Below are 55,502 nucleotides of genomic sequence, written 5' to 3' on the forward strand. Positions count from 1 at the left end.
GAACAGGTCGCCCGTCGTGAACGGCTTTCTCAAGAACTCGTGGATGCCGGCGTCGCGCGCGCCCTTGATCGCCGCGGCGGTCGCCTCGCCCGTCACCATGATGATCGGCGACATGCGGCACGACATGCTGGAGCGCCGAATGCGCCGCGCCAGCGTCTCGCCGTTCAGCCTGTCTCCGGACCGTTCTGTAAAGATCACGCCCGGCTCGACGTCGCGCAGCAGCTCCAGCGCCCGCTCCTCGTCGCCCTCGGAATAGACCTCGCGCGCACCCATGCCCTTCACGATGTCCGTCAGCAGTCGCGCCGACGACAGATTGGCGTCCACGATGACCACCCGACGAAGCGACGGCTCCATGCGGCTTATGGTTCTGGCGTTTGCGGCGAACACATCAGACTCCGAGTTTGGAGCCGTTATCCTTACCGCCGACGGGTTAAGACCTGTTGAATAGGTCTTTCTGCGTAGTCCGCCGCCTCACGCCGCCCCTTCCAAAGCCTCAGCCCTGGAACGGATCGCGCATCAGAATGGTGTCGTCGCGTTCGGGGCTGGTGGACAGCAGGGCCACCGGCGCGCCGATCAACTCCTCGATCCGGCGCACATATTTGATGGCGTTGGCGTTGATGTCCTTGAAGCTGCGGACACCGGCCGTGCTTTCGCTCCAGCCTTCCAACTCCTCGAACACCGGCTCGGCCGCGCCCTGGGCCTTCAGGCTTGAGGGCAGATAGTCCAACACCTCGCCGTCGACTTTATAGCCGACGCAGATCTTCAGCGTCTTCAACCCGTCCAGCACGTCCAGCTTGGTCAGGGCGATCCCGTCGATGCCGTTGATCGCCACGGACTGGCGCACCAACACGGCGTCGAACCAGCCGCAGCGGCGCGCGCGGCCGGTGTTCACGCCCACCTCACGCCCCACGGTCGCCAGATGCGCGCCGACCTCATCATTCAGTTCGCAGGCGAAGGGGCCTTCTCCGACGCGCGTCGTATAGGCTTTCACGATGCCCAGCACATAACCGACGCCCCGCGGACCGATGCCCGACCCCGCCGCCGCCTGGCCGGCGACTGTGTTGGAACTGGTGACATAGGGATAGGTGCCGTGATCCACGTCCAGGAAAGCGCCCTGCGCGCCCTCGAACAGCACGCGCTTGCCGTCCTTCTGCGCCTGGTCCAGCACGCGCCAGGCCGGTTTCACATAGGGCAGGATCTTCGGCGCGATCTCCAGCAACTGGGCCAGCAGCGCGTCGGGATCGATCGGCTCCAGCCCCAGACCGGCGCGCAGCGGATCGTGGTGCGAGCGCAAACGATCGATCTTGACCTTCAGATCGTCTTCATTGGCCAGATCGCAGACCCGAATGGCGCGACGCCCCACCTTGTCTTCATAGGCCGGACCGATGCCCCGCCCGGTCGTGCCGATCTTCGCGCCCGGCGCGCTGGCCGCCGCCTCGCGCGCGACGTCCAGCGCAGGGTGGATGGGCAGGATCAGGCAGGCGTTGTCTGCGATGGTCAGGATTTCAGGGCTGATCGCCACGCCTTGGGCGGCGATCTTTTCGATCTCGCCGACCAGATGCCACGGATCGACGACCACGCCATTACCGATGATCGACGGCTTGCCCTGCACGACACCCGAAGGCAGCAGCGCCAGCTTGTAGACCTTGCCGTCCACGACTAGCGTATGACCGGCGTTATGTCCGCCCTGGAACCGCACGACCATGTCGGCGCGGTTGGACAGCCAGTCCACGATCTTGCCCTTGCCCTCGTCGCCCCACTGGGCGCCGACCACCGCTACGTTCGCCAAAACCGTCTCTCCGCACTGGAATGCGGGCGCAGCCTATAGCGAGGGAATCGTCCGATGTCGTCCCGTCAGGCGGATTTATCCGACTTCGCCAACCGCCGTCTCGAACGCCCATTCCAGCCAGGGCGTCGCCGCAACCACATCGGCCGTCTCGACCGTGCAGCCGCACCATAGCCTGAGGCCCGGCGGCGCATTGCGGTGCGGCTCCATGTCGAACACGGCCGCCTCGCCTTCCAGCAGGGCCTTGAACCGCATGACAAAGGCCTTCTGCGCCTTGTCGTCCAAGGCCGCGATCCGCGCATCGGTGAACTTCAGGCAGACCGAGGTCGTCGACCGGATCTCCGGTCGATCCGGCAGGAAGGCGATCCAGTCGGTGCGCTCCACCCATTGCGCCAATGCGGCATAGTTGGCGTCTGTCCGCCGGATCAGTTCGCTCAATCCGCCGATGTCCTTCGCCCAGTCCAGGGCGTCGATCCAGTCTTCGAGGGTCAGGATCGAGAAGGTGTTGATCACCACCCCGTCCGCCAGCGCCCGATCGAACCATCCCTTGCCGTCGGTCAGCCGCAGCAGTTTCGGAATCGCCCGATCCGGTCGGAAGGTATCCAGCCGCTCGACCGCGCGCGGCGACAGCACCATCACCCCGATCCCCGCCTCGCCGCCCAGCGCTTTCTGGAAGCTGAAGGTCACGACATCCAGCTTGTCGAACGGCAGCGGCATGGCGAAGGCGGCGGAGGTCGCGTCGCAGATCGCCAGCCCACCGCGATCGTCGGCGATCCAGTCGGCGTCCGGCACCCGCACGCCCGAGGTCGTGCCGTTCCACGGGAACACCACGTCCTTGGACCAGTCGGCACGGCTCAGATCCGGCAGCTCGCCCCACGGCGCCGTCAGGGCCTCGGGCTCCAGCCCCAGATGATCCTTCACGTCGGCCAGCCAGGTCAGCCCGAAGTTCTCGAACGCCACGACCTGCACCGGCCGCGCGCCCAGCATCCCCCACAGCGCCGCCTCGACCGCGCCTGTGTCAGACCCCGGCGTATACAGCATCACATGGCTGTCAGGCACTTCCAGCACTTCGCGCGTCAGCCGCAGGCCATGCGCGAACCGCTCCACCACTTCCGGCGCGCGAATACCGCGTCCCAGCAGGTCGGACGGCAATCCGCCCAGCGCATAGCCCGGCCGCTTCGCCGTCGGCCCTGCCGAAAACCACGGCCGCGCGGGCTTCACATCAGGCTTCGTGCTCATGCTCTCTTCCTTTGGCGCAACCGCGCTTCACGCTGCTTGAGCGCGCTCACCGCCCCGGCGTATAAGGCCGCTTGGCCCGCCAATCCTCTGCGAAGGCGGTCAGTTCGGCGTCCGGCGCATCCGGCAGCGTCACCATCACCCGCGCCAGCAGATCGCCGCGCCTGCCTTGCGCGAACGCGCCGCGCCCCTTCAGCCTCAGCACCTTGCCCGAGTTCGAGCCGGCCGGCAGCGTCATCTGCACCACGCCCTCCGGCGTCGGCACCCTCACCTTGGCGCCCAGCACCGCGTCGGGCACCGACACCGGCAGATCCATCGTCAGGTCCGCCCCGTCACGCTTGTAGATCGGGTGCGGTTCGATCCTCAGTTCGATCAGGGCGTCGCCGTTCTCGGCCCCGCGCCCCGGCGATCCCTGGCCGCGCAGGCGGATCGTCTGGCCTTCCGACGCCCCCTTTGGAATGGTCACGTCCAGAGTGCGCCCGTCCGAGAACTGAATCCGCCGCGTCGCCCCGGCGATGGCGTCTTCCAGACTGATGTCCAGCGTCGCCTTCACGTCCTGACCGCGTGAGGTGAAGTCCCTCGCGCCGCGCTGACGCCCGGCCCCGCCGAACATGCCGAACAGCTCGTCCAGATCAACGCCTTCGAAGTTGGCCCGGCCGCCCGGCCCGCCGCCTTGTCCGAACGGATTGCCGCCCTGGCCGAACGGGCTGCCGCCGGCGCGACCGCCCCCGCCGAAGCCGCGATACTGTTCGTTGCCGTCGCCGTCGATCTGGCCGGCGTCGTATTTGGCGCGCTTTTCCTTGTCGCCCAGGATGTCGAAGGCCGCCGTCACCCGTTTGAACTTGTCCTCGGTGATCTTGTCGCCGGGGTTCTTGTCGGGATGCAACTCCTTGGCGAGCTTGCGATACGCCTTCTTGACCTCGTCCGCGCTCGCGCCCTTCGAAACGCCCAGTTCCTTGTAGGGGTCGCCTGCCACGTCCGTTGTCACTCCAGCTGAAAAACGTCGAGAGGCCGTCAGTTAAGCCATGCCCCGCCCCGCGCAAAGGGCTGGACCCGCCCTATTTCGTCAGACCCGCCGGATTTCCGCCTCGACTTCAGCTTCTGGGCCCCAGCCAAACCCCTCCCCCCACTGCGCCACGGCGATCCGCGCCGTCGATATCATGCCTTGCGGGAAGTCCGCCGCCAAGTCGGCCGCAGAATAGGATGCCGACAGCCCCTCGACCTCCATCGTTCGAACCACGACGTCATGATCAACGACGCGCAGCCGGAACCGCATAGGATCAACCGTTGTCGGTTCCCCGTCCCAACTGTCGCCGAACAGCCGCACGCGCGGCATCCATCGGATCGCCAGACCCTCGGCCGACGTCTCGACCATCAGACCAGACGGCGACCACGGCCGATCATGTACGCCCCTCGCCACGAACAGAGTCTCGCTGAACCCCGCACCGCCCGGCGCTGCGCCAGCCGGTCCCGCGCGACAAAGCAACGGCAGTCCTCGCTCGCCCCGCCCCATCTCCGCGCGCGCCAGCCGGTCGTCCAGAAACACCACGACGGACCCCGTCATCGCGCCCGCCCGCATCTCGACCTCAGTCCCCTGCTGCCCGCGCAACAAACCCGTCAGCCGCCACGTCCCCGGCCCGACCAGAAGCGCCGACCGATACTGCACGATCTCCCACCCCATAGCCGTCTCAACCGCCAGCGCATTGCCGCCGCCCAGCACCGCCGCCTCGACCGCGCTTTCCGGCGCCTCGCCCTCGACCCGCACCACCACGGCGTTGGCCTCGTCCCAACGGTGCCGCACGCCCGGCCCCAGCGCCTCGACCAGCACCCCGACCGTCGCCGGCGTCTCCACATCGCCCCTCGCCGTCAGAGTCTCAGCCGTCGGCCCCGCATGCAGCCGCATCGTCCGCCACGGTTCGGCCGCCACGGCGATCAAGGGCCGCGCGTCCGCCTCGCTCCCGATCAAGGGCGGCAGGTCCAACACTTTCAGGAACGGCGCCGCGACCACGACCGGAGTGTCGCCCCCGCGCCAGACGCCGTCATCCTCGACTGCCCGCCGGGCCGTCACCGGCTCCAGCACCGCCGACGGCGTCTCGTCCGACGTGACCCGCATCACACGCCAGTCGTCCGGTCGACCTTCCAGCCGCACCCCGTCCCCCGGCTCCAGCCGCAAGGCTTCCAGCGGCCCCAGCGCCAGCGTTCTCGCCTCCACGCTCTCGCCGTCCAGCGCCCGCTGCGCCGCCGCCTTCGCCAGTCCGCCGCCGCACACCAGCGGCAACTCCAGATCGACCCCGCCTGCCGTCGCAGACGCATCGTCCGACCGCACGACCACCGCCCCAGTCTGATAGTCCGCCGTCTCGTCGATAAAGCGCACACGCGCCTCGCCCGCCCTGGGCTCCAGCGTCCGCGTCGCCGTTTCCGCCGCCCCGCCATCGGGCAGAGCCAGCGCCTCGCCCGCGATCTCGACCACCGTCTCCACCCGCCCCAACACGGCGACCTTCCCGTCCCGCTCGGCCGCCACGGCGTCGAACGCCGCCAGCAGCGGCTCCAGCGCATCGCGCGTCCGCATCGGCCGGTCGATGACATAGCCGGCCGCCGCGCCCTCGACGCCCTCGATCGCCATCTCGTGCGGCGACAACCCACCTTGCGCCAGCACCGCCTCGATCAGATCTCGCCCGTCGCCCGCCAGCCGTCCGTTCAGCCAGTGCCCGGCGCGCCACGCGCCGGCGTCGGCCCAGACATCGCCCCGCGCCGGAAACGCCGGATAGGGCCGCGCGTCCCAGCACCAGGCGTCCGCCGCCTCCAGCATTCGCCCGCCATAAACCGCGGACACCGGATTGTTCTCAGCCGTCGCATAATGCCCCAGCACTGCTTCCAGCGCCGCCCGCTGCACCGCGTCGTCGCGCGCGCCTGTCGATCCCGGCGGCAGGCTGCTCTCAGTACTCTTCGCGTCCTGAAACAGGTTCGGCGCATTGCCGCCCCGGTCCACCGCCGCACAGCCGAACTCCGACAGCCGCACCGGCTTCATTCCCGGAACCCAGGCCGTCGGCACAGCACTCCGCACCCCGCCCGGCCGGTCATGGTGCGGGTTCGACCACCAGCCTTTCAGGTCCTTGGGCCGAAACACCCAGTCCTCGCCATGCGACCCGTCGACGATGGGCGTCCTCACTTGCCCCGCCCGATCCGCCTCGCTGGCGTAATACCAGTCGAACCCGTCCCCGCCCGCGACGCCCGCCGCCAGATAGGCCGGGTCCGCCGACCCGCCGAACGTCGCCGCATCGACCCCGCCGTCGCCCGCTCGCCAGTCCGTCAGCGGCGGGTACCAGTCGATCGACACATGATCGATGTTCGCATCGGCCCACAGCGGATCGAGATGAAACACCACCTCCCCGCCCGACTGGCGCCCAAAATATTCGCTCCAGTCCGCCGCATACGACAGGGCCACGCCCGGCCCTACCACCGCCCGACACTCCGCCGCCAGCGCCCGAAACTGATCGACCGCCGGAAAGCCCCCGGCCGCATCCCGCGTCCAGGTCACCCCGCGCATCTCCGACCCGATCAACAGGCCGTCCGCCCCCTCATCCGCCGCGATCCGGGCATAGTGCAGCGCCATCCGCCGCAAGCCCCAGTCGTCCGGCCCGCCGAACAGCGCCGCGATCTCCGCCGTCGCCCCGGCCCCATCCACGCCCGCCACCCGTCCGCGCCACGGATAGCCGGGGCAGTCCATGAAGACGAACGGGTACAGGGTCACCTCCAACCCCCGCGCCTTCAGCTCGCGGATCGCCTGACGCACGCTGTCGTCCGAAGGCGTCCCGCCATAGGCCGGCGCCCCATCTATCTGACTGACCTGATAGGCCTCATCGCGCGCCACGCCCGCCACGGACCAGACCAGCGGTTCGGTCGGCTTGTCGCGCCGCTCCACCCCCGGCCGCACGACGCAATGCCCGGCCCTCAGGTCGCTGCCGAACCACCCCACCACCAGGCTGACCCGCTTCAGGTTCGGCAGTTGCGCCTGGAGTTGATCCAGCGACACGACCAGGTCGGCCCGGCCCTCCCCATTGTGCAAATTCTCCGCCATCGTCCGCGTCAGCCCCTCGCGGCGCACCACCGCCTCGGTCGCCAAGGCGAACTCCCCCGCGCCGGGGATCAGACACATGCCTTCCAGCATATCCTCCAGCCGCGCCTTCTGCCCGCGCGGCCGCCGAAACACCTCGAAGCTCAGCTGCGGAACCCGATCCCCGAACGGCCCCAGCGGCAAATCCTCGAACACCACATAGGCCGTGCCTCGGTATGCCGGCGCATCCCCCTCGACCGCCTCGATCAGCGGGTCCGCCGTCTGGTCCTCGCCCCCGCGATGCACCCGCATCAACACGCCGGTCATGTCCATCAGCCGCCCGTCGGCCCAGACCCGCCCGACCCCGTCGATCTCGCCCTCGCAAAGCGCCACGGCGAAACTCAGCGAATAGACATAGTCGACCGTCTTCGGACCGCCCTTGCCCGCCCGGCCCTTGGACTTGCTTTCCAGGAACCGCGCCGCCCAGATCACCTGACCCGTCACCCGCGCCCGTCCAAAGACGCAGGCCATCGGCGCCCCTTCCGCCGTGCCCTGAACCTTCAGTGTCTACAGCCTGGGCCCCACCTGCCGCGCCGGACCCAGCGAGCCCACCACCCGATTGTCGATCGCCCGCCCGAGGGTCGAGCCGATCACCCGCCCGACCGGCCCGCCGACCGACTGCCCGACCGCGCTCAAAACGACTTGCGCCATCTACGCCTCCAAAAATCCTCCCCCGTTCACGGGGGAGGGGGACCACGAAGTGGTGGAGGGCGCGGACGCACCTCCGGCCTCTGATCTTGCTTCACCAAGATTCGTGGGACTTTCGCCCCCTCCACCACGCTGCGCCCGGTCCCCCTCCCCCGCTTCGCGGTGGAGGACAGGAAACCGGAACACGGCCGCCAGCCGTCTTCGCCACCACACGCCCATCCAGCTTTCGACCACCGCCCGTCCCCAATAGGCGTGGATCATCCTCGGCTCCGGCCCGCCGAGGTCGCTCAGGATGGCGCAATGCTTCACCGCCGCCCCCGGCGACATCCGAAACAGCAACACGTCGCCCGCCCGCATCTGATCGACCGCAACCGGCGGCATCCACCGCCCCGCCGCCTCCAGCAGCGTCTCCCCGCCGCGCCTCGAAGAAGGCGACCAGCTCAGCCATGTCGTCCAGCGACCTCAGGTTCGCCCCGATCAGATACCGCCTGCGCCCCAGCGCCCAGGGCGTGGACCGCCGCTCGAACCCCGACGCTAGCATCGTGATCTCCGTCCGACGCTCAACCCCGCCGGTCGAACCGAACGCCAGCCGCGCAGGCAGGCGCACCTCGTGAAAGGCGTCCATCAACACTCTCCTGTTGTGCAATGCCGCCCGCCCGGTCCACACCTTGGCGGCGGCGCCGACGCCGCGTCTTTGCAGGACACGGCCTTGCGCGGCGAAATTCTCAGCTACGATCCGATGACCGGCGAGGGGTTGATCAGCGGCGACGACCTGCAGCGCTACGTCTTCACCTCGGCCGCCGCCGGTCTCGAACCCGGCCGCCGCGTCGATTTCGTGGTTCAGGACGCCCAGGCGCTCAGCCTGATGGTCCTGCGTGACGGCCCTCTGGGGCCGGCCCTATACGCCCCCGAACCGGACCTGGGCCTATGGGGCTATTTCGTCCGCTGCATCACCGACCTCTATATCGAGGGCCACGGCCGGGCGCGGCGAAAGGAATACTGGTCCTTCGCCCTGTTCCACTTCCTGATCCTGATGCTCGCCTTCATGCCGATCATCGGTCTGGCCGTCCTCGACGCCGAGGCCGGCTACGATATGGAGGCCTGGGGCGTCGCCTGGATCGGCATCGTCGCCCTGGTCTATTTCGCGCTGATCGTTCCCTACGTCTGCGTCACCATCCGCCGCTTCCACGATGTCGGGCTCAGCGGCTGGCTTATCCTGATCGGCCTCGTCCCCTATGTCGGCGGCCTGTTCACCTTCATCATCAGCCTCCTGCCCTCGCAACCCGACGCGAACGTCCACGGTGCGCCGCCCAAGGGGTCGCGCGCATTACAAACGCGTCAGGATCGGCCAGCTTGACCTTTTCGGGTTGCTGGGATTGCACGGGTCGGCGATGTTGCCGCCGCGCCGGACGTGGCGCCAGTCATGGAGATCTCAGTGCGCGGTGAAATTCTCAGCTACGACGCCTCGACCGGCGTCGGTCTGATCAGCGGCGACGACGGCGCCCGTTACGACTTCACCTCGGCCGCGCTGCAATCGCCCGCCGTGCCCGCCGCCGGCGTCCGCGTCGACTTCGTCCCCGAAGGCGCCGCCGCCACCCAGATCCTGATCCTGGCCGGTGCCGCGACCACCACCGGCGTCGCCGGCGGCTACGCCAGCTCGACCTCGACCGCCGTCGCCGGCTTTGATTGGCAGAAGCTGTTTCTGTCCTTCGAGGGCCGCATCCGCCGCAGCCATTTCTGGATCGGCTGGCTGATCCTCCTAGGCGTCAACGTCGTCATCAGTTGGATCCCGATCATCAATCTGCTCGGCATCGTGCTGATCTGGCCCAACCTGGCCATTTCGGTGAAGCGCCTGCACGACATGGGCAAGACCGGCTGGCTGATCGCCATTCCCTGGGTCGGCTCGGTCGTGGCCTTCTTCGCCGGCTTCGCCATGATCATCGCCGCCCACGTCGCCAACGGCTATACGGAGGACTACTACGAGGGCAACCCGGCCGCCGTCTTCGCCCTGATGGGACCCGCCTTCGGCCTGTTCGCGATCGCTGGCCTGCTGGGCCTGGCCTTCCTGCTGTGGATCGGCATCGCCGACAGCCAGAAGGGCGAAAACCGCTTCGGCCCGAACCCGAAGGGCGAATAAGCTGAAAGTGGCGAGTGGCGGGTGGTTGGTGGCGAGACAAGCCGCATCCGCGTCGTTCCTCGCCACTCGTCACTAACCACTCGCCACTCACGCATCACATCCTCCGCGCGCCCAGGCTGACGGCCCGCGCCAGCATCTGGGCGATCTGCGCCTCGGACCGCAGCAGGGCCGGCGCCCCGCCGTCCACCGCCACATTGACCGTCACGCCCCCGCCGCCGACCGGCCCGATCTCGCCGCCCGTCGCGGGCCGAAACACCTCCGGCCCACGCTCGCCGACCAGATAGGCTCCACCGCCCAGCACCGGCCCGCCGTCCGCCCGCGCTCCGCCGAAGCTGGACATCACAGACTGGATCGGCGCGCTCAGCCCGCCGCCGTTCGCGCCGGCCGCCGCATTGACCGCGTTCAGCACCGCCCGCGCCAATTCGGCCAGCGACACTTCCCCGTCCGCCGCCGCCCGCGCCAGCGACCGCGTCAGGCTGTCGCCCGCCCGCCCGAACGCCGCTTCGATGGCGTCCGCCGCCTCCTGCGCTGGGACCAAGAAAGGCCCCTCCAGCACGCCGAAGTCCGGCACGATCATCCCCCTCCACCTTCGTCTGCGCCGCCGCGATCAGGGTCTGGATCAAGCCGTCCTCGACCTCATGCTCGACCCTCAGAAACAGCTTCGCCTCCGCCACCGTCACCGGCTGCGCCATGGCAATCTCCATTGTCAGAAATTCCGTCTCCTCCCCATTCAATGGGGAGGGGGACCACGAAGTGGTGGAGGGGCTCTTCAACGCCCGCAGAGCCCCTCCGTCACGGCGCGAAGACGCGCCGCGCCACCTCCCCGTCGCTGCGCGACAGGGAGGAGACGACCGGATCAGCTTGCGCTGAACTTCATCACCTTGATTGCGTCGAAGTTCTGCACCCCGCCGCCCACGCGCTTGGTCGTGTAGAACAGCACATAGGGCTTGGCCGAATAGGGATCGCGCAGCACCCGCACCCCCGCCCGGTCCACGATCAGATACCCCCGCTGGAAGTCACCGAACGCGATCGACAGACTGTTCGCCGCCACGTCCGGCATGGTCTCGATCTCGGTGACCGGATAGCCGAGCAGGCTCGCCGTCTCGCCCAGCCGCGTCGCCGGCTGCCAGATGTAGTTGCCGTCCGCATCCTTGAACTTGCGCACGGCCGAGACCGTCTTGCGGTTCATCACGAACCGGCCGTTCGGTCGGTACTGGGCCTTGGGCGCATAGATCAGGTCGATCAGGCGATCCGCCGGGCTGGTCGCCGCAAAGCCGCCCGCCGCGCCAGACGCGACAGAACCGATCTGGCCCCACGCCTGGCCCGCGTCCGCTGTGGTCGGATAGGACAGCAGACCCTTGGGCTTGTTCACCCCGTCGCCATTGATGAAGGCCTGGGTCTCCTGCGCCGCAAAGGCGTCCTCGACCTCGGCTGCCAGCCATTCGTCCAGATCGACCATGGCGTCGTCCAGCAGGGCCTGCGTCGCCGCCGGATTGGCGTAGAGATCCGCCGACGGAAACTCCAGCAGGGCCAGGGTCGCCGGGTCCGTCTCGGGCCGCGCGGCCGTCTCCGCCACCCAGCCGCAGGCCACGCCCGCCGTCGACACCGGCTTTCTGAACACGCCGGCCGCCACGGTCCTGACCGTCGCGATCTCGCGCATCGGACTGGCCGCCATCAGACGCCGCTCGATGGCCCGCTCGGTCTCATAGGGCATGACATAGCCGCCCGAGGTCGCGCCGCCCGACAGGCCCGCCTTGACCTCCAGCGCGCCAGACTGGCCCGTCTTCAAATAGCCGTCCCACGCCGCCTTCGCCTCGGGCGCGGACGCCGGCTCGGCCGGTTCGCCGCCAATGACCGGACGACGGCTCTGGCTCATCACCCGATCCAGCCGCGCCTGGGCCGAGGCGACCGCCTGGTCGATGCGCGCCACCTTCTCCTCCAGCAGCACATCGGCCGCCGCCTTCTTCTCGATCTCGCCCAGCCGGGCGTCGTTCGCCCCTTTGAACGCCTCGAACGCCGCCATCATCTCGCGCACGACATCGCGCGCCTCCGGCGAGCCGGAAGCCTGTTTGGTCTCTTTCATGGTGTCTCCTGCTGAAACGATCCTCCCCCGCAATGCGGGGGAGGGGGACCGCCGAAGGCGGTGGAGGGGGCGGCCGCGTCGCGACCTTCCCATTTCGCGCGCGGCCGTCATCGGCCGCCCGAAACTTGTGATTGCGGCGGCTTCAGGCGAACGTTAGGCTCGCCTCATGCCCGCGCCGATCTTCGTCGAAGCCGATCTCTACAGCCCGCTGCTTCATGCAGCCGCGCTGATCCTTTTCGCGGTCCTCTTCCCGCCCGGCACGCTTTCAGCAGGGCCTCGACGTGTGGCCCGCTGGTCATGGGCGGCGGCCATCGGCCTTCCGGTGATCGTCTACACCATTGCCGATATCGTCCTGACCGCCCTGCATCGCGGCGCCGAGGCTGAGGGCGAAAGCGGCCTGCCCTACCGCGCGGCGCAGATCGCCATATTCGTCCTGATCGTCGGCATCGTGGTTTTGATGCTGCGTCGCAACGCTGCATCCAAGTCGTCCTAGCGCCCCATGTCCCACCTGACGCCCCTCGAAAGCGCCGTCATGGACGCGATGATCTGGCAGATGGGCGACAGCGTGCCGGACCTGCGGGCCCAGGTCGCCGCCAGTTCGCCGGGCCTGCGTCGCAATACCGGCGCCGGCCTCTATTCCCAGATCGTCGTCGATGCGGACCGCGCGACCGCCAACCCGGACGCCACCGGCCTGTTCGGCACGGTCCATGCGATGGTCGCCGGCCTGCCCGACCCCGTCGGCTTCCAGATCGAGCTGCGCCAGGGCCGGCTCACGGCCCTGCATGGCCAGAGCTATGGCCAGGACACCCGCGCCATCGACTTCTCCACCACCGCCTTCGAAGAGGTCTTCACCGTCGACGAGGCCGGCCGATCGATCCTGTTCCGCCCCGCCCGGCGCGCGCCCGATCCGATTTCGCCCAGGCCCAAACCCGCAGCCCGACCGGCCGCTGCGCCCGCCGCCCAGGCCAAGCCAAAAGTTCAACCCACACCCGCGCCCCAACCGGCGTCAAAGCCCGCCGATCACGCCCTGCCGTCCGCCGCCGCAGCGCCGAGCGTGGCCGAGATCATCGCCGGCCTGTCCAACCCCACGGCCTCGCGCGGCGGCCAGCTGGCCCTGGTCTATCTGGGCGCCTATGCGCTGGCGGCCGTCTTCATCCTGTTCGCCCATCTCATGCTGCACGTCGGCTGGATCTTCGGCCTGGTGCTCGCCGGCTGGGCCTTGCGCTATCTCCACGGCAAGAAGGGCCGCGCCCAGATGGCCGCCCTCGCCGAAACCCTCGACCGCAACGGCGCTTTCCAGGCCCTCAAGCCAAACTGAACCGCGCCTCCGACGGCATCGGAACGTCACCACCATTCTCGGCTATGATGGAGCGCCCACAACGGACGCCGCTAACGTCAGTTATGGGTGGAAAGCGGACAGCCGCCAACCTGCTTCAAGACCGGTTTGTCCCTCCGGAAGCGACCCGCTCCACTGTGTCGGTTCGCCGATCTTTCTCCGACACCCCATCAGGCTTTACCGTATCCAGCGTTGTTACGACCGTTCGCCGCGTCGGGTTCCCCGAAGCATCAACATCAAACGTGACCTCAACAGTTCCAGAGACAGTCTCTTTCGAACGTTCGCTAAAGGCGGCCTCGAACGTCACCGGATTCTGCGTAATTTCGCCGACGACCACGTCACTTTCGGCGCGCTCCCTGCGGACAGCGTCGGCATCGACCGCCAACCTCACAGAGTAGACCGCGCCGCCCGGCCCCTTGGATGTAAGAGACAAAATCCCGGAACCGACAGTTTGGGGATGCCGATAGGTTGCACCCTCCCGCAGATTGACGTTGAGCAGGTTGATGGCTGCAATATCGGCGATCACAGACTCCGGATCGCACTCGATGCGAAACGCATTCCAGGTAAAAATCCAGCGTCCGCACATGTCCCGCGACATCTCCGACGCCTTAAGCCAGCGGTCGACGCGTTCATCCAGCTTATCGCCATTCAGCAGCCGGATGGCGCCGTTTGATTGCTGGAGAATCCGCGCCGGAAATTTCCAGTCCCGGGCCCTATCCTCAGCGGTTGCGTCACTCGGTAGATCGAATTCCAACTCAAGCCCGGCGTTACTGACGGCGATCACCCGCTCCAGCAGAACGTCTTGTCCGCTTGAGCTACTGGAGGAGCCATCGCTACCCTGCTTGGAAGTCACATAGGAGATGATGACCTCGTGCTCCTCACCCACTGCAGGATGGGGTTGGGGTGACAGTCCGGGTGCGGAGTTGGCTGTCAGCGAGGCTGTTAGCCCAGCGATAATCGCGAACCAGTTCATTCCAAGATCATGAACACCGTTCGTTTGGATGACAACGTCGGTCAGGGTCGAAAGCCGTCATTCGGTCACGACCCTGAACCGCGCGCCCGGCAGCATCGGAAACGTCACCAGCGACACCTCCCACAGCTCGACCGCGCTCAGTACGCGCAGCCGTCCCTGACGCCGGGCCCGCGCCGTGCGGTAGCCGATCGACAGCCCGTCCAGCGCCCCGGCCCGGCTCAGCGCCCCGGCGAACCGCGCCTCGGCCGACCAGTCCTCGATCCGGCCGCGCACGAAGAGGCCGCGCGCATCCTCGACGATTTGCTCCCAGATCCCGACCGGCGCCCGCGCATCGTGCTGGTTCAGCATCCGCACCCCCTCAACCCCCGTCCTGGCCAGACTGTCCGCAAACGCCCCCGCCTGCACCACGTCCCCGTTCAGATCCGCCACGCCCCACAGCGAGGCGTAGCCTTCGATCTCAAGGGGTGAGTGGTGGATCGTGACACGTGAATGCTTCTGTCGAGTCACCAATCGCGATTCACCACTCACGTCCCACCCTCCAACCTACGCTCGATCCGCTCCACGCCGCCGTGGCCTCGCCCTGGACCTCCAGCCGCGCCAGCCGTTCGGCGACCAGCCTCTGCTCCCCGACCCGCTGCTCCAGCGTCGCGATCCGCGCCGCGGCGCCCCCGGCCCAGACCAAGCCGCCCACCGTCTGCACCACGAGCGATCTCGCGCGCCGCCGCGTGCTTGCCGGCGGTGAAATCCATCTCGGCCGGCGTCAGGCTCAGCGGCTTCCAGTCCATCCCGCCCTCCAGCAGGATCGGCCGCCCGGCGTTCGTCGCCCCGGCATAGACGGTCGACAGCTGATCCTTCAGCGCCTCGAACTGGCCGTCCGTCAGCCGCTCGCCGTTCCTCGCCCCATAGACCAGCGCCCCCGACGGCCGCGCGGCATTGTCCAGCAGGGCCTTGTTCCAGGCGCCGGCCGCATTGTGCGCGTCCACCCCTTGCGCCGCCGCCTCCAGCGGCGACAGCCCGTACCAGTCGTCCAGCGGGTGCCACAGCTTCAGGTGCATCACCGGCGCCCAGCCGTCCGCCGCTCGCCTGATCCGCACCGACCGTCCGTCCACGGAATAATCCCACGCCTCGGGCCAGCCCGACCGGCCCGGAACCACCTTCACCCGGTCCGACCGCAGCGGCCACAGCTCGTCCGGCGCCCCGTCCCCGTCCGCATCGCCGGTCGCCTCGACATAGGCGTTGCCCGACACCTGCAACGCCCCATAGACCGCCTCCATCAACTCCGCCCCCGACTGCTCGGGATTGGGCCGCCGGATCAGTTTCGCCAGCGGATGCGCCTCGTCGCGCACCCCGTCCACGAACACCGCGAACGGCGCAGCCGCCGCCGCCTCGGCGATCATGCGGATGCAGCGATAGGCCACCGCATTCTTCTGATATCCCTCGCGCGCCAGACTGGCGTAGTCGTTGGGCGTCCACCGCGGCCGCCCCACCCCCGACAAGGCGATCACCCCGCCCGCCCGGCTCTGCTTGCCCTCAGGCGCGCCCACGCGCCCCGCCTGGCCGAACGGCCACCGGATCGAAACCATTGTGTCGATTTCCTTTTAGTTCGTCATCCTCGGGCTTGTCCCGAGGACCCATACTCACGGTGCTCGCCGCTCAAGTCCGGTGTTTATGGATCCTAGGCGCAAGGCCTAGGATGACGGCGTGTGAAGCAAGGGGCGGTGTCTTGAAGGCGTCATCAGCCGCAACAGCGGCCGCTCGATCCACACGTGCACGACCGCCCCCGCCCCCAGACTGGCGAGCACCGTCACCACCACCACCGCATCCCCCGGCAGGGCGACCATCCCGCTCTCGAACATCCGCCCCAAAGCCCGGATCACCAGCACATGGACCAGATAGATCGAATAGGACGCATCCCCCATGAAGGCGGCCGCCCGCCCCAACCGCCCCGGCGCCCGGTCCGTCCGCTCCATCCGCACCACGCCGAACACCAGCAGGGCGCTGGGCAGACCCCAGACCGCTGCCCGCCTCAACCCATTCCACGGATCGTTCAACGCCCGCACATCGTCGATGCCGCCATAGCCGACCACCAGGCCCAGCCCGAACCCGAGCATCGCCAGACCGACCGCCCACAGCCCCAACCGAGGCGGCGCGAACCGCCAAACCGAGGCGATCCCGACGCCCAGCAGAAACTCCAGAATGATCGGCGCGCCCCAGAACCTCAGAACCGGCGCCGCCACGACCAGCCCGGCCGCCAGCATCGCCGCATAGACCGCGACCAGCCCCCAGCCGACCCGCCGGCCGCCCGCTATCGCCAGCCCAAACCCGGCGTAGAACAGCATTTCGAAACACAGGGTCCACCCCGGCCCCAACGCCGGAAACGTCATCTCCAGCCCGCTGAACGGCCAGAACAGAAACGTGGCCGCCGCCACCTCCGGGCTCAGCGTCCCGCCCCGCGCCATCCCGACCAGGATCGGCAGCGACAGCAGCCAGTAGATCGGCGCCACCCGCCGAAACCGCCGCCACAGAAAGGCCCCGGCCGCGCCCACGCCCGTCTGCCCCTGCGTCGTCGTGGCGATGATGAAGCCGCTGATGACAAAGAACACGTCCACGCCCACGGCGCCGAAGTTCTCCAGCGTCCCGCCGCCCAGCGCGGTCTCCAGCCCCAGCCGCGTCCCGGCCAGATCCACGGCGTGCGTGACGACCACCGCCGTCGCCGCCGCGAACCGCAGCGCCTGCACCCCAAAGAACCGCTCGCCCATCCGCCACGATTATCATCGCGCGAGCGCGCACGACAACCTCAGATCATCACCCGCGCGCGCACCGCTTCGGCGATCCTCGCCTGGCCCGCCGCATTGGGATGGACGGAATCGAACATCAGCCCGCCGGCGAAGCTGCCGCCGAACAGGGCCGTCCCGTCGACGGGCGCGGCCAGCCCCCGCGTCGCCGCCACCTCGAACACCGCGTCCCGCAACGCGGCTTGCGCGGCATAGCTCGCCTTGCCCTGGGCCGGATCCGACGGACATCCGGTCATCAGCAGCACGTCCCCCGTCGTCAGGCATCGATCCACCAGCGTCCCCAGCCCGGCCTTGTAGGTCGCCACCGCCGTCCCCGCGTTCCAGTCGTTGATCGTCAGACACACGACCGACAGATCAGGCGCCGCCGCCGGGATAGACCCATACGCCCGGTACGGCTGATCCGTCGTGATCCAGTCCGCGATCCTGGCCCCGCCCCACCCGGCGTTGATCACCCGCGCCCGCTTCACGTCCGAGCGCCACGCGACCCCGCCCGCGATGAACACCGCTCCTCCCGAGGCCCAGCGCACGCTCACAGGCCCGGTCGTCTCGGGAAAGGCCACCGTCGTGACCTCCATCGACGCCGCCTTGGTGGTGTTCACCGTCGCCCGCACTGCGCCGTCCGTCTCGATCGTCAGCACGCCCAGCGCCGTATTGGTTACGGCCCACAGATCGAACCGATCCACCGGCCGGTCCGGCTGAAAGCTCCAGACGCCCGTCGACGCGGCCGCGCCCGAGAACAGCTTGCCGCCAATCCCGGTCAGGGCGTTTACGCCCCACCCGGCGCCCATCGTCACGCGCGGGTCATAGGCGGGATAGCCTCCGCTGGCACCATCCGCCGCCCCGGCCCCGGCCACCGAGGCCGCCGAGGCCGGCAGGCCCCGACCACTCATCATCGCCGCCAGCCGTTCGGGCCAGGCGCTCGCCCGACCGTTGGGCGTCCAACCGCCGGGGACCGCGCCATAACCTTGGGTCACGCTGTCGCCGATGCACAGCAGCCGCGCCTCGCGCCCGCCCGCCTGCATGGTCCTGACCGCCGCCGACCAGACGGGCAAGTCGGGCACGGCGAACCGCGCCCTCCCCAGAACCCCGCCCGGCGCCGCCGTCGCCGCTCCGATCTCGAGACCCGACATCAGTCGAAGGCCGCCACGATCTGCGTCGCCGTCGTCCCGGTCGCCAGCACCCGGCGCACCTGCACCGGCAACCACCCCACCGGATGGTTGGCGAAGGTCACGGCGTCCCCGTCCTCTGCCCCGACCGTCAGCACACGGATATTGCCCGCGCCGCCGATATACAGCGCCTTGGCGTAAGTCGTCAGATCGGCCGCGTCGCTGGGCGTGACCGCCGCCGCGCGCCTCGCCGGGCCGCCCGCGTCGCGCCCATGGTTCAGCAATCCGTCCCGCTCCGGAATGGCCGGCATATTCGTCTCTCCTGTCGTTGAAATCTTGAGGCTCTAAAGCCCCCGCAACCGCGGTCCCGCCGACTGCGGCCCCAGCATCAGCCGCGTGATCGCCCATACCAGGGCGTCGGCCCGGTCCGGGCTGGGTCCGCCCTCGCTGCCCAGCGCCAGCATCTCTTCCTCCAGCGCCGGGAAGGCGTCGCAGTGGACCACCCGCCCCTGTTCATACAGCAGGGCCACCGGCTCGGCCCGTGCAGCCTTCGACCGCGACGCGTGGACCATCTCGATCCGGCACGGACAGGCGCTGATGGCCAGGACCGAGCGCACCATGTCGCCGCCCTGATTGCTCTCGGCGACCACCTCGTGCGCGCCGAATTCGTGCGCCGCCGCGCTGACCGCCCCACCCCAGCTCTGGGGCGAGCGCCCCTGCACCGTCCGGTCCGCCAGCACGAAGGCCTGGCGACCTTTTCGCCCCACGATCACGATGCCGCAGGCGTCTCCGGTCGCGGTCGCCGGCGGATCGACCGCCACGACGATCCGGTCCAGTTCGACCGGCCGCGCGCCCCTGGCCCGTTTCAGGTCCGCGATGCGGAACAGGGCGCCCTCGCCCTCGACCACCACGCCTTCCAGCTCCTGCGCCGCCAGCCGCGTCCCGCCATAGACGTCGTTCAGATGCGCCAGAAAGCCGGGCGACAGGTTCTGCGCGTTCAGCGCCGTCGCCGCCCGTTCCGTCACCGTCCCGGCCTCGGCCATCAACCGCCTCAGCGCCGGGATCGGCCGGGGCGTCGTCGTCACCGCCAGCAGCGGCCAGGCCCCCAGCCGCAGTCCGAACCTCAGGTTCGACAGCACCATCTCCGGCCGTCGCCAGGCGCAGAATTCGTCGGCCCAGGCCGCATGAAACTGCGGCCCTCTCAGACTGTCGGGATCCTCTGCCGAAAACGCATAGGCCGCCGATTGATTGCCCCACACCAGCCGCCGCCGTCCCGCCTCCCAACGCGGCCGGTCGCCCGGCTCCGCCAGCGCCTTGATCCCCGACGCCCCCTCCACCATCACCTCGCGCACATCGTGCAGGGCGGGGCCGACCAGGGCCAGGGTGATGCCGGGCAGCTCTCGCGCCATGATGTCGATCCAGACCGACCCGGCGAACGTCTTGCCCGATCCCCGGCCGCCCAGCAGCAGCCAGGTCTTCAGGTCGTCGTCAGTCGGCGGAAACTGATGCTTCGCCAGCCGACAGTGATTGCGATGCAGCCTTAGCCCGCGCTCTTTCAGCAGCTTCGGCGTTCTTCTCTTCCAGAATTCGATCAAGCCGCGCGTGTTCGACGACCAGTTCCTGTCGGATTCGCTCGTCCTCGGCGGGGTCGTAGGTTCGTCCACCCATCTCGTCCTCTTCGTTGTCGCTCAGGCACAGCAGCCGCATCGCCTCGACCGCCTTGGCCGACCGCGCGATCACCCCGATCTGGCGCGCGACCTTTTCGGCGACGGCGGCGTCCTTGACGTCCGTCTCGCAGACGCTCTTTGCCGTCTCTTCGATCTTGGCCTTCATCATCAGGAACAGGGGCTCCATCCACCCCGCGCAGGACGCAGCCGTCTCGCGCGCGCCGCCGCAGCCGCCCTCTTCGTCGTGCTGATTTCCCGTCATGCCCAAACCATAGCGGACCAGCGTCCTCAGGCCGGAAGAACGCGCACATAATTCGCCAACGGCTTGTTTTCGCAGCCTTTCAACCAGCGTCATTGCGCTGGCTAAGGGGGTGCTACCCTATCGCTCCCGGCCCCGTTCGACCGCCCATTCCGGCGCTTCGAAGTCCAGCGCATCCTCCGGTTCGGCCAGCGACAGCTCCGAGATCGTCTGCCCCCGCACCGACACGCCTGCCGTATGCACCGTCTCGCGACTGCCCGAGATCAGATGATGCCATTTCGCCAGCGGCCGCCCCTCGTGCAGCCGGCGATAGGCGCACGACTTGGGCATCCACTCCAACGCCTCGATATTGCCGGGCGTCAGCTTGATGCAGTCCGGCACCTGGGCCTTGCGGTTCGCATAGTCCGAACAGGCGCAGGCCTCGGGGTCGAACAGCTTGCAATGCACCCGCGTCGGGATGACCTCGCCCGTATCCTCGTCCTCGAACCGGATCACGCAGCACAGCCCGCACCCGTCGCACAGCCCCTCCCACTCGGAAGGCGACATCTCGGCCAGGGTCTTGGTTTCCCAGTAGGGCGCCATCAGATCCTCCCCCGCCTGCGGGGGAGGGGGACCGCGTAGCGGTGGAGGGGGCGGACGCCGCACCACGCGCGACGCATCCCCTTGCCAAAAGCACAGCTTGTGATGGTGATACGCTCCATGAGAGCGCCGGTCCTTACCCAAAAACGCGCCAGAAGTCTCCGTCGGGCGATGTCTTTGCCGGAAGTCTTGATTTGGCAGCGTATCCGCGGCCACGGCTTTCGCCGTCAGCACGCTTTCGACGCCTTCATCCTGGACTTCTATCGCGCCAGGGATCGGCTGTGCATCGAGATCGACGGACAGCACCACGATCCTGCCTACGACAGCCGCCGCGACGCCTATCTCGCCGAACGCGGCGTCCGCACCGTCCGAATCGCCGCGACCGATGTCCTGCGCGGTCCCCCTCCCCCGCTTCGCAGGGGAGGATCGTTTCAATGCCCCACGGTTCTGGAGAACAGGTTGATCACCACCACCCCGCCGACGATCATCGCCAGGCCCGCGATGGCCGGCGGGTCCAGCCTCTGGCGAAAAACCACCGCCCCGATCACCGAGATCAGCACCACCCCCAGCCCGCTCCAGATCGCATAGGCGATCCCCACCGGCATCTGCCTCAACGCGATGGACAGCAGGTAGAAGGCCAGGCCGTAACAGACCGCCATTCCCGCCGTGGGCCAGGCCCGCGTGAACTGGTCAGAGGCCTGCAGCAAACTGGTCCCCGCCACCTCCAGCCCGATGGCGCCCAGCAGCGCGGCCCAGGTGACGGAGCTCATGCGTCATTGGCCGTGATCGGATGACCAGGCGTCAGCAGCGACAGCAGCGCCTGTCTCTGCTCGGGCGAAACCCGGTGCGTGCCGAACTGATCCGACATCCACAGCCCGTCCGCGATCAGCCTCAGCATCAGGGCGTCGTCGGCCCCGACCGGATCGCTGGGATCGTCGTTCTTCACCTGGTCGATCCAGCCGTTCCAGCGTTGCGACAAGGTTGGATCGATGGCGCAGGCCGCCAGGATCACCCGCCCGATGCTGATGTTCTGCGGCGTCACCGGCTCGTTCACCGTCGCCCTCAGATAGGCCCGCGCATTGCGGCCATAGGGTTCGGGATCGCGCGCGGCCTCGGCCAGGATCATGTCCCGGTGCATCTGTCCCAAATGATCGATCATTCCTTCCAGCAGCGCGATCTTGCTGGGAAAATGGTGCAGCAGGGCGCCCTTGCTGACCGTCGTGCGACCCGCCACCGCATCCAGGGTAAAGCCCGACGCCCCCAGTTCAGCCGCCACCTCCAGCGCCTTTTCGATGATTTCGGCCCGGGTGTCGTCGGGCGCGCGGCGGCGTGTGATCGTGTCCATTTCGACTACATACCAACCGGACGGTAACTGTCAAATCTCAAAGGTCGTGGCGGTTCGACTTCCCCTCCTCTATATGGCCGCCCATGGCAGCCAGACCCCCTCTCGTCGCACTCAAGGACGTCCGTCTTCAGGACGGCCAGCGCCCCCTGTTCGACGGCGTCGATCTGGCGGTCGAACCGCGCAGCCGCGCCGCCCTGGTAGGTCGCAACGGCGCGGGCAAGTCCACCCTGATGAAGGTCGTCATGGGCCTGATCGAACCGGACAGCGGCGACCGTTCGGTCCAGTCCGCCACCCGTTTCGCCTATGTGCCGCAGGAGCCGGTCATCACGGGCGAGACTCTGCTGGACTACGCCTCTTCCGGCGAGGCCGAGAGCTGGACCGCCGAGGCCTGGCTGGCCACCTTCGGCCTGGACCCCGCCAAGTCCACCCAAGGCCTGTCGGGCGGAGAAACCCGCCGCGCCGCCCTGGCCAAGGCCTTCGCCGAAGAGCCCGACCTGCTGCTGCTGGACGAGCCGACCAATCACCTGGACATCCTGGCCATCGAACTGCTGGAGAACGAGCTGCTGTCGGCCCGGTTCGCCCTTCTGGTCGTCAGCCACGACCGCGCCTTCCTGAACCGCGTCACCAACACCGTCCACTGGCTTGAGGGCCGTCGCGTCCGCACCCTCAGCAAGGGCTTCGTCGAGTTCGACGAATGGTCGACCAAGGTGCTGGAGGAAGAGGCCGAATCCCTGCGTCGTCTGACCAAGACCATCGAGCGCGAGACCGCCACCTTCTACTCCTCCATCACCGCCCGCCGCAGCCGCAACGAGGGCCGCGCCCGCTCGCTTCAGGCCCTGCGCGCCGAACGCGCCGAGAAGATGAAGGACGTGCCGCGCGAACTGTCGCTGGGCGTCGATTCCGGCGCCACGTCCGGCAAACTGGTCGCCGAAATCAAGGGCGTGTCCAAGGGCTACAACGGCCGCACCCTGTTCAAGGACCTGACCACCCGCATCATGCGCGGCGACCGTCTGGGCATCGTCGGTCCCAACGGCGCGGGCAAGACCACTCTGGTCAAGACCCTGCTGGGGGAACTGGCGCCCGACGAGGGCACGGTCCGCATGGGCGCCAATCTGGAGCCCGTCTATCTGGATCAGTCGCGCGAGGGGCTGAAGTCGGACATGACCCTGTGGGACGCCCTGACGCCGGGCGGCGGCGACAGCATCATCGTGCGCGGCTTTTCCAAACACGTCGCCGCCTACGCCAAGGAATTCCTCTTCTCCGAGGCCCAGTTGCGTCAGCCGATCTCGACCCTGTCGGGGGGCGAGCGAAACCGCCTGCTTCTGGCGAGGGCGTTGGCGAAACCCGCCAATCTGCTGATCCTCGACGAACCGACCAACGACCTGGACATGGACACGCTGGACAAGCTGGAGGAGCTGCTGGAGGGCTATGACGGCACCCTGATCCTGGTGTCGCACGACCGCGACTTCATCGACCGCCTGTCCACCTCGACCCTGGCCCTGAACGGGCGCGGCGACATCGTCGAGACGCCCGGCGGCTGGACCGATTTCATCCGCCAGAACCCCGGCTTCCTGCAACCCGGCGCCAATCCCCGCCCCCAGGACAAGGCCGCCGCCCAGCGCGCCGCCGCCAACCCCGCCCCTGCTGCGGTCAAGAAGACCGCCAAACTCTCCTTCAAGGACGCCCACCGCCTGAAGGAGCTCGAAACCCTGATCGATGCGCTGCCCGCGACCATCGCCAAACACGACGCGACCCTGGCCGACCCCGCCCTCTACACCCGCGACCCCAAGGCCTTCGACGCCGCCATGAAGGCCGCCGAAAAAGCCCGCGCCGAGTTGGAATCCGCCGAACTGGAATGGCTGGAGCTGGAAGAGAAGAAAGCGGCCCTGGCGGGATAAATACCGAACCGCTCGTCACTCTGGCGAGGACGGCTTCAGATCCTAACCCTGACTGTCCGGATCCCCGGGCGGCGTCGTCGCCGCGCCCCGGTTCTGCATCACGCTGACGGCGATGCAGGCGATCAGGCCGAACGCGAACCACAGGCCGAACTTGCCCGTCAAAAGCCCGATCAGGCCGAAGATCAACAGGACGCCGAAGGGGGTGAGCCGTTTCATGGGGCGGACGATAACCGGCTTTGTCATGGCTGACGAGGCTCGGCCAAAAGCGCCGACTTGAAACCAAATCCGCGCCCGCACACTCAAGCTTCATGACCCTTCGCAGCCACCTCGTCGAGTTCGCCCCGCCCCAGCAGGCGGCGGTGCGGCGGATCAACGCCGTCCTCGCCCGCGCGCCGCGTCTGCGCACCGACGGCTGGCGGATCGATGCGGGCCAGCGGCTGTCGCTGTGGCTGGACGCGGCCGCCGGGCGGGTCACCACCCCGCGTCTCAGGAAGCGCGGCGTAACCGTCGAGATCGTCCAGACGGACGGCGACCACCCCGTTCCCTTGCGCATCCTGCATCCGACGGGCACGCCCCGCGCCGTCATCCTGGACATCCACGGCGGCGGCTGGGTGCTGGGCAGCGCCGGGCTGAACGACCGACTGAACGCCCATCTGGCGCACCACGGCTTCTGCGTCGTCTCGGTGGATTATCGCCTGCTGTCCGAGCGGCGTCAGATCTATATCGACGCCGCCATCGCCGACTGTCTGGCCGCCGCCTATTGGACGGTCACGAATGTCGATCGACTGGGCGCCTCGACCCTGTTTCTGGCGGGCGAATCCGCCGGCGGGCATTTGGCCGCCCTCACCGCCGTCGCCCTGCGCGACCAGGGGCTGATTGATCTGGTGAAGGGCTGCGTCTTCACCTATGGCGTTTTCGACCTGTCGGGCACCGAAAGCGTGCGCTCGGCGGGACCAGAGACCCTGCTGTTCAATGGCTCGACGATGCAGGCCGATCTGGCGCGCCTGGCGCCGGATCGCGACGAGGCGGCCTTGCGCCAGCCTGACGTCTCGCCCCTTTATGCCGACCTGACCGGCCTGCCGCCCGCTTTGTTCCTCGCCGGCGAACAGGATCCTCTTTTCGAGGACAGTCTGTTGATGGCCACGCGCTGGGGCGAGGCGTCGGACGCGGACTTGATCCGTGTGCCCGAGACCCCGCACGGCTTCCTGCATTTCGGCGGCCCGGCCGCGCGCGGCGCCCGCAAGGCGATCCGCACCTGGCTGAACGCCCGGCTCTAGCTCGCCTCGATCAGTTCGCGGATCCGACTGCCCAGCGCCTCCATGGCGAAGGGCTTGGTCATGACGTGCATGCCAGGGTCCAGGTGTCCGTTGCCGACCACCGCATTCTCGGCATAGCCGGTGATGAACAGCACCTTCAGATCGGGCCGATCGATCCGCGCCGCATCGGCCATCTGACGCCCGTTCATCCCGCCCGGCAGGCCCACATCGGTCACCAACAGGTCGATCCGAGCACCGGATTGCAGCAGCTTCAGCCCCGCCGCCCCGTCCGACGCCTCGATGCATTGATAGCCCAGCTCATGCAGGATTTCGGCGACCAGCATCCGCACCGTCGGCTCGTCGTCCACGACCATCACCGTCTCGCCGGCCTGGGCGCGCGGGGCCTGTTCGACCTCGGGGATCAGATCGGCGTCGTCCACCTCGCCGAAGTGGCGCGGCAGATAAAGGCAGATCATCGCCCCCTCGCCCGCCTCGGAATAGATCCGCACCTGCCCGCCCGATTGGCGCACGAAGCCATAGATCATCGACAGACCCAGGCCCGTCCCCTCGCCCAGCGGCTTGGTGGTGAAGAAGGGTTCGAACGCGCGCGCCGCCACCTCGGGCGCCATACCCGTGCCGGTGTCGCTGACGCAGATGGAGACATATTGGCCTGGCTCCAGATTGGCCGCCCGGGCCGTGCGCGCGTCGATCCAGCGATTGCCGGTCTCGATGGTCAGACGCCCGCCGCTCGGCATGGCGTCGCGCGCATTGATGCACAGGTTCAGCACCGCGTTTTCCAGCTGGTGCGCATCGATCAGAACGGGCCACAGGCCGGCGCCGGCGACCACCTCGACCTCGATCCCCGGCCCTGTCGTGCGCCGCACCAGATCCTCCATCCCGCGGATCAGGCGGTTGGGATTGGTCAGTTTGGGATCCAGGGTCTGACGCCGCGAAAAGGCCAGCAGCCTGTGCGTCAGGGCCGCCGCCCGTTTCGCCGCACCCTGCGCCGCCACAGTGAACCGTTCCACCTCGGCATGACGGCCCTGCGCGATCCGGTTGGTGATCAGTTCCAGACTGCCGCTGATCCCGGCCAGCAGATTGTTGAAGTCATGGGCGATACCGCCGGTCAGCTGTCCGACCGCCTCCATCTTCTGGCTCTGACGCAGCGCCTCCTCGGCCTGCATCAGGGCGCTGGTGCGTTCGGCGACCTGTTCTTCCAGGGTTTCGTTGAATCGCGCCAGTTCGGCCGCCTGGCGGCGCAGGTCCTCGATGTCGGTGTTGGAGCCGACCCAGCGTGTGATCCGACCCTCTTCGTCGTGGACCGGCTCGGCCCGAATTCGGAAGGCGCGATAGACGCCGTCGTGACGCCGAACCCGGAACTCGGTCTCGTAGATTTGACCGCTGGCCAGCGCCGCCGACCATTCCGCCGTCGCCCGCTCCGCATCGTCGGGATGCAGATTGACCAGCCAGCCCTCCGGCCCGTCCAGATCGCCGGGCTTTGCGCCCGTATAGGCATAGACCTGGGGGTTGAACCAATACAGCGACCCGTCCGCCCAGCTGGCCCAGATCTGGATCGGCGTGGCCTGGGCGAAGACCCGGAACTGGGCCTCGCTCTCGCGCAGGGCCGCCTCGCTTCGCGCGCGTTCGGTCGCCGAGCGCACCCGCTCCGCCACCTCCCGCATCAGCCGCAGGTCGCTGTCGGTGTAATGTCGCGGCGTTGCATGATTGACGAACACCATCGCCACGACCCGCCCCTGCTCCATCAGCGGCATGTTGACGAAGGAACCGGCGCTGATCCGCTTCAACACATCGGCGGTGGCGGCGGTGCGGGGGTCCAGCGCGACATCGTCGATCGCCACCGTCTCGCCGCGCTTGATGTCCTCGATGTAGGAGCCGTGCTCGCGGAAGGCCAAGGTGCCGGCGATGCTGTTCACCCCCGGCTGGTTGAAGTCGCGCGCGATGGTGATGGTCTCCGCGACCGTGTCGACCGTCCCGTAACCCGCCCGGCTGACGCCCATCGTGCGGGCCAGAACCTCGGCCGAGGCCTGGGCGATGTCGCCGGCGTCGGTCAGGTCGCGGATCGCGTCGTTCAGCTCCAGCAGGGCGTTCTGGCGCGTCTCGCTCTGCTTTCGCTCGGTGATGTTGTTGAACAGGATGGCGACCTGCCAGGCGCCCGGCTGGCCGATCCGCAACGCCTGCACGTCATACCAGCGACCGAAGATGTCGGCCGGGTTCTCGAACCGGACCGGCTCGCCTGTGCGCGCCACGCCGCCATAAAGATCGAACCAGTGCTGCTCCAGTCCCGGTGCGATCTCGCTGACCCATTTGCCGTAAGGGTCGACCAGGCCGGTCATCTCCTCGAAGGCGTTGTTGCCCTCGACGATCCTGTAATCGATAGGCCGGTCGGCCGCGTCGAACTTCATCTCGATGACGCAGAAGCCCGTCGCCATCGCCGCGAACAGGGCGCCGTATCGCGCTTCGCTCAGCGCCAGCGCCTGGTCCGCCCGGTGGCGATCCGACACATCCATCCCCTGGATGAAAATGCCCCAGACCTGACCGTCCTCCTTCAGCGGCTGGAAGACGAAATCGACGTAGCGCTCCACCACCTCGCCGCCTGGCTCGGCCTGAACGGCATATAGGGCGCTGTCGGCCCGGTGCGCTTCGCCGGTGCGATAAACCTGGTCCAGCAGGTCCAAATACCCCTGCGCCACCGCATCGGTCAGCACCTCGCCCACCGTGCGCCCGATCACCTCGCGGTGGCCGATCACCTTCTGGTAGTTCGGATTGGTCAGCTCGAACCGATGGTCCGGCCCCGTGACCAGCGCCATGAACCCCGGCGCATGGGCGAACATCTGGGCCAGTTGGTTGCGATTGATACCGATAGACAAGGCGTGGTCAGACCGGGTGCTGGACAACGAATTCCCCCAAGGACTTTTGTCCGTTGATCACAGAACCCAAAGCGCGCCGCAGGGTTGCAGCGCAATGTGTCCGACACCGGACATAAGCTTCTATCGCCGCGTTTCTGTGGACAAGGCAAGACGCTGATCCGCAATCGCGAATTTGATCCGTCCACCGATGTTCACAGGCTTGTCCACCGCCGCCGGGCCAATCGTGCACACGGGGGCGAGTTCGGGCGCTTGCCTCATAGCCGGTTTCGTCCGAACGTCAACAGGCCAAGGGACACGGGGCAGCGGAAATCCAGGGAGACCTGGATCTCCAGCGAACCGGCCCGGCTCTCCGACCCGGCGCTTCGGGCGGTCTTCGGATCGTAACGTGCGACAGGCGGGATCCAGGCTCCAGTCCTCGACGGTCTTCGGATCGACGACAGACAGGAGAACCGGATCGGGATCGACGGACGACGCGGACGCAATGCCGCGGAACGCCGAAGACCCTGAGCGCGACAGGATACAGCCGACCGCCCTTTCGGGTTCGCCCGAAACGACGCTGACGCCAAGGTCCAGACCCGAACGGCCAAGTCCAACCCGGACTTGGCGAGGGGACGAAGAGCACGGGTCCGCCCGAACGCTTCGTCCCCTCGCTCAATTGGGGCGCCGACGACATGAAGTCGCACTAGACAGCCGCTGCGCCAGATGCACCCATGGAGTGCAGACGGAGACACCCATGCGCGCGATCCTGTTGGGCCTCGGCCTTGCTCTGACCACGACATCTGCCTTGGCGTCCGTTGAACAGGCGCTCGAACCCCTGAGGGTTTCGCCGATCCGCACCGGCGAGAGGACAGGCCCGACTCTTCCGGAACAATCGCTGCTTCAAATCCCTGGGTTCGAAGTCACCTGTGCAGGCTCTACAGTTCGACCAACATACGCCGAAGATTTACGCATTGAGACAACCCGTTTCGGCTCTGGAAAGAGTGACGTCGTTCTGAACTTCACCGTAGACGAAACAGGACGCACGCGTGACATCCGCCCCTCATCGACACGCCCGCATCGCGCGTCCGACGAAATCCTCATTCCATCGACGCCTCCAACCGACCAGGAGCAAGCCGCTCTTGCGGCCTGGCGCTTTTCTGACGGCCCACGCCGCGACTGCAGTCTGACCATTCGCTATGCTGCAAAGCCTTTAGCGGAAGCCGATCGGAACGAGTTGCTGCGCTACTTCGCCGTCACGCGAACGCGGGGTCCTGTCCGTGATGCCGTCGCGAATCGATTGGCCGGCCCAGAGGCCAACTGCGGCGGTGAACGTCGGGGCGGTCGGCCTCCCCTTACCGTCAGCTTCCCGGACTACAGGATCGGACAGCGACCGCCGCCCGGCGGTCGAGCCCGGACGGTTGTGCGCTGGGGCGTGAACGCTGATGGCCGCGCCGTCGATGTCGAGACCTTGGGCTCGTCCGGCGATGGAGCCTTGGATGCAGAGACCCGACGCGCCGTGTCCGAAACCGTCGTCCAGAGCGGAACGCCGCTGCGGGGATGCGTGGCGAACTTCTATCGTGCTGGCGACCGCCTGCCTGCGCCGGACATGCCCGAACGTGCCGACGACCCGCTGCAAAATTGTCCTGACGACGTTCGCACGCGCTTCCAGACCCGTCGTGGGTCCGACCTTTTCCCGACCGCCTTCCGTGAGCGCGGCATCGAGGGCTGGGCGCTGATGCGGTTCGACCTCGCCACCTGGGGTCAGGTCGGCAATGTCGAGGTGATCGACGCCCAACCCGCCGCCGCGTTCGGCGACAGTGGGCGACGCATGGTGCAGTCGGGCCGCGCCGAGCCGTACCATAGCGCCGGCGTCCGCTGCGTCGTGCCCATCCGTTATAAGATGCCCACAAATCCAATCGACGGTGAAGCGATAGGCATCGCGACAAGCGCCGACAACGCGGCCGACTGACGCCCCGCCTTCCCAAGGCCCCTATCGCCCCGTAAGTCAGGGGCATGAGCTTGTTGGGGAATCGCCTGCTGACCCGTCGCCGTGCGCTGATCGCGGGCGGGGCGGCCGTGGCGGCGGGGGCGATCGGGCTTCGGGCCTGCGGGCGGGCCGAGGCTCCGGTCGACGAACAGGGCCGGGTGCGGCTGCGTTTCGCCACCGACTGGCGCGCCCAGGCCGAACAGGGCGGCTTCTATCAGGCCCTGGCCAGCGGGGCCTATGAGAAGCGCGGTCTGAACGTCCAGATCGTCCAGGGCGGCCCCGGCGTGAACGTGCCGCAACTGCTGGCCTCGGGCGCGGTCGAACTGGGCATGGGCTCCAACAGCTTCATTCCCCTGAACCTGGTCGCGTCCGGCGCGCCGGTGAAGGCGGTCGCCGCCTTCTTCCAGAAGGATCCGCAGGTCCTGATGGCCCATCCGGACGCGGCGCTGGAGACGATCGCCGATCTGGCCGGCCGGCCCTTCCTGCTGTCCGAGGCCGGGATCAGCACCTTCTGGGTGTGGCTGAAGGCCAAATACGGCTTTACCGACGAGCAGCTGCGCCCCTTCGCCTACGACCCCGCCGCCTTCATCGCCAATGCGCGGGCGGTGCAGCAGGGCTATCTGACCAGCGATCCCTACGCCATCGAACAGGCCTCCGATTTCGACCCGCGCGTCTTTCTGCTGGCCGACGAGGGCTATCCCTCCTACGCCGCCATGGTCCTGGCGCCCAACGCCTTCGCCCGCGACAATGCAGCGGCGCTGCGCAGCTTCATCGCCGCCTCGGCCGAAGGGTGGCGCGACTATATCCGCGGCGACGCGTCGGCCGCCGACGCCCTGATCCGCAAGGACAACCCGGACATGACCCAGGCGGTGCTGGATCAGGCCCGCGAACGCCTGCGCGACTACGCCATCGTCGATGGCGGCGACGCGGCGCTTTACGGCCTGGGCGCCCTGACCGAGGAGCGCTGGCAGGCCTTCTTCGACGTGACCTCGAAAGCCGGGGTTTACGAGGCCGGCCTGAACTGGCGCGACGCCTTCACCGACAACTATCTGCCCGGTCGCGGCTGACACGCTGTCGTTGTCGAATCCTGGCTTCACATTAGCGCGGGATTAAGGGTCCGAGCCCTAGTGTATGCGCTGGAATTCCTCTCCGGAGAGCCGCCGTGCGCCGCGCCCTCGCAGTTTCGATTGTCCTGACCGCCGTCAATCTGGCGGCCGGCGCCGCCGTGGCGCAGCAGGCGCCGACCAACGCGTCGGGCCTGCGCTATCTGTCCTGGCCCGGCAAGCCGCAGGTCGCCGCCCGTGCGACGCCGACGCCCGCCGTCATCCAGGCCGAGGCGCCCGCCCCGACCGTGACCGCCGCCAACCGCACCCTGCCCGGCGCCATCCCCCTGGCCCGCCTGTCGCCCGCGCCTTCTGTCGCCCCCTCAGTCACGACGCCGCGCAGCAACGGCCTGACGCCCGCCAGCGCCTGGATGCCCCAGCGCGCGCCGACGCCGGCCGAGCCGGCGCAGACCGCCCCCGTGAAGGCCGCCCCTGTAGCGACCGCCCAGCCGCAGGTGACGGCGACGCGCATCGCGCCCTCGCCCTATGTTCCTGAGCCGCAGCCTTCCGCGCCTCAGCCTCAGCCTGAACCTCAGATGTCGGCCGAGCCGGCCCCCGTCCCGCAACAGGCCGCGCAGCCCGAGCCCCAGCCGGCTCAGGCGGCCGTCGTCGACCCGATGGCTCCGCGCCGCGACGCCCCCATCTATCGCCTTCAACGGCCCCAGGCCGGCGCGCCGCTGGACGCCGCCGCCGTCGCCGCCAGCGGCCAGGCCGCCCCGACGCCCACAGCCGGCGACAACAGCGCCCGCTACTATTCGGTCCACCGCCAGGCCGGCCGTCACCCCGACGCCATCCCTGCGCCGCAGCAGACCTACCTCGACGCCATGCCTGTCCAAATGGCCCAGACGCCGCAGTCCAGCGATCTGGCCCAACCTGACGGTCCGCCCGCCCTGATCCGCAACGCCAACGGCAGCTTGCGCGCCGTGCCACAGACTGAAGCCGACAACCTGCCATGAACGATCGCGCCGTGATCGAACCTGCCGAGATCAAGGGCTCGCGCCTGCCCGAACTCATCGCCCTGGCCAGCGAGGAGTCCAGCGAAAAGCGTCGCCTGCTGCTGCGCGAACTGACGGCCCACTTCTTTGGCGCGCCGGCGCCCAACGCCAATGAAACCGCGCTCTACGGCACGGTGCTGGCCAAGTTGTCGGCCGAGATGGAGGTCGCGGTCCGCGCCGAACTGGCCGCCCGTTTCGCCCAGGCCCCCAACGCTCCCCACAGCCTGATCCGCCGTTTCGCCGACGACGAGATCGAGGTCGCCGAACAGGTTCTGCGCGCCTCCACCGTCCTGACCGATGAAGATCTGATCCAGGTCGTGCGCAAGCGCAGCCAGGGCCATCTGCGCGCCGTCTCGGGCCGCGCGACGGTGTCGGAGGCGGTTTCCGACGTCATCGTCGAGCACGGCGACGACGACACCTTGAACACCCTGCTACGCAACGACGGCGCCCAGCTGTCGCGCGCCGCCTCCGAAACCGCCATCGAGCGCGCCAAGGCCAATCCAGCCCTGCACGCCGCCACGGTCGAGCGCCAGAGCCTGCCCGCCGACCTGCTGAACGAGATGTATTTCGTCGTCGAGGCCCGGCTGCGTCACCAGATCCTGGAACAGAACGCGCGCATGGACCCGGCCCTGCTGGAGGCGGCGCTGGCCGCGGGCCGCACCCGCGTGGCCACCGACGACGGCGCCCTGCCCGCCGACTATGCCGAGAACCTGGCCTATATCGACGAGCTTCAGGCGGCCGGACAGTTGACGCCGCAGACCCTGATCCGCTTCCTGCGCTCCAACGGCCGCACGCCCTTCCTGATCGCCCTGTCCAAGCTGGCCGACATCGACTTCCACACCGCGCGCGGCATCGTCGAGCGTAAGGACCTGGACGCCCTGTCGGTGGTCTGCAAGGCGGCCGACATGGACCGCGCCGTCTATCTGACCTACGCCGTTGCCGTCCTGGGGGCCGAGGACAACCCGATGGGCAAGGCCGCCGCCTATGGCCGCATGTACGGCGAACTGACCCGCGACGCCGCCCTGCGCACCCTGCGCTTCTGGCGCATGCGCCGCACCGCCCAGGCGGCGTAAGCATCACCGATTTCTCCCTCCCCCTGCGGGGGAGGGAGGTCGCGCGGCGACCGGGTGGGGGCGGCCCGACAGGGCGCACTCCTTTGATCAAAGCGAGCCTGTGACGCGTCGCCCTGCCGTCCCCACCCGGCTTCGGCTGCGCCTCAGCCACCCTCCCCGGTACGGGGAGGGAGAACGCTCGTGCGCCCCAAAAGCAAAAAACGCCCGCCTCCTGATGGAAGCGGGCGTCTCTAGACCGAAAACGGGTTCGGTTTATTTCTTCGCGCGGGTTCCGGCGGCGCGGGCGGGCTTGCGGCCGCCCTGGCCCAGGCCCATCGACTTGGCCAGTTCCGAACGCGCCTTGGCGTAGTTGGGAGCAACCATCGGATAGTCTTTCGGCAGACCCCATTTGGTGCGGTATTCTTCGGGGCTCATGTCGTATTTGGTGCGCAGGTGGCGCTTCAACGACTTGAACTTGCGGCCGTCTTCCAGGCAGATCAGGAAATCGGGCGCGATCGACTTGCGGATCGGCACCGCCGGTTCCTTGGGTTCAGGTTCGGCCTCGACCGGACCGTTCGACACACCCGACAGGGCGGCGTGAATATTGGCGATAAGCGCAGGCAGGGCCTCTGCGGAGACCGAGTTATTGCCGACATAGGCCGACACGATGTCTGCGGTCATCTCGAGCAGTTCGGGCTTATCTTCCATTATCGGCTTCGCTTTCCTGATCTATTGAGTTCGGCTGATTCTCCAACCGAACGACCCCAATAGCGTCATAGGGTTGTTTCGTCGCGAAAGCAAACACGCGTATAAGCGGTGCGATATGCACGTCCATGCATTCGGCTTTAGTGATCAGACCTATCGACCGAAGTCTTCGGCCAGCACCATCATCGCCGCCCGCTCTGGCGCCGAATATTCATCGACGGCGTCATCCTCGCCGTCGCGAATGGCGCGCAACAGTGTGGGCGTCAGGGCCGACGACAAAGACCAGTTCCAGTAACGCAGCACCGTCTGGGCGCGATCGACGGCCAGCATTTCATAGGTGATCTGCACCCGCTCCCAGTCGGGATGGATCTTGCCGTCCGCCGTCGTCTCGGGTCGCCGCATCGAGCGCCACAGATTGGTCAGATCGACGCGCGACATCCCCGTCGCCTTGCACAGGATCGCCAGCGGCTCGCCGCCCGGATCGCCCAGAAGCTTGGCCCCCGTCAGCGGCTTGATCCCCGCCAGGAAGGCGATCTCGGACGCCGTCTCGCGCGTCAGGCCGTCGCTGGCGGCGACCATGACGGCGTGTTCCAGATTGTCGAACGGGCTCTTTTGTATGGCGGCGCGATTGCGCTGGCGGCGCTCGATGAACTGAAGCGCCTTGCGCGCGACGGGATCGGACCAGCTTTCATCACTGGCGATGGCGAAGACGTCTTCGGACGCCTCCTGCATGACTTCGCGCGATACGGCGAACCGTTGCAGGATGGTGCGGCGATCCTCGGGCGCGCACCACCAGAACATGACATAGGCGCCCGACGGCCTCAGCTCGGGCCGCTTCAGCAGGGGGCTGCACAGGCTCGGCGACTGGCGGCTCAGGCCCACCACCGTCTCGATGCCCAGCTGCGACAGGCGCGCGGTCGTATTGCGCAGCACCGCCTCGATCACCTCCATCTCGCCGAAGGAGAACAGGGTCTCGGTCACGATCTCCGACAAACCCCGGCGCACCGCCAGCAGCATCCGGTGTTCGAAACTGGCGTCGCGCGCGCAGCCGACGATGTCCGCATCGCTCAGCGAGGCGCATTGTTCGATCAGCAGGCCGGCGATATCCGGATCGTCGCGCAACAGGATGCGCGCCACGCTGTTGGGCAGTTCGGCCAGCGGCGCCAGACGCGCGGCCACGCGCTTGCGCTCATCGTGCGAGGCCAGCCTCAACATCTCGACCAGCAGGTCGCCCGTCACCGCCCGCTCGAAGGCGTTGATCCGGCTGGCGGGCAGGGACACGACGTCGGCCAGACGCTTCAGCAGCGCCCGGCGCGCACGCAGCGTCGGCGGCGTCGCCTCTTCCCCGATCATGGCTGCCAGATCGCCCATCCCCCCACCTTAGAAGCGAGCGGTTAACCGGGCGTGAGCCGGATCAGCTCTTGTTGACCACCACCACGATGGCCAGGATCACGAAGGCGATCACAGCAAGCACCCGCGCGATCCACGGCGCGGCGACGAAGACGCCCAGGACAGTGATGCCGCTCTTGACCGCTTCGGGCCGCGTCAGGGCCTCCTTGAACGTGCCCGGCGGCCGCGCCGCGTCGCCCGCGATCGGATGGCCGCAGTTGGGACAGGCGACCGCCGCCTCTGACACCTGACGCCCGCAGGCGGGGCAAGGGATCAGGGCCATGTTCAGCCTCCCGCGCGCGGCGTGATGCGGATTTCGACGCGACGGTTCTTCTGACGCCCGTCGGGATCGTCCGAGCCGTCAGGCTTGACGTTCGGGGCCACGGGCCTGCGCTCGCCAAAGCCCTCGGCGAACAGGTTGCGCCCGGCCTCGCGTTGCAGCCGCGCCGCCACCGCGCGCGCGGCGCAGCGACAAGCCTTCGTTATAGGAGTCGTCGCCCTTGGCGTCGGTGTGGCCGCCGATGCTGACCTGAGCCTGCGGATAGCTTTTCAGCAGTTCCGCCGCCCGCGTCAGGGCCGGCTCGGCGTCCGGCCGGATCGTCGCCTTGTCGAAGTCGAACAGAACGTCGGCCGGCAGGTCGATCACGATCACACCGTCGGTGCGCCGCGCGTTCAGTTCGCTCAGCAGGCTGCGGGTCGTCTCGACCCGTTCGGGCGCGACCTCGGACGAGACGAACACGGTTTCCAGCGCGCTGTCCGCCCCCGCCTTGGCGAAGGTGGACCGGGGCGCGGCCATGTCCTTTTCGAAGGTTGAGCGCAGGCCGATGGCGCTGCCGCTCATCAGCCGCACCGTCAGGGCCGAGGCGACGCAGGGCGTCAGACCTGCGGCCAACAGCGCCGCCGCCATGGCGGGCGCGTGTCGTCCCGTCATCCGACCGCTCCGCTCGTCGGGTTCTGGGCGGCCTGGGCGGTCAGCGGAATGGTCATGCGCAGGAACGGACCAATGATGCTGTCCGACGTCGAGCCTTCGTTGAACACCACCGAGATCTGGTTCACCCCGGCCGGCACCGCGCCCATGAAGACCAGCCGGCCGTTCATCGTGTCGCCCTTGGCGATGGTCATGTACGGATTGCCCTCGGGCGGCTTCTGACGCAGCTTCTGGCCGTTCGGCAGTTCGACATAGGTGGCCTCGGACGCCATCTGGACGCTGTTGGTCATGTCGCTGGCGAACGAGATGCTGACGTCCAGAATGGTCGCGTCTTCGGCCAGATCGACGTTCTTGACCCGGACCGTGGCGCCCACGTCGGTCACGCCCTGCACATTCACCGGCACATTGCGGATCTGGCGCGGCTGGGCGGTGACGGGGGTGTTGGCGGCGGCGGCGGCCTGTTGCTCGGGCGACATCGACGGATCGACCGCCACCTTGTCGTCATTGTTGGAACAGGCGGCGAGCGCCAGGGCCGAGACCCCGGCGACGGCGATCAGGCGAAGGGCGGCGACAGGCATGAAACGCTCCGGCGTTATTGATCCGCCGCGCGTCGTCCCTCATCCCAAGCGGAGCCGCACGCGCGTCCGTTATCGAACACGCGAACGGCCTAAAGGCTCCGCTTGGAGCGTGATCGTTTTTTGACGAAATCGCGCGGCGGCGGCGTCAAAAAGCGTGAATCACGCTCCCTTCAAAGCCCCTCGAAAAGCGCGGTCGACAGATAGCGCTCGGCGAAGGACGGGATGATCACCACGATGGTCTTGCCCGCATTCTCCTCGCGCGCGGCGATGCGGAAGGCGGCGGTCAGGGCCGCGCCCGAGCTGATGCCGACGGGAATGCCCTCGACCCGCGCGGCCTTTCTGGCCATGTCGAAACTGTCGTCGTTTGAGACCTGCTCGACCCCATCGACCACCGACGGATCATAGATGGCGGGCACGAAGCCGGCGCCGATGCCCTGGATCTTGTGCGGGCCGGGCGCGCCGCCGGACAGCACCGGAGAGGCCTCGGGCTCGACGGCGATGAACTGCACCGACGGCTTCTTGGCCTTCAGCGCCTGGCCGACGCCCGAGATGGTGCCGCCGGTGCCGACGCCGGCGACCACGATGTCCACCGCCCCGGCCGTGTCGTTCCAGATTTCCTCGGCCGTCGTGACGCGGTGGATGGCGGGGTTGGCCAGGTTCTCGAACTGCGACGGACTGATGGAGTTCGGCGTGCTCTCCAGCAGCTCCTGCGCCCGCGCGATCGCGCCCTTCATCCCCTTTTCGGCCGGCGTCAGCTCCAGCCGCGCGCCCAGCAGGGCCAGCATCTTGCGCCGCTCGATCGACATGCTTTCGGGCATGCACAGCGTCAGCTTCAGCCCCTTGGCCGCCGCCACGAAGGCCAGGGCGATGCCGGTGTTGCCGCTGGTCGGCTCGATCAGCACCGTGTCCTGATCGATCTTGCCCGCCTCCTGCAGCGCCTCGACCATGGCCACGCCGATCCGGTCCTTCACCGAGGCGATGGGGTTGAAGAACTCCAGCTTGGCCAGAACCGTCGCCTTCGCATCGTACTCCGCCGACAGACGCGGCAGCCGCACGATCGGGGTGTCGCCGATGGTGTCGACGATCGAGTCATAGACCTTGCCCCGGCCCTTCTTCAGGTGGCGGGATGCGTCATAGCTGAAGTCGGTCATGGAAAAGATCTCCTCGAATGCTGGCGCACAACAGATAAGGCCTCGCCGCCCCACGCAAGGGGTGACGCGCGATGATTTCTGCGCAAACCTTTCAGAGCGGCTATGTCAGCCTATATGTCGCGTCGCGCGAACCGAGATTTCCGTCCTTGCCTCATACCCGTCCGCTCTCCGACACCGGCCTGACCCCGGAAATCGCCCAACTGGTCGCGGAGGTGCAGGCGGACACGGCCGCCGAAACCCAGATCCGCATGGATACCCCGGTCGCGCCCAAGATCGAGGATGCGCCGGCCGCCGAAACCCGCTCCACCGCCGATGAGCTGCGCTATCGCCTGAAGCAGCAGTCGCTGTTGGCGCGCTTCGGCGAGGTGGCCCTGCGCGAGCGCGACCGTCAGGCCCTGCTAGACGCCGCCTGCGCGGTCTGCGCCGACGGGCTGGAGACGCCGCTGTCCAAGGTGCTGATCCATAACGAGGCGCGCGACCGGCTGGTGCTGATCGCGGGCGTGGGCTGGACCGGGCCCGTCGAGGGCCAGGCCTCGCTGAGCGTCGAACTGGATTCGCCGGCCGGCTACGCCTTCCAGACCGGCAAGCCGCTGATCTCCAACCATCTGGAGAACGAGCAGCGCTTCCATACCCCCAAGCTTCTGGCCGACCACGGCGTGCGGCGCGCCATCAACGTCCTGATCCGGCCCGAGTTGGACGGCGAACCCTGGGGCGTGCTGGAGGTCGACAGTCCCGACGAGGGTCAGTTCGACGCCCGCGACGCCCTGTTCCTGGACGCCTTCGCCGCCGTCGTCGGCGCCGCCATCGCCCGCCAGCAGACCGAGCAGCGGCTTCTGGCCGCCATCGAGCATCAGGCCCTGCTGACGCGAGAGGTCAGCCACCGGGTCAAGAACAGCCTGTCGCTGGTTTCCAGCCTGCTGTCGATGCAGGCGCGCGGCGCGGCCTCCGACGCGGTGCGCGCCGCTCTGGCCACGGCCGGATCGCGCATCCAGGCCATCAGCGAAGTCCATGATCAGCTGTGGCGCGGCGCCGACGTTCAGACCGTGATCCTGTCCGACTTCCTGTGCCAGCTGTGCGAGGCCATCGACGCCGGCAGCGACCGCCATGTCGTCACCTGCGAGGCGTCCGATGCGCCGTTGGGCGCCGACATCGCCATCCCGCTCGGTCTGATCGTCAACGAGCTGGTCACCAACGCTATCAAATACGCCTATGGCCCCAAGGGCGGCGCCGTTGCGGTCACCGGCCGCATCGCCGACGGACGCCTAACCGTCACCGTGGCGGACCAGGGCAAGGGCTTCGACCTGATCGCCGCCCGCAGCGACCGCAGCCTAGGCATGCGCGTCATCGACAGCCTGGTCCGCCAGATCGGCGGCACGATCGAGAACCGAACCCAGGGCGTCGGCGCGATCCTGGTGGTCGAGGCCCCGGCGACCTAGCGCTCCAGCACGGCGCGGGCGGGGTCGAAGCCGACGACCTCGCGGATGACGATCATGCTCTTGAAGCCCCGCACGCCCTTTTCAGGGACCAGTTCGCGAATGCCGAAGGCTTCGTAGTCCTGCATGGAGCGGACGGCGACGGTCAGCAGATAGTCGGTTTCGCCCGTCACGTCCCAGCAGCCCTGAACCTCCGGGCTGGCCTTCATGGCGCGCTGGAACGCCTCCATGACTTTACGATCCTGGGTATTCATCTCGACCTGCACATGCAGGACGATGCGCGGCTCGACCCGGGCGGGGTCGATCACGGCGACGTCGGCGGCGATGACGCCCTCGGCCCGCAGGCGACGCAGGCGGCGCAGGACGGCGGATTCCGACAGGCCCACCGCTTCGGCCGTCACCCGCGCCGGCTCCAGATTGTTGCGTCGGACCCGCATCAGCAGCTTATGGTCGAAATCGTCCAAGGTGACGAAATTCGTCATTATTGGGACTCCAGTGACGATTTCCGTCGCATTCAAGCGGAAAATCGCCGGGAAGCGCAAGCGGCGTTACGCTAGCTTTACGCCATGACGTCGCTGGCCCTGAAAACCCACCTGAACTCGCCGCTGGCGGCGCGCCTGATCCCCTATCTGGCGCTGTTTGCGGGCATGGTGACGCTGGCGTGCGGCACATCCTTCGCCAAGACCCTGTTTCCGGTGATCGGAGCGGAGGGGACCTCGGCCTATCGCGTCGGGATTTCAGCCGTTCTGCTGGTCGCCGTGTTCCGGCCCTGGCGGTTCCGCCTGACCCGCGCGGATCTGGGCGCCATTGCGCTGTACGGCGTCGTGCTGGGGGCGATGAACCTCAGCTTCTACATGGCCCTGCGCACCATTCCGCTGGGCTTGGCCATCGCCATTGAGTTCATGGGGCCCCTGACCCTGGCCCTGATCCATTCGCGCAAGCCCATCCATTTCGCCTGCATCGGTCTGGCGGTCGTGGGGCTAGGCCTGCTGCTGCCGATCAAGGCCGGGGCCGGCGCGCTGGACCCCGTCGGCATGGCGCTGGCGGCCTTCGCCGGCCTGTGCTGGGCGCTGTACATCGTCTTCGGCAAGCGGCTGTCGCACCTGCACGCCGGTCAGTCAGTGGCGCTGGGCATGAGCGTGGCGGCCCTGGTCGTCGTCCCGTTCGGCGTGGCCCATGCCGGCGCCGCCCTGCTGAACCCCGCCATCATCCTAGCGGGCGTGGCGGTGGCGATCTTCTCCAGCGCCCTGCCGTATTCGCTGGAAATGGTCGCCTTGCGCAGCATCCCCAAACGCACCTTCGGCGTGGTGCTCAGCGCCGAGCCGGCGGTCGGCGCCCTGGCAGGACTTGTGATCCTGCACGAGCATCTGACCGGCCAGCAATGGCTCGCCATCGCCGCCATCGTCGCCGCCTCGGTCGGCGCCATCGCGACGACGCGGGAGGCGAAGATCGAGTTGGAGCCGAGCGCGCCCTAGAACTCTTCCCAGCCCGCGCTCGATGCCGCCGCCGCTGCAGCCGCGCCGCCGCTGGCGAAGGCCCGGATGCGGGCGCGTTCGCGGGCCAGGGGGACGGGGGCGGCGGCTTGCGACAGGTCATGGACGCGGGTCTGTGCCGGCGCCTCGCCCGTCTCGAACCGTTCGACCAGCAGGGCCAGCTGTTCGGTCTCGGACTTCAGGCTCATGGCGGCGGCCGTCGTCTGTTCGACCATGGCCGCGTTCTGCTGGGTCACCTGGTCCATCTGGTTGACGGCCGTATTGACCTGGCTCAGCCCCGTCGCCTGTTCCTGAGCCGAGGCGGCGATCTCGCTGACCAGGGCGTCCATCTCCGCCACCTTGACGGCGATCGCCGACAGGGCCGCGCCGGTCTCGTCGACCAGCTTGACCCCTTGCGCCACTTCCTGCCCCGAGGTGGTGATCAAGGTCTTGATCTCCTTGGCGGCTTCCGCCGAGCGCTGCGCCAGGGCCCGGACTTCGGAGGCGACGACGGCGAAGCCGCGCCCCGCCTCGCCCGCCCGCGCCGCCTCGACCCCGGCGTTCAGGGCCAGCAGATTGGTCTGGAAGGCGATCTCGTCGATGACGCCGATGATGTCGCTGATCTGGGTCGAGCTGCGCTTGATGCCGTCCATCGCCGCGATCGCCTGGCGCACGACCTCGCCCGACCGGTCCGCCTCGGCGCGCGCGCCCAGGGCGGCGGCCGAGGCCTGTTTGGCGCCGTCCGCGCTGCGTTTCACTGTGGCGGTGATCTGGTCCAGCGCCGCCGCCGTTTCTTCCAGACTGGCGGCCTGCTGTTCGGTGCGGCGCGACAGGTCGTCGGACGCGCTGGAGATTTCGCCCACCCCGCCCCTCAGACCCGACACGGCCCGCAGCGCCTGGCCCATCGTCTGGCGCAGGCTTTCGACCGCCGCATTATAATCGTCGCGCACCCGCACATGGTCGCCCTTCACCGGCGCATCAATCCGCGCGGTCAGGTCGCCGGCCGACAGCTTGTTCAGCACCCCCGCCAGAGCGTCGACCAGCAGGGTCTGGGCGCTTTCCGCCTCGACCCGTTCGGCCTCGCGGCGCGCGGCCTCCTGCTCGTCGGCGGTGATGTCGATGGCCAGTTTGATGACCTTGGCCGGCCGCCCGTCGGGGCCGAACACCGGATTGTAGGAGGCCTGCAGCCACACCTCGCGCCCGCCCTTGGCCAGGCGACGGAACTTGCGCGCCAGGAACTGGCCCGCATTCAGCTCGCGCCAGAAGGCGGCGTAGTCGGGCGAGGCCGCCTCGGCCGGGTCCATGAAGGTCCTGTGGTGGGCGCCCCGGATCTCGTCCAGACTATAGCCCATCGTGGTCAGAAGGTTCTGGTTGGCGTCGATGATGGTGCCGTCCAGGTTGAACTCGATCACCGCCTGCGACCGGCCGATGGCGGCCATCTTGCCGTCCAGATCGATCAGCCGGTCCTGCACGTCCGACTTCGGTTTACGCGCGAACATAGGTCACAACCTCTTCGCTATCGGCCGGCCCCCGCCCGCCTCAGTTGCAAGATTAACAGGCTAATTAGTTGAAAAATCGTTGCCCGCTTGAGTTGCAATCAAGACGCAATAATCGCGGCCTTATCTCCTGCGTTGCAGCAGCGCTTCATCGGTCGTTAACCACGTTGCCGCATCTATTGAGGCCTGTTCCTGGGGTCTGATTTTTGCGCAATCTCGTCGCCGCCGTCGAAGCGATCGATCCGCTGGTCGTGACCGGCAAGGTCGCGGGCGTGTCGGGCCTGCTCATCGAGTCGCGCGGCGGCCTGTCGCGCCTCGCCGTCGGCGCCCGGGCCGAGATCGGTCGGCGCGGCCACGATCCCCTGCCCGCCGAGGTGGTCGGTTTCCGCGATTCCAAGGCCCTGCTGATGCCCTTCGGTCCGGTCGAGGGCGTGGCCCCCGGCGCCGACATCCGCATCATCGACCAGGCCGCTAGCGTGCGCCCGACGACGGCCTGGCTGGGCCGCATCATCGACGCCTTCGGCCAGCCGATCGACGGCAAGGGGCCGCTGCCCCAAGGCCCCGCCCCCTATCCCTTGCGCGCCCCGCCCCCGCCCGCCCATTCGCGCGGCCGGGTCGGCGAGCGGCTGGATCTGGGCGTGCGGGCCATGGACGTCTTCACCACCACCTGCCGGGGCCAGCGCCTGGGCATCTTCGCCGGATCGGGCGTGGGCAAGTCGGTGCTGCTGTCCATGCTGGCAAAAGAGGCCACCTGCGACGCCGTCGTCGTCGGCCTGATCGGCGAACGGGGACGCGAGGTGCGCGAGTTCGTGGAAGAGACCCTGGGCGAAGAGGGGCTGAAACGCGCCGTCGTCGTGGTCGCCACCTCGGACGAGCCGGCCCTGAAGCGCCGCCAGTCGGCATACATGACCATGGCCATCGCCGAATATCTGCGCGACCAGGACCTTGAAGTTCTGTGCCTGATGGACAGCGTCACCCGCTTTGCGATGGCCCAGCGCGAGATCGGGCTGGCCGCCGGCGAGCCTCCGACCACCAAGGGCTATACCCCCACCGTCTTCACCGAACTGCCCAAACTGCTGGAGCGCGCTGGTCCCGGCCCGATCCGGCCCGACGGCACGACGGCGGCGCCCATCACCGCCCTCTTCACCGTCCTGGTGGACGGCGGCGACCATGACGAGCCGATCGCCGACGCCGTGCGCGGTATTCTGGACGGCCACATCGTCATGGATCGCAAGATCGCCGAGCGTGGGCGTTTCCCCGCCATCGACGTGCTGAAGTCGGTCAGCCGCACCCTGCCCGGCTGTCAGACCCCGGCCGAGCGCGAGCTGAACAAGCGCGCCCGCCAGTGCCTGTCGGCCTATGCGAATATGGAAGAGCTGATCAAGATCGGCGCCTACCGCACCGGCGCCGACCCCATCGTGGATCGGGCCATCGCCCTGAACCCGGCCCTCGAAGATTTTCTGGGTCAGGACAAGGACGATGCGACGCGTCTTTCCGATTCCTTTACCCGGCTGGAAGCAATCCTGAACCAAGGCATGATCAGGGAGTGATGATTTAGATGACCGCTTGGGCCCAATCCCTGATCCGCATCTCCAACTATGAGGTCGAGACGCTGCAGAAGCGTCTGGCCGAGATCGCCGAACGCCGCGCTGGCGCCGAACTCCGCATCGCCGTGCTGGACGCCGAGGCCGAGAGCGAACGCAACCGCGCCCGCATGAACGCCGAGGCCGGCATGATGCTGGGCGCCTATCTGAACGGCTGGAAATCCAGGAAGGCCGCCGCCGAAAGCGACCTGTCGGTGCTGGACGCCGAGGAAGCCGGCGCCCGCGACGCCCTGACCGGCGCCTTCGAAGAGCTGAAGAAGTTCGAACACGTCGCCGAAACCACCCGCCTGAACCAGCTGATCGCCCTGGCCAAGCGTGAAACCGCCGCCTTCGACGAGTTGGGCCTGCGGAAGCGTGCGGTCTGATTCCAAAGATCCTCCCTCGCATCGCGGGGGAGGGGGACCGCGCGTAGCGTGGTGGAGGGGGCGGACGTCGTACAGACCCTCGTCGTCGGTCCTTGCACGACCTGTTCAGATCGAGTCTGAGGTCGCCCCCTCCACCGCTTCGCGGTCCCCCTCCCCCGTTCCGCTGCGCTCCTCGGGGGAGGATTTTAGTCGCCGCACAATCCTCGCCGCTCCGCTCGCGCTTTCCTTGAGCAACCTAGCCGCCTGCGATCGCTTCGCCTCGGCGGAGCCGTCGCCGCCAAACGCCCCCCCGCTGAAGTCCATCGCCCCGGCGCCCTTCGGCACGGCGATCAAGGCCAGCCAGATTGACGACCCGGACTGGGTCGCGCTGGCCCGCGCCAACATCTCCCAACTCACGCCCGAGTGGGAGATGAAGATGGAATATATCCTGGCGAACGGCCTGGACCGGCCCAACTTCGACCGCACCGACCGTATCGCCGCCTTCGCCCGGGCCGAGGGCATGGCGATGCATGGCCACACCCTGATCTGGTACGCGCAGGGCAAGGAGGCCTTCGCCGGCCTGTCGGGCGCCGGCTTCGACCGCGCCTTTGACGGCTATATCGCCACGGTCGCCGGCCGCTATCGCGGCAAGGTTCGCAGCTGGGACGTGGTCAATGAGCCGATCCTGGACGACGGCTCGGCCATGCGCGACTGTCACTGGTCGGCGCGATACGGCCAGGACGGCTATATCCTGCGCGCCTTCGAAAAGGCCCGGATCGCGGATCCTGACGCCGTCCTGTTTCTTAATGAATACAATCAGGAAAGCGTCCCGGCCAAGGGCGCGCAGTTCCTGAAACTGGTTGAGCGGCTGCTGAAGGCCGGCTGTCCGCTGCAGGGCCTCGGTTTGCAAGCCCATCTGTGGATCGACATCCCTGAGGGCGTCATCGCCGCCTATGTGCGCGAGATCAGCCAGTTCGGCCTGCCGATCCATGTGTCGGAGCTGGACTGCACCCTGCGCACCGAAAACCGGCTGGACCTCCGCAGCCAGACCGACCGGATCGCGGCGCAAGGCGCCCGCGTCACCGAACTGGCCTCGGCCTTCGCGGCCCTGCCCAAGGCCCAGCAGTTCGCCTTCACCGTCTGGGGCCTGCGCGACACCGACAGCTGGTATCGTCAGGGCGACAAGGACGACGGCCGGGACAAGCCCCTGCCCTTTGACAGCTTCGGCCGTCCCAATCCGATGGCGGCCGCCATCGCGGCGGGCTTCAAGACCCCCGCCTGACGACACGCTTCTGAATACGGAAACGCCCGGCCGTCTTGCGACAGCCGGGCGTTCCTTTGCGAACCGGTTGGGGCGGCCGGTTTACTTCTTCTTGGCGGTCGCCGGCGTCTGGACCGAGGTTTGGGCCTGGGCTTGATGACCCCGGCGGTGCGCACGCGGGGCGCGGGCCGACGGCGCAGGGGTCGTCGCCGAAGCGGTCGCGGCCGGACGAGCGGTCATGGCGGTCGAGGGCGCCGGGGTCGTGCCGGCGAAGGCGGCCCCGCTGGTCAGGGCGACGAAGGCGACGGCCGAAACGGCGGCGGCGGTGCGGTAGGATTTCATGTCGATGTCTTTCCTTTGAAGATCGAAGTCTGAAGATTGTCGGGGGTCCTGCCGGCCGGGGACGCCGGCAGGACCCGCAAGGCGTCGGGCCTTACTTCTTCTTGGCGGGCGTCACAGCGCGGTGGGTGCGGGCGTGGCTGACTCGATGATGCGCACGGGCGGAGGCGGCGGGGCGGGCGTGTGCGCCCGACGACGGGGACGCAGGCGTGCCGGCGAAGGCTGCGCCGCTGGTCAGGATCACCAGGGCGGCGGCGCCGAAAGCGGCGGTGGAACGGAAGGACTTCATGGCGGGTCTTTCTGTGTGTTTGGCGTCCGGCCTCGTGTCGGACAGTCACTGTTTCGGACCCGCGTCCGGCCGGTTCGGGGCCGGTCGATGTCGCCGCGTATCGTGGGCGAAGAGAATTGTGTCCGACTGTATCCGCCGCGCTTTAGCCATGAGACAGGACGACAGATTGCGCGTCTTCCCGCTCGCCGAACGCCAATGTCCCAGACCTCCGTCGCCCCCGTCCTTCTGGTCGTTGACGACGACCGCGAGATCCGAAACCTGTTGTCCGACCATCTGGAACAGCACGGGTTTCGCACGGTGAAGGCCGCCGACGGCCGGACCATGAAGGCGGCGCTGGAGGCCGGGCCGGTCGATCTGGTGGTGCTGGACCTGAACCTGCCGGACGAGGACGGCCTGTCGCTGTGTCGCGGCATTCGGGCGGCGTCCAAGACTCCCGTCATCATCCTGACGGCGCGCGGCGATCCCATCGACCGGATCGTGGGGCTGGAGATGGGCGCCGACGACTATATGGCCAAGCCGTTCGAACCGCGGGAGCTAGTGGCCCGCATCCGCACCGTCCTGCGTCGCACGGGCGGTGAGGCGACGACGAGCGAGGGGCGGCACGCCGACTTCTCCGGCTGGTCGCTGGACATCGCCGCGCGGGCGTTGACGGCGCCGGACGGACGGCTGGCCCCGCTGTCGGGCGCCGATTTCGACCTGCTGCACGCCTTGGTCAGGAACGGCGGCAAGCCGCTGTCGCGCGAGCGGATCCGCGCCCTGTCCACCGTCGCCGACGCCGACGACCGCGCCATCGACCTGAGGGTCAGCCGCCTGCGCCAGAAGCTGGGCGGCGACGCCAAGGCCCCGGCCCTGATCCGCACGGTGCGCAGCCTGGGCTATATGCTGGCGGGGCCTGTGACATGGCGCGCGTGATGGGGGCGCGCGTAAGAAGCCGCCACGGCCGGGCCGAGGCCGAGACCACGCGGCTGTTCCTTTTGCTACTGGTCGGCGCCCTGCTGGCGGCGGGCGTGACCTTCGCCGCCCTGGGCCTGAACCATCGCCATCGCCTGTCTCAGGCCCATGACTTCACCACCGCCGAGCGGATCGTGGATCTGGCCGGCTCCAGCGACGATCCCGCCGCCGGCCTGACCGACGGCTTGCCGGACGCGGCGGGCCAAAGGCTGGGCGCGCCCGACCCGTCCCTGACCCACGCGGTCGCCGAGGCCCTGAAGCGGCGGGGCGTGGACGGGGTCTCGGTCAAGGCGTTCGAGGCCTCGGCCGGGGCGTGCGGCGCGGCGACCGATCGTCTGCGGTGCCGCATCCTGGTGCTGCGGCCGGTCAATCGCGCGCCCGTCCCGGTGGCGATCAGCCTGCCGCCAGCCCCGCGCCCGTGGACGCTCAGCCGCGAGGCCGCCGTTCTGCTGTTTGCGGGTCTGGCCGCCGTGCTGTTGACCGGCTGGATGGCGTCGCGGCTGGCGGCCGGTCCGCTGAACCGTCTGTCCCACGGCGCGGTCGCCCTCAGCCACGATCTCGACCGCCCGCCCCTGGTCGAGGAGGGCGCGCGCGAGGTGCGCGAGGCCGCCGCCGCCCTGAACGCCATGCAGACCCGACTGAAGGCCCTGATCGAGGACCGCACCCGCGTCCTGGCCGCCGTCGCCCACGACCTGCAGACGCCCCTGACCCGGATGCGGCTGCGCGTGGAAAAGATCGAGGACGAGGCTCTGCGCGGCCAGTTCATCAGCGATCTGGCGGGCATGCAGCATCTGGTCCGCGAGGGGCTGGACCTGGCCCGGATCGAGACGACCGTCGAGGCCACAACCCCCGTCGATCTGGACGCGCTTCTATCCGCCATCTGCGAGGACGCGGCCGAGGCGGGCCAGCCGGTCGCGTTCGTTCAGGGCTGCAACGCCGTCGTGCCGACCCGGCCCCAGGCTCTGCGCCGCTGCCTGACCAATCTGATCGACAACGCCGTCCGCCACGGCGGCGATGCGGCCGTCAGCGCCGTGCGCGACGACCATTGCGTGCGCCTGATCGTGCGCGACCGCGGGACCGGCGTGGCGCCGGATCAACTGGAGAAACTGTTCGAGCCCTTCTACCGCCTCGATCCGTCCCGTTCGCGCGACAGCGGCGGTTCCGGCCTGGGGCTGACCATCGCGCGCCGCATGGCCGAACGCGCCGGCGCCCATCTGGCGCTCGCCAACGCCGACGGCGGCGGGCTGGAGGCGACCCTGACCTTCCGACAGCCCTGACGAAAAGGTCGCGGCGCCTGCATCCGAACGCCGCGCTCGCCGCCTCTCTCTGAAAGCGTTAGCGTGACGCGTTCAGGAGACCGCCCGTTGCCTCAGTCGCCCCTCGCCCGCCGTCGCCCGGCCCTCCTACTGCTGGCCGCCAGCGCCCTGGCCCTCACGCTCAGCCCGCTGGCCAGCCGCCCGGCCGCCGCCCAGGATGTGGCGCGCATGGATCAGGTGATCCGCGCCTCCAGCGACGCCGACGCCTTCTCCGGCGCCGTCCTGGTCGCCCGCGACGGCCGCATCCTTCTGGATCAGGGCTACGGCCTGGCCAATCGCGAATGGAACATCCCCAACGACGGTGATGTGAAGTTCCGCCTGGGCTCGCTGTCGAAACAGTTCACCGCCGTCGCGGTCATGCTGCTGAACCAGCAGGGCAGGCTGGATCTGGATGCGCCGATCAAGACCTGGCTGCCCGACGCCCCGGCCGCCTGGGACGCGATCACCCCGCGCCATCTGCTCAGCCACACGGCGGGCGTACCCAACTTCACCCCCTTTTCCGACTTCGAGGCCCAGAAGACCCGGCCCGCGACGCTGCCGCAGTTGATCGCCCGCTTCCGCGACCGGCCGCTGGACTTCGCGCCGGGCTCCCGGTTCGCCTATTCCAACTCGGGCTATGTGCTGCTCAGCGCCATCATCGAGGCGGCCAGCGGCCAGACCTACGCCGATTTCGTCACCGCCAATCTGTTCCAGCCGCTGGGCATGGGCGACAGCGGCTATGACCGCCACGACGTGATCCTGCCCCGCCGCGCCTCGGGCTATGCGCCGGGCGCAGACGGCGTCGTCAACGCCGACTATGTGGACATGACCATCCCGACCGGGGCCGGCGCCCTGTATTCGACCACCCACGACCTGCTGAAGTGGGAACAGGGCCTGTTCGGCGGCCGACTGCTGAACGCCCAATCGATGACCGCCCTGACCACGCCGGTCCGCAACGGCTACGCCATGGGGCTGATGGTGTCCGAGGCCGACGGCAAGCGCCTGGTCTGGCACAACGGCGCCATCGAGGGCTTCAACACCTATATGGCCTATGACCCGGGCGACCGGACCGCCGTCATCGTCCTGGGCAATCTGAACGTCGACGCGCCGGACAAGCTGGGCGCGGCCCTGGTCACGCTGGCGCGCGGTGGAACCGTCACCCTGCCCAGCGAACGCCGCGCCGTCTCCCTCTCGCCCGAGGTGCTGAAGGCTTACGAAGGCGTCTATAATCTGGCCCCGACCTTCGCCCTGACGATTTCGGTCGTGGACGGCAAGCTGATGGCCCAGGCCACCGGCCAGCCGGCCTTCGCACTGACGGCGGAAGCTCAGGACGCCTTCTACCTGACCGCCGTCGACGCCCAGATCACCTTCACCCGCAACGCCGCCGGCGCCGTCGAGGGTCTGATCCTGCACCAGGGCGGCAGGGACATGCCGGCTAAGCGTCAATAGGCTCTCAACGCAAAACGCCCGCCGTCACCGGCGGGCGTTTCGAAATCGCGGATCGAAGGTCGATCAGGCGGCGACGGTGACGACGCCCTCGGCCGGGTCGCGCAGGACATAGCCGCGGCCCCAGACGGTTTCGATATAGTGTTTGCCGTCGGCGGCGGTGGCCAGCTTCTTGCGCAGCTTGCAGATGAAGACGTCGATGATCTTCAGCTCGGGCTCGTCCATGCCGCCGTACAGGTGGTTCAGGAACATTTCCTTGGTCAGGGTCGTGCCCTTGCGGAGCGAGAGCAACTCCAGCATCTGGTATTCCTTGCCCGTCAGGTGGACCCGGTGACCGTTCACCTCGACCGTCTTGGCGTCCAGGTTCACGGCGATCTCGCCGGTGTGGATGATCGCCTGGGCGTGACCCTTGGAGCGACGGACCACGGCGTGGGTGCGCGCGATCAGTTCGTCCTTGTGGAAGGGCTTGGTCATATAGTCGTCGGCGCCGCCGCCGAAGGTCTTGACCTTGGTTTCGATCTCGTGGCTGCCCGACAGGATCATGACCGGGGTGTTGACCTTGCCGACGCGCAGCTGGCGCAGGACTTCCAGGCCGCTCATGTCCGGCAGGTTCAGGTCAAGAAGAATGAGGTCATAGTCATAGATCTTGCCCAGATCGATGCCTTCCTCGCCCAGGTCCGTCGTATAGACGTTGAAGCCTTCCGACTTCAGCATCAGTTCGATGCTTTGGGCGGTTGCGTGATCGTCTTCAATCAACAGGACGCGCATACGTGCCCCTCCAGGCAAAAGCTTTGCGGTAACCACCCTGACACACGGCCGGGTAACCTTGTTCGCAAGTTAAGACGTGAAAACCTTAAGAAGGGTTAACGCCATCCAATTGAGGCGAATCTAGGCTGATTTGCGAATCGGCGTCGAGGGGCTGGAGTCAACGATTCGAAATTTATTAACCATGTTTGGGCGGCCTGGAGTGTGAGTGGTGATGCGTGACTCGTGAGTGGGCGACGCCGAAAGAGCGCATACGAACGCCCACTCACCACTCACCACTCACCACGCACAATGTCCTGCCCGCAACCGCAAGGCGGTTAAGCCGCCACGACCGATTTTGGCGCATAGTAGGACGATATTCCTATCGCGACGTCGCAGCCGCCTATGATGCCGGCGTTGAGAGTTCGTGAGAGGGAGACGTTTCGTGCTGGAGGACTATAGGGTGCCGGTCACCGAGGAGGATCAGGTCAAGGCCGGGCTGGCCATTCATCTGATCGCGGCGCGCACCGGCGCCCATCCGTCGCAGATGACCGGCCGGGGCCGTATGAACCCGCGCGCGGCCCGCCCGCGGTGGCTGGCCATGTATCTGTCCCACGTCGCCTATGGCTGGACGTTGGAGCGGGTCGGCCACGTCTTCGGCGTCAATCGCGCCAGCGTCGGCGCCGCCTGCCGCTGGGTCGAGGACGAGCGCGAACGGCGCAGCATCGACGACCTGATGAACGACCTCGAAGGCTGCATCCAGGGCCTGTATCAGTCGCCCCGCCTGGAGCTGCCGCAATGAGCCGGCTTCTGGAACGCGCGCGCGACCTGATGGCCAAGCCCGGCGCCTGGCTGTCGGCCGAAGGCGGCGCCTATGCCTTGCGCCTGTCGCCCGATCGCCGCAGCCGCATCAGCCTGACCCTGACCGAGACCGAGTTTCGCGCCCTGATCGACCAGCCCGGCCTGCGCGTGCGGCCCGGCGGCGGCTGGTCGGGACGCGCCCAGCCGGACCCGACGCCGTCCCCCACCCCTGCCCCCGCCCCCGGCCGTCCCGGCTTTGTGGCGGGCGAGCGCGACCTGATGCAGCCGGACGGCCGCATGGTCCGGGCGCGGGCCAATCTGGGCGAAAGCCCCATCGCCTGGCTGGCGCGGCGCAAGGACGCGTCCGGCCGCCCCTGGCTGACCCCGGCCGAGACCGCCGCCGGCGAACGGCTGCGGCGCGAGGCGGAACAGGCGAACAGGGGCGCCTCGGTCACCATGCGCTGGGACGCCCTGCCGACCGCCGGCTCGGGAACCGCCGCGCGGATGGAGCCGACCGACCGCGCCCTGTCCGCCGCCCGCCGCGTCGAGCAGGCGCTAACCGCCGTCGGCCCGCGCCTTCGCCCCATCCTGACCCGCATCTGCATCCACGGCGACAGCCTGCAACTGGCCGAAACGGGCCTGGGTCTCCGCCGCCGTCAGGGCAAGACCGTGCTGAAACAGGCGCTGCAGGCGCTGGCGGATCACTATAGGATCGGGTGAAGGGCAACGATCCCACCCGAAAAATCGCGCTTAACCATAACGCAGGTTTTTGAAATCCGCTGGCATATGGCATCTTCCTTGAGTTGTCCCGACACACGGAGATCGCCCATGTCCCGCCCCCTCGCCTGCCTGATGTCCTCCTTGATGCTGGCCACCGCCCTGCCTGCGGCGGCGCAGACGCCCGCAGGTCTCGGCGACCTAGTCGGCGCGCGCGCCGGTCAAGCTGAGGGCGAGCTGAACCGTCGCGGCTATCAGCCTACCGATCGGTCCGAAGTCGTGGGCGACGGGCGCATGACCTATTGGCGTAACGGCGCCGACTGCGTGTCGATCATGACGCGCGACGGCCGCTACGTCTCGATCAACCAGGCGGGCCGCAGCGAGTGCGGCTCGGGCGGTTCGGATCGCTCCAACGCGACGGCCATTGCGGCCGGGGTCGCCATCGTCGGCCTGGCAGCCGCCATCGCCGCTCACAACAACCGCCACCGTGACGCCGGCGCAGATCACGACAGGGAATATCAGCGCGGCTACGAGGCCGCCCTGCATGGCGCAGACTATGACGCCAATCACGAGACAGAGGGTTATCACGAAGGCTATCTGGCCGGGGAGGACGAAGGCCAGAACCGTCGCCACGCCAACAGCGGCTGGATGCAGAACGCCCCCTATGCAGCGCGCCAGGCCTGCTCGCGCCGCGCCGATGAGTTTCAGAATCGTCCCTATGGCTCCAGTGTGCCGATCGGCATGCGTGACCTCGGACGTGGTGAGTTCGAGCTGACCATGGCCACGGGATCCTACCGCTCGCTTTGCACCGTTACGGCGGCGGGCAACGTCCGGTCGATGGCCCCCTATTGACGCCTTAGATCAGGGATACGGGGACCAGGATCGCCAGCAGGTAGATCAGCGCCCGGATCAGGGCCAGGACGGCGATCACGGCGCCGCGCGCCTTTGACACGTTCAGCCGCCGGGCGAACCAGCGCGACTGCACGAAGAGGAACCAGGCCGCGCCGACGATCATGATCGCCGCGCCCACCGCATTGGGCAGTTCGGGCCGCTGGAAGATGGCGCCGCCGACCGAGACGAAGGCGACGCAGACGGCCGCCAGATAGCATTGCGCATAGAAGGGCGCGCGCAGGGTCTCGCGGGCGATACGCTTCTTCTCGTGGCGCAGCAGGGTGACGGCGGCGACCAGCGGGATCAGGCTGAAGGCCAGCGAGCGGAACAGGACCAGGTTCTGCTGGGACGCATAGACCACGCGGCTGAGGTCGGTCGCCTCGGGCGGCTGTGGCACATGCAGCGCCATCGACAGCAGATTGGTCAGGACGATGGTGGCCAGAAGGAACAGCGGCGGGCTGAGCGCGTCGTCATAGCGATGCTCCTCGCTGTCGCTCTGCTCGCGGTCCGAATAGTCCATCGCCGCCAGCGGCCCGCGCAGGATCCGCCACAGGGTCAGGGGATAGAAGACCAGCCAGCTGACCGCCTCGAAGAGAAACTCCTCGAAACTGCGCAGGATCTTCAGCAGGTCCATTCGCGCCCCCGGTTACGACCCCGCGATCGTGGGTCGCCGGGCCGGCGGTTGCAACCCCCGACTACTGAACCGCCAGCGCGGCCTCGCGGATGCGGCCGACCATGCTGTTCAGGCCGTTGGCGCGCTGGCGCGTCAGGGCCGAGGGCAGGCCCAGCCGATCCAGCGCCGCGCGGGCGTCGAAGGCGACGATCTCCGCCGCCGTGCGGCCGGAATAGAGTTTCAGCAGCAGGGCGATATTGCCCTTGGACAGGGCGCTGTCGCTGTCGGCGGCGAACCACAGCCGCCCGTCATCCTGGGTCGTCGCCAGCCAGACCTGGGCCGCACAGCCCGGCACCTTGTTGGCCTCGATCCGGTCGGCCTCGTCCAGCGGGGCCAGCCCCTTGCCCAGTTCGATGACGTATTCGATCCGCTGCTCCCAATCGCCCAACAGGTCGAAATCCTCGGCCAGTTCGGCCAGGGTCTGGTCCAGGGTTTGGGTCGGGCGCGTGCGGTCGGTCATGCGCCGCCAGATAGGCCGCGCGGCCGTTAACGACAACCGGCCGTTTTGTCCCCCGATATTCATGGTGAACGCCGCAATGGGGTTCGCCTCAGGGGGGAGCGGCCTCGCACCGACTCAGCCGCAGCCCTAGTCTGGGCGCAGACGAAAACCATGGCCCGCCCTTCTTGAAACCCGACGCTCCCGCCAGATTCGAGGACGACCCGACGCACGATGCGGCGTTGGGCGCCCCGCTGGTCGCCTTATGGCATGCGATCTGGGCGGTGGCGGTCGCTCTGACGGCGCTGGCGGCCCAGATGATGGACGGGCTGAAGGACGCGCCGCTGGCCGCCCTGCTGCTGATGGCCTTCCCCGGCGTGTTCGGCGTCGTGCTGATGGTGCGCGACAGCGTGGGGCTGAGGCTGGCGGTCATGGGCGGCTGGATCCTGGCCGCCACCGCCTCGGCGGGCCTGACCGGCGGCGTGACCGGCGCCCTGCCCGGCCTGATCCTGACGCCGTTGGCGGCGGGGATCGCCTTGGATCACGGCGTGCATCATGCCCGCGTCGGCGCCGATCGGTTGACCCGGACGGGCGCCTTTGCGGTGGCCCTGCCGCTGTTGGCGGGGCTGATCTCGACCTGGCTGAACGGGGCGGAGGCGCAAGCCCCCTTGCTGGCCGCCGTCTCGGGCCTGCTGGCCATGGGCGCGATCATCGCCGCCATGCGCCTGACCTGGAGCGCGCGCCAGCAACGCCTGGCCGAGGCGGAAGGACAGGCCGCCCGTATCGCCGCCCTGCTGGAGGATCAGCCGGCCCTGACCCTGCTGCTCGATCCGTCGGGCCGCGCCGTCGCCACCTGGGGCACGCCGCCGCCCGCCCTGTCGGTGCTGGCGCTGACCGAGCAGGGCCTGATCTCGGCCGTTCATGCGCCGGATCGCCCGGCCGTGTCCGCGGCCCTGGCCCGCGCCCTGTCGGGCCAGTCGGTCGAGGTCCAGTTCACCCCGCGCATCGCCCTGGACCGCCGCGTCGTCATGATCCTGGGCCCGTTCCAGCACGCGACGGACCGCCCGCGCCTGATCGCCCAGGCGTTCGACGGCACGGCCCAGTTCGCCCGCGAGCTGGGGCTGGAAACCGCCCGCGTCGAGGCCGAGGCCCAGTCGGCCGGCAAGACCCGCTTCCTGGCCAATATGAGCCACGAGCTGCGCACCCCTCTGAACGCCGTGCTCGGTTTCGCCGACATCATGCGCCAGAAGCTGTTCGGCCCGCTGCCCGAACGCTACGCCGGCTACGCCGACGCCATCCATCAGGCGGGCGGTCACCTGCTGGACCTGATCAACGAC

Annotated in this window: 57 protein-coding genes and 2 pseudogenes (2 of these 59 running past the window's edge); 23 read left to right on the forward strand and 36 right to left on the reverse strand. The window is 68.3% G+C overall.

Translation table 11 applies throughout. The features are described from left to right. The 8 genes and pseudogenes from VH88_RS06200 to VH88_RS15600 form a co-directional block, all read right to left on the reverse strand. Window positions 1-387: the 5' portion of a response regulator gene (locus VH88_RS06200; protein WP_045810444.1), read on the reverse strand. Its footprint begins 426 nt before the window's first position; 387 of the gene's 813 nt are visible here — the first part of the coding sequence; the start codon lies at window positions 385-387; the stop codon falls past the left edge of the window. A gap of 106 nt (window positions 388-493) precedes the next feature. Next, window positions 494-1,789, reverse strand: coding sequence for an adenylosuccinate synthase (locus tag VH88_RS06205; RefSeq protein WP_039244628.1), 1,296 nt, complete (start codon window positions 1,787-1,789; stop codon window positions 494-496). A gap of 75 nt (window positions 1,790-1,864) precedes the next feature. After that, window positions 1,865-3,025, reverse strand: coding sequence for a phosphoserine transaminase (locus VH88_RS06210; protein WP_045810445.1), 1,161 nt, complete (start codon window positions 3,023-3,025; stop codon window positions 1,865-1,867). Between the two features lie 46 nt (window positions 3,026-3,071). Continuing rightward, window positions 3,072-3,998: a DnaJ C-terminal domain-containing protein gene (locus VH88_RS06215; RefSeq protein WP_045810446.1), complete on the reverse strand. Its 927-nt coding sequence runs from the start codon at window positions 3,996-3,998 to the stop codon at window positions 3,072-3,074. A gap of 90 nt (window positions 3,999-4,088) precedes the next feature. Next, window positions 4,089-7,607, reverse strand: a complete 3,519-nt coding sequence (locus tag VH88_RS06220; RefSeq protein ID WP_231576592.1) for a glycoside hydrolase/phage tail family protein — start codon at window positions 7,605-7,607, stop codon at window positions 4,089-4,091. 36 nt (window positions 7,608-7,643) lie between these two features. Next, on the reverse strand, window positions 7,644-7,787 hold the full coding sequence (locus VH88_RS16435; RefSeq protein WP_231576593.1) for a hypothetical protein: 144 nt from the start codon (window positions 7,785-7,787) through the stop codon (window positions 7,644-7,646). Continuing rightward, window positions 7,788-8,165 (reverse strand): hypothetical protein, encoded by a 378-nt coding sequence (locus VH88_RS16710; protein WP_082064387.1) that lies wholly within the window; start codon window positions 8,163-8,165, stop codon window positions 7,788-7,790. 76 nt (window positions 8,166-8,241) lie between these two features. Next, window positions 8,242-8,409, reverse strand: a pseudogene (locus VH88_RS15600) (DUF2460 domain-containing protein); the annotation flags it as partial. An 84-nt stretch (window positions 8,410-8,493) separates the two neighbouring features. Here VH88_RS15600 and VH88_RS06235 point away from each other — a divergent pair. Next, the gene (locus VH88_RS06235; protein WP_156146765.1) at window positions 8,494-9,141 is read left to right on the forward strand and encodes a DUF805 domain-containing protein; all 648 of its coding nucleotides are present in this window, start codon (window positions 8,494-8,496) and stop codon (window positions 9,139-9,141) included. A 78-nt stretch (window positions 9,142-9,219) separates the two neighbouring features. Continuing rightward, a complete protein-coding gene (locus VH88_RS06240; protein ID WP_197071000.1) occupies window positions 9,220-9,921 on the forward strand; it encodes a DUF805 domain-containing protein in 702 nt (233 codons plus the stop codon). Window positions 9,922-10,015: 94 nt separating this feature from the next. Here VH88_RS06240 and VH88_RS06245 read toward each other — a convergent pair whose 3' ends face one another. After that, a complete protein-coding gene (locus VH88_RS06245) occupies window positions 10,016-10,498 on the reverse strand; it encodes a hypothetical protein (RefSeq protein ID WP_045810449.1) in 483 nt (160 codons plus the stop codon). Between the two features lie 279 nt (window positions 10,499-10,777). Next, window positions 10,778-12,004 carry a phage major capsid protein gene (locus VH88_RS06250; RefSeq protein WP_045810450.1) on the reverse strand — a complete coding sequence of 409 codons (1,227 nt, stop codon included), beginning with the start codon at window positions 12,002-12,004 and terminating at the stop codon, window positions 10,778-10,780. A gap of 166 nt (window positions 12,005-12,170) precedes the next feature. On the opposite strand from VH88_RS06250, the gene VH88_RS15975 reads away from it, so the two are divergent. Next, the gene (locus VH88_RS15975) at window positions 12,171-12,497 is read left to right on the forward strand and encodes a hypothetical protein (RefSeq protein ID WP_045810451.1); all 327 of its coding nucleotides are present in this window, start codon (window positions 12,171-12,173) and stop codon (window positions 12,495-12,497) included. 6 nt (window positions 12,498-12,503) lie between these two features. Next, the gene (locus tag VH88_RS06260; RefSeq protein WP_156146766.1) at window positions 12,504-13,322 is read left to right on the forward strand and encodes a hypothetical protein; all 819 of its coding nucleotides are present in this window, start codon (window positions 12,504-12,506) and stop codon (window positions 13,320-13,322) included. Window positions 13,323-13,437: 115 nt separating this feature from the next. Here the strand turns inward: VH88_RS06260 and VH88_RS06265 are convergent, their stop codons facing one another. From VH88_RS06265 to VH88_RS06305, 9 genes are all read right to left on the reverse strand, one after another. Further along, window positions 13,438-14,313, reverse strand: coding sequence for a hypothetical protein (locus tag VH88_RS06265; protein ID WP_052689508.1), 876 nt, complete (start codon window positions 14,311-14,313; stop codon window positions 13,438-13,440). Between the two features lie 57 nt (window positions 14,314-14,370). Further along, complete coding sequence (locus tag VH88_RS06270; RefSeq protein ID WP_231576594.1) at window positions 14,371-14,820, reverse strand: HK97 family phage prohead protease; 450 nt, start codon at window positions 14,818-14,820, stop codon at window positions 14,371-14,373. Between the two features lie 17 nt (window positions 14,821-14,837). Next, on the reverse strand, window positions 14,838-15,896 hold the full coding sequence (locus VH88_RS06275) for a phage portal protein (protein WP_231576595.1): 1,059 nt from the start codon (window positions 15,894-15,896) through the stop codon (window positions 14,838-14,840). Between the two features lie 105 nt (window positions 15,897-16,001). Next, window positions 16,002-17,072 carry an acyltransferase gene (locus tag VH88_RS06280; protein WP_045810453.1) on the reverse strand — a complete coding sequence of 357 codons (1,071 nt, stop codon included), beginning with the start codon at window positions 17,070-17,072 and terminating at the stop codon, window positions 16,002-16,004. 38 nt (window positions 17,073-17,110) lie between these two features. Then, window positions 17,111-18,238, reverse strand: coding sequence for an SGNH/GDSL hydrolase family protein (locus VH88_RS06285; protein ID WP_045810454.1), 1,128 nt, complete (start codon window positions 18,236-18,238; stop codon window positions 17,111-17,113). Further along, the gene (locus tag VH88_RS06290) at window positions 18,238-18,525 is read right to left on the reverse strand and encodes a hypothetical protein (RefSeq protein WP_045810455.1); all 288 of its coding nucleotides are present in this window, start codon (window positions 18,523-18,525) and stop codon (window positions 18,238-18,240) included. Before VH88_RS06290 ends, VH88_RS06285 begins: the two co-directional genes overlap by 1 nt. A 33-nt stretch (window positions 18,526-18,558) precedes the next feature. After that, complete coding sequence (locus tag VH88_RS06295) at window positions 18,559-19,809, reverse strand: DNA-packaging protein (protein ID WP_231576596.1); 1,251 nt, start codon at window positions 19,807-19,809, stop codon at window positions 18,559-18,561. After that, the gene (locus tag VH88_RS15370; protein ID WP_156146767.1) at window positions 19,703-20,143 is read right to left on the reverse strand and encodes a hypothetical protein; all 441 of its coding nucleotides are present in this window, start codon (window positions 20,141-20,143) and stop codon (window positions 19,703-19,705) included. The genes VH88_RS06295 and VH88_RS15370 overlap by 107 nt, the downstream gene beginning before the upstream one ends. 117 nt (window positions 20,144-20,260) lie before the next feature. Then, window positions 20,261-20,722 (reverse strand): YcgN family cysteine cluster protein, encoded by a 462-nt coding sequence (locus tag VH88_RS06305; protein ID WP_045810456.1) that lies wholly within the window; start codon window positions 20,720-20,722, stop codon window positions 20,261-20,263. Between the two features lie 117 nt (window positions 20,723-20,839). Between VH88_RS06305 and VH88_RS16595 the strand changes: the two are divergent. Continuing rightward, window positions 20,840-21,103, forward strand: a pseudogene (locus VH88_RS16595) (endonuclease domain-containing protein); the annotation flags it as partial. A 47-nt stretch (window positions 21,104-21,150) separates the two neighbouring features. On the opposite strand, the gene VH88_RS06310 reads toward VH88_RS16595, so the two are convergent. After that, window positions 21,151-21,489 carry a multidrug efflux SMR transporter gene (locus VH88_RS06310; RefSeq protein ID WP_045810457.1) on the reverse strand — a complete coding sequence of 113 codons (339 nt, stop codon included), beginning with the start codon at window positions 21,487-21,489 and terminating at the stop codon, window positions 21,151-21,153. Continuing rightward, window positions 21,486-22,064: a TetR/AcrR family transcriptional regulator gene (locus tag VH88_RS06315; protein ID WP_045810458.1), complete on the reverse strand. Its 579-nt coding sequence runs from the start codon at window positions 22,062-22,064 to the stop codon at window positions 21,486-21,488. Before VH88_RS06315 ends, VH88_RS06310 begins: the two co-directional genes overlap by 4 nt. Before the next feature lie 83 nt (window positions 22,065-22,147). Between VH88_RS06315 and VH88_RS06320 the strand changes: the two genes are divergently transcribed. Continuing rightward, window positions 22,148-23,962: an ABC-F family ATP-binding cassette domain-containing protein gene (locus VH88_RS06320; protein WP_045810459.1), complete on the forward strand. Its 1,815-nt coding sequence runs from the start codon at window positions 22,148-22,150 to the stop codon at window positions 23,960-23,962. A gap of 42 nt (window positions 23,963-24,004) precedes the next feature. Here the strand turns inward: VH88_RS06320 and VH88_RS16225 are convergent, their stop codons facing one another. Then, on the reverse strand, window positions 24,005-24,178 hold the full coding sequence (locus VH88_RS16225; RefSeq protein WP_045810460.1) for a hypothetical protein: 174 nt from the start codon (window positions 24,176-24,178) through the stop codon (window positions 24,005-24,007). Between the two features lie 92 nt (window positions 24,179-24,270). Between VH88_RS16225 and VH88_RS06330 the strand changes: the two genes are divergently transcribed. Continuing rightward, window positions 24,271-25,239, forward strand: a complete 969-nt coding sequence (locus VH88_RS06330; RefSeq protein WP_045810461.1) for an alpha/beta hydrolase — start codon at window positions 24,271-24,273, stop codon at window positions 25,237-25,239. Here VH88_RS06330 and VH88_RS06335 read toward each other — a convergent pair. Next, window positions 25,236-28,106, reverse strand: coding sequence for a PAS domain-containing protein (locus VH88_RS06335; protein WP_197071001.1), 2,871 nt, complete (start codon window positions 28,104-28,106; stop codon window positions 25,236-25,238). The genes VH88_RS06330 and VH88_RS06335 overlap by 4 nt on opposite strands. A gap of 1,411 nt (window positions 28,107-29,517) precedes the next feature. Here VH88_RS06335 and VH88_RS16230 point away from each other — a divergent pair. The 4 genes from VH88_RS16230 to VH88_RS06355 all read left to right on the forward strand — a co-directional run bounded on the left by VH88_RS16230 (window position 29,518) and on the right by VH88_RS06355 (window position 33,243). Next, window positions 29,518-30,054, forward strand: a complete 537-nt coding sequence (locus VH88_RS16230; RefSeq protein ID WP_197071002.1) for an energy transducer TonB — start codon at window positions 29,518-29,520, stop codon at window positions 30,052-30,054. A 44-nt stretch (window positions 30,055-30,098) separates the two neighbouring features. Further along, window positions 30,099-31,139 carry an ABC transporter substrate-binding protein gene (locus tag VH88_RS06345; RefSeq protein WP_039244670.1) on the forward strand — a complete coding sequence of 347 codons (1,041 nt, stop codon included), beginning with the start codon at window positions 30,099-30,101 and terminating at the stop codon, window positions 31,137-31,139. Window positions 31,140-31,234: 95 nt separating this feature from the next. After that, window positions 31,235-32,131 carry a hypothetical protein gene (locus VH88_RS06350; RefSeq protein WP_045810463.1) on the forward strand — a complete coding sequence of 299 codons (897 nt, stop codon included), beginning with the start codon at window positions 31,235-31,237 and terminating at the stop codon, window positions 32,129-32,131. Continuing rightward, a complete protein-coding gene (locus tag VH88_RS06355) occupies window positions 32,128-33,243 on the forward strand; it encodes a DUF2336 domain-containing protein (RefSeq protein ID WP_039244673.1) in 1,116 nt (371 codons plus the stop codon). Before VH88_RS06350 ends, VH88_RS06355 begins: the two co-directional genes overlap by 4 nt. Before the next feature lie 252 nt (window positions 33,244-33,495). Here the strand turns inward: VH88_RS06355 and VH88_RS06360 are convergent, their stop codons facing one another. From VH88_RS06360 to cysK, 6 genes are all read right to left on the reverse strand, one after another. Then, the gene (locus VH88_RS06360; RefSeq protein ID WP_017505833.1) at window positions 33,496-33,930 is read right to left on the reverse strand and encodes a MucR family transcriptional regulator; all 435 of its coding nucleotides are present in this window, start codon (window positions 33,928-33,930) and stop codon (window positions 33,496-33,498) included. Window positions 33,931-34,080: 150 nt separating this feature from the next. Then, window positions 34,081-35,298, reverse strand: a complete 1,218-nt coding sequence (locus VH88_RS06365) for a DUF2336 domain-containing protein (protein WP_045810464.1) — start codon at window positions 35,296-35,298, stop codon at window positions 34,081-34,083. A 43-nt stretch (window positions 35,299-35,341) separates the two neighbouring features. Next, entirely contained in the window at window positions 35,342-35,599 is a 258-nt protein-coding gene (locus tag VH88_RS06370; protein ID WP_045810465.1) for a zinc ribbon domain-containing protein, read from the reverse strand. Between the two features lie 78 nt (window positions 35,600-35,677). Continuing rightward, a complete protein-coding gene (locus VH88_RS15375) occupies window positions 35,678-36,247 on the reverse strand; it encodes an OmpA family protein (protein WP_082064389.1) in 570 nt (189 codons plus the stop codon). Next, on the reverse strand, window positions 36,244-36,822 hold the full coding sequence (locus tag VH88_RS06380) for a hypothetical protein (protein WP_052689511.1): 579 nt from the start codon (window positions 36,820-36,822) through the stop codon (window positions 36,244-36,246). Before VH88_RS06380 ends, VH88_RS15375 begins: the two co-directional genes overlap by 4 nt. Before the next feature lie 170 nt (window positions 36,823-36,992). After that, entirely contained in the window at window positions 36,993-37,973 is a 981-nt protein-coding gene (cysK, locus tag VH88_RS06385; protein ID WP_045810466.1) for a cysteine synthase A, read from the reverse strand. 146 nt (window positions 37,974-38,119) lie between these two features. Here cysK and VH88_RS06390 point away from each other — a divergent pair, with 146 nt between their 5' ends. Further along, a complete protein-coding gene (locus tag VH88_RS06390; protein ID WP_052689515.1) occupies window positions 38,120-39,409 on the forward strand; it encodes a sensor histidine kinase in 1,290 nt (429 codons plus the stop codon). On the opposite strand, the gene VH88_RS06395 is transcribed toward VH88_RS06390, so the two are convergent. Continuing rightward, window positions 39,406-39,888, reverse strand: coding sequence for an Lrp/AsnC family transcriptional regulator (locus tag VH88_RS06395; protein ID WP_039244685.1), 483 nt, complete (start codon window positions 39,886-39,888; stop codon window positions 39,406-39,408). The genes VH88_RS06390 and VH88_RS06395 overlap by 4 nt on opposite strands. Before the next feature lie 84 nt (window positions 39,889-39,972). On the opposite strand from VH88_RS06395, the gene VH88_RS06400 reads away from it, so the two are divergent. Next, window positions 39,973-40,881 carry a DMT family transporter gene (locus VH88_RS06400; RefSeq protein ID WP_045810467.1) on the forward strand — a complete coding sequence of 303 codons (909 nt, stop codon included), beginning with the start codon at window positions 39,973-39,975 and terminating at the stop codon, window positions 40,879-40,881. Here VH88_RS06400 and VH88_RS06405 read toward each other — a convergent pair. Then, the gene (locus tag VH88_RS06405) at window positions 40,878-42,377 is read right to left on the reverse strand and encodes a methyl-accepting chemotaxis protein (protein ID WP_045810468.1); all 1,500 of its coding nucleotides are present in this window, start codon (window positions 42,375-42,377) and stop codon (window positions 40,878-40,880) included. The two genes, VH88_RS06400 and VH88_RS06405, sit on opposite strands and share 4 nt — an antisense overlap. 203 nt (window positions 42,378-42,580) lie before the next feature. Between VH88_RS06405 and fliI the strand changes: the two genes are divergently transcribed. From fliI to VH88_RS06420, 3 genes are all read left to right on the forward strand, one after another. After that, entirely contained in the window at window positions 42,581-43,924 is a 1,344-nt protein-coding gene (fliI, locus tag VH88_RS06410) for a flagellar protein export ATPase FliI (protein WP_045810469.1), read from the forward strand. Between the two features lie 8 nt (window positions 43,925-43,932). Continuing rightward, window positions 43,933-44,343, forward strand: a complete 411-nt coding sequence (locus VH88_RS06415) for a flagellar export protein FliJ (protein ID WP_045810470.1) — start codon at window positions 43,933-43,935, stop codon at window positions 44,341-44,343. 226 nt (window positions 44,344-44,569) lie between these two features. Further along, entirely contained in the window at window positions 44,570-45,604 is a 1,035-nt protein-coding gene (locus VH88_RS06420) for an endo-1,4-beta-xylanase (protein ID WP_231576597.1), read from the forward strand. Between the two features lie 81 nt (window positions 45,605-45,685). On the opposite strand, the gene VH88_RS06425 is transcribed toward VH88_RS06420, so the two are convergent. Then, window positions 45,686-45,925, reverse strand: coding sequence for a hypothetical protein (locus VH88_RS06425; protein ID WP_045810471.1), 240 nt, complete (start codon window positions 45,923-45,925; stop codon window positions 45,686-45,688). 91 nt (window positions 45,926-46,016) lie between these two features. Then, window positions 46,017-46,211 carry a hypothetical protein gene (locus VH88_RS06430; RefSeq protein ID WP_045810472.1) on the reverse strand — a complete coding sequence of 65 codons (195 nt, stop codon included), beginning with the start codon at window positions 46,209-46,211 and terminating at the stop codon, window positions 46,017-46,019. Between the two features lie 195 nt (window positions 46,212-46,406). Here VH88_RS06430 and VH88_RS06435 point away from each other — a divergent pair, with 195 nt between their 5' ends. The 3 genes from VH88_RS06435 (at window position 46,407) to VH88_RS06445 (ending at window position 49,906) form a co-directional block, all read left to right on the forward strand. Next, window positions 46,407-47,123, forward strand: coding sequence for a response regulator (locus VH88_RS06435; RefSeq protein ID WP_045810473.1), 717 nt, complete (start codon window positions 46,407-46,409; stop codon window positions 47,121-47,123). Next, entirely contained in the window at window positions 47,111-48,439 is a 1,329-nt protein-coding gene (locus VH88_RS06440; protein ID WP_231576598.1) for a cell wall metabolism sensor histidine kinase WalK, read from the forward strand. The genes VH88_RS06435 and VH88_RS06440 overlap by 13 nt, the downstream gene beginning before the upstream one ends. Window positions 48,440-48,526: 87 nt before the next feature. After that, the gene (locus tag VH88_RS06445) at window positions 48,527-49,906 is read left to right on the forward strand and encodes a serine hydrolase (protein WP_052689512.1); all 1,380 of its coding nucleotides are present in this window, start codon (window positions 48,527-48,529) and stop codon (window positions 49,904-49,906) included. Window positions 49,907-49,969: 63 nt separating this feature from the next. On the opposite strand, the gene ctrA is transcribed toward VH88_RS06445, so the two are convergent. Beyond that, window positions 49,970-50,671 (reverse strand): response regulator transcription factor CtrA, encoded by a 702-nt coding sequence (gene ctrA / locus VH88_RS06450; protein WP_017505852.1) that lies wholly within the window; start codon window positions 50,669-50,671, stop codon window positions 49,970-49,972. A 421-nt stretch (window positions 50,672-51,092) separates the two neighbouring features. Between ctrA and VH88_RS06455 the strand changes: the two genes are divergently transcribed. The 3 genes from VH88_RS06455 to VH88_RS06465 all read left to right on the forward strand — a co-directional run bounded on the left by VH88_RS06455 (window position 51,093) and on the right by VH88_RS06465 (window position 53,017). Continuing rightward, window positions 51,093-51,449 (forward strand): hypothetical protein, encoded by a 357-nt coding sequence (locus VH88_RS06455; RefSeq protein WP_017505853.1) that lies wholly within the window; start codon window positions 51,093-51,095, stop codon window positions 51,447-51,449. Next, window positions 51,446-52,168, forward strand: coding sequence for a DUF6456 domain-containing protein (locus VH88_RS06460; RefSeq protein WP_045810474.1), 723 nt, complete (start codon window positions 51,446-51,448; stop codon window positions 52,166-52,168). The genes VH88_RS06455 and VH88_RS06460 overlap by 4 nt, the downstream gene beginning before the upstream one ends. A 108-nt stretch (window positions 52,169-52,276) precedes the next feature. Then, window positions 52,277-53,017: a hypothetical protein gene (locus VH88_RS06465; RefSeq protein WP_045810475.1), complete on the forward strand. Its 741-nt coding sequence runs from the start codon at window positions 52,277-52,279 to the stop codon at window positions 53,015-53,017. A gap of 4 nt (window positions 53,018-53,021) precedes the next feature. Here the strand turns inward: VH88_RS06465 and VH88_RS06470 are convergent, their stop codons facing one another. Together VH88_RS06470 and VH88_RS06475 are read right to left on the reverse strand one after the other, a co-directional pair. Next, entirely contained in the window at window positions 53,022-53,690 is a 669-nt protein-coding gene (locus VH88_RS06470; protein ID WP_039244703.1) for a hypothetical protein, read from the reverse strand. 61 nt (window positions 53,691-53,751) lie between these two features. Continuing rightward, entirely contained in the window at window positions 53,752-54,189 is a 438-nt protein-coding gene (locus VH88_RS06475; RefSeq protein WP_045810476.1) for a SufE family protein, read from the reverse strand. Window positions 54,190-54,353: 164 nt separating this feature from the next. Here VH88_RS06475 and VH88_RS06480 point away from each other — a divergent pair, with 164 nt between their 5' ends. Then, window positions 54,354-55,502, forward strand: partial view of a HAMP domain-containing sensor histidine kinase gene (locus VH88_RS06480; RefSeq protein WP_045810477.1) — the 5' portion only. Its footprint extends 561 nt past the window's final position; only the first 1,149 of its 1,710 coding nucleotides appear in the window; its start codon is at window positions 54,354-54,356; the stop codon falls past the right edge of the window.

It is taken from the genome of Brevundimonas sp. KM4 (assembly GCF_000964075.1).
Lineage (GTDB): Bacteria > Pseudomonadota > Alphaproteobacteria > Caulobacterales > Caulobacteraceae > Brevundimonas > Brevundimonas huaxiensis.

Excerpts from the sequence above, each read along its gene's own strand:
- VH88_RS06210 (WP_045810445.1), bottom strand. The coding sequence starts at position 3,025 with ATGAGCACGAAGCCTGATGTGAAGCCCGCGCGGCCGTGGTTTTCGGCA.
- VH88_RS06220 (WP_231576592.1), bottom strand. The coding sequence starts at position 7,607 with ATGGCCTGCGTCTTTGGACGGGCGCGGGTGACGGGTCAGGTGATCTGG.
- VH88_RS16435 (WP_231576593.1), bottom strand. The coding sequence starts at position 7,787 with ATGGCGCAAGTCGTTTTGAGCGCGGTCGGGCAGTCGGTCGGCGGGCCG.
- VH88_RS16710 (WP_082064387.1), bottom strand. The coding sequence starts at position 8,165 with ATGCCGCCGGTTGCGGTCGATCAGATGCGGGCGGGCGACGTGTTGCTG.
- VH88_RS06245 (WP_045810449.1), bottom strand. The coding sequence starts at position 10,498 with ATGATCGTGCCGGACTTCGGCGTGCTGGAGGGGCCTTTCTTGGTCCCA.
- VH88_RS06250 (WP_045810450.1), bottom strand. The coding sequence starts at position 12,004 with ATGAAAGAGACCAAACAGGCTTCCGGCTCGCCGGAGGCGCGCGATGTC.
- VH88_RS15975 (WP_045810451.1), top strand. The coding sequence starts at position 12,171 with ATGCCCGCGCCGATCTTCGTCGAAGCCGATCTCTACAGCCCGCTGCTT.
- VH88_RS06260 (WP_156146766.1), top strand. The coding sequence starts at position 12,504 with ATGTCCCACCTGACGCCCCTCGAAAGCGCCGTCATGGACGCGATGATC.
- VH88_RS06265 (WP_052689508.1), bottom strand. The coding sequence starts at position 14,313 with ATGAACTGGTTCGCGATTATCGCTGGGCTAACAGCCTCGCTGACAGCC.
- VH88_RS06275 (WP_231576595.1), bottom strand. The coding sequence starts at position 15,896 with ATGGTTTCGATCCGGTGGCCGTTCGGCCAGGCGGGGCGCGTGGGCGCG.
- VH88_RS06280 (WP_045810453.1), bottom strand. The coding sequence starts at position 17,072 with ATGGGCGAGCGGTTCTTTGGGGTGCAGGCGCTGCGGTTCGCGGCGGCG.
- VH88_RS06285 (WP_045810454.1), bottom strand. The coding sequence starts at position 18,238 with ATGTCGGGTCTCGAGATCGGAGCGGCGACGGCGGCGCCGGGCGGGGTT.
- VH88_RS06290 (WP_045810455.1), bottom strand. The coding sequence starts at position 18,525 with ATGCCGGCCATTCCGGAGCGGGACGGATTGCTGAACCATGGGCGCGAC.
- VH88_RS15370 (WP_156146767.1), bottom strand. The coding sequence starts at position 20,143 with ATGACGGGAAATCAGCACGACGAAGAGGGCGGCTGCGGCGGCGCGCGC.
- VH88_RS06305 (WP_045810456.1), bottom strand. The coding sequence starts at position 20,722 with ATGGCGCCCTACTGGGAAACCAAGACCCTGGCCGAGATGTCGCCTTCC.
- VH88_RS06310 (WP_045810457.1), bottom strand. The coding sequence starts at position 21,489 with ATGAGCTCCGTCACCTGGGCCGCGCTGCTGGGCGCCATCGGGCTGGAG.
- VH88_RS06315 (WP_045810458.1), bottom strand. The coding sequence starts at position 22,064 with ATGGACACGATCACACGCCGCCGCGCGCCCGACGACACCCGGGCCGAA.
- VH88_RS06320 (WP_045810459.1), top strand. The coding sequence starts at position 22,148 with ATGGCAGCCAGACCCCCTCTCGTCGCACTCAAGGACGTCCGTCTTCAG.
- VH88_RS16225 (WP_045810460.1), bottom strand. The coding sequence starts at position 24,178 with ATGAAACGGCTCACCCCCTTCGGCGTCCTGTTGATCTTCGGCCTGATC.
- VH88_RS06330 (WP_045810461.1), top strand. The coding sequence starts at position 24,271 with ATGACCCTTCGCAGCCACCTCGTCGAGTTCGCCCCGCCCCAGCAGGCG.
- VH88_RS06345 (WP_039244670.1), top strand. The coding sequence starts at position 30,099 with ATGAGCTTGTTGGGGAATCGCCTGCTGACCCGTCGCCGTGCGCTGATC.
- VH88_RS06355 (WP_039244673.1), top strand. The coding sequence starts at position 32,128 with ATGAACGATCGCGCCGTGATCGAACCTGCCGAGATCAAGGGCTCGCGC.
- VH88_RS06360 (WP_017505833.1), bottom strand. The coding sequence starts at position 33,930 with ATGGAAGATAAGCCCGAACTGCTCGAGATGACCGCAGACATCGTGTCG.
- VH88_RS06365 (WP_045810464.1), bottom strand. The coding sequence starts at position 35,298 with ATGGGCGATCTGGCAGCCATGATCGGGGAAGAGGCGACGCCGCCGACG.
- VH88_RS06370 (WP_045810465.1), bottom strand. The coding sequence starts at position 35,599 with ATGGCCCTGATCCCTTGCCCCGCCTGCGGGCGTCAGGTGTCAGAGGCG.
- VH88_RS15375 (WP_082064389.1), bottom strand. The coding sequence starts at position 36,247 with ATGACGGGACGACACGCGCCCGCCATGGCGGCGGCGCTGTTGGCCGCA.
- VH88_RS06380 (WP_052689511.1), bottom strand. The coding sequence starts at position 36,822 with ATGCCTGTCGCCGCCCTTCGCCTGATCGCCGTCGCCGGGGTCTCGGCC.
- cysK (WP_045810466.1), bottom strand. The coding sequence starts at position 37,973 with ATGACCGACTTCAGCTATGACGCATCCCGCCACCTGAAGAAGGGCCGG.
- VH88_RS06395 (WP_039244685.1), bottom strand. The coding sequence starts at position 39,888 with ATGACGAATTTCGTCACCTTGGACGATTTCGACCATAAGCTGCTGATG.
- VH88_RS06400 (WP_045810467.1), top strand. The coding sequence starts at position 39,973 with ATGACGTCGCTGGCCCTGAAAACCCACCTGAACTCGCCGCTGGCGGCG.
- VH88_RS06405 (WP_045810468.1), bottom strand. The coding sequence starts at position 42,377 with ATGTTCGCGCGTAAACCGAAGTCGGACGTGCAGGACCGGCTGATCGAT.
- VH88_RS06415 (WP_045810470.1), top strand. The coding sequence starts at position 43,933 with ATGACCGCTTGGGCCCAATCCCTGATCCGCATCTCCAACTATGAGGTC.
- VH88_RS06425 (WP_045810471.1), bottom strand. The coding sequence starts at position 45,925 with ATGAAATCCTACCGCACCGCCGCCGCCGTTTCGGCCGTCGCCTTCGTC.
- VH88_RS06430 (WP_045810472.1), bottom strand. The coding sequence starts at position 46,211 with ATGAAGTCCTTCCGTTCCACCGCCGCTTTCGGCGCCGCCGCCCTGGTG.
- VH88_RS06435 (WP_045810473.1), top strand. The coding sequence starts at position 46,407 with ATGTCCCAGACCTCCGTCGCCCCCGTCCTTCTGGTCGTTGACGACGAC.
- VH88_RS06440 (WP_231576598.1), top strand. The coding sequence starts at position 47,111 with ATGGCGCGCGTGATGGGGGCGCGCGTAAGAAGCCGCCACGGCCGGGCC.
- ctrA (WP_017505852.1), bottom strand. The coding sequence starts at position 50,671 with ATGCGCGTCCTGTTGATTGAAGACGATCACGCAACCGCCCAAAGCATC.
- VH88_RS06460 (WP_045810474.1), top strand. The coding sequence starts at position 51,446 with ATGAGCCGGCTTCTGGAACGCGCGCGCGACCTGATGGCCAAGCCCGGC.
- VH88_RS06465 (WP_045810475.1), top strand. The coding sequence starts at position 52,277 with ATGTCCCGCCCCCTCGCCTGCCTGATGTCCTCCTTGATGCTGGCCACC.
- VH88_RS06470 (WP_039244703.1), bottom strand. The coding sequence starts at position 53,690 with ATGGACCTGCTGAAGATCCTGCGCAGTTTCGAGGAGTTTCTCTTCGAG.
- VH88_RS06475 (WP_045810476.1), bottom strand. The coding sequence starts at position 54,189 with ATGACCGACCGCACGCGCCCGACCCAAACCCTGGACCAGACCCTGGCC.